This is a genomic window from Fervidicella metallireducens AeB (genome assembly GCF_000601455.1).
In the GTDB taxonomy this organism is placed as follows: Bacteria; Bacillota; Clostridia; order Clostridiales; family Caloramatoraceae; genus Fervidicella; species Fervidicella metallireducens.
On sequence record NZ_AZQP01000011.1, the window covers coordinates 1 to 57671 of the forward strand.

Sequence of the window (57671 nt, forward strand, 5' to 3'; positions counted from 1 at the left end):
TTTTTTATTTTTTGAACATTTAACCTGCATTCTGTATAATACTCAGAGTGCAGGTTTTTATTTTATTAAAAATATAATTTACAATAGTATATAATTGATATTAAAGGAATATATTGGTATAATTATTATGCACACATTGTGCACAATGAATTAAGGGGTGAGGGTTAGAATGAAGGTCAAGGAGAAATATGAGAAGTTTTTAACTGTTGAAGATGCATTGAATCTTAAGCGAAATGATGTTAGGGAAAACTATGGGGAATATATAAATTCTAGTATTGTTCAACTAATGGGAATATTAGATTTCGATAAGCATTTTGTAAGAGCAGAGGGTACTAAGGTTTATGATGAAGATGGTAGAGAATATATCGATTTTTTAGGTGGTTATGGAGCTTTAAATACCGGTCATAATAATAAAGAGATATGGGAAGAGATACAGAAAGTAATAGGATTACCAAACATACTTCAAGCGTCAATCTACAATATGGCTGGAGTTTTGGCTAGAGATTTAGCTCTGATAACACCAGGAGACTTAAAAAGAAGTTTCTTTGGTAACAGTGGGGCAGAGGCAGTTGAAGGAGCTTTAAAACTTGCCAAAATAGCAAGTGGTAAAACGAAAGTAATCTACTGTCAAAATTCCTTTCACGGCAAATCCATGGGAGCTTTATCTGTAACAGGTAGAGAAAAATATCAAAAACCATTTAAACCTCTTGTTCCAGATTGTTATGGAGTTCCTTATGGAGATACAGAGTTGTTAGAATCAATGCTTAAATCAAGGGACGCAGCGGCATTTATATTTGAGCCTGTTCAGGGTGAAGGTGGAATAAATGTGCCACCAAGGGGTTATCTGAAAAAAGTTAGAGAACTTTGTACAAAATACAATACATATATGATAGCTGATGAAATTCAAACAGGTTTTGGTAGAACAGGTTACATGTTTGCATGTGAAGCGGAGGATGTAACTCCAGATATAATGTGTTTTGCTAAATCCATTGGTGGAGGCTTTATGCCAATAAGTGGGTATATAACTACTGATGAAATATGGAAAAAAGCATATGGAACAGTAGACAAAGCCTTTTTGCATACATCAACCTTTGGTGGTAACACTATTGCCTGTGCAGCAGGTATAGCAACCTTAAAATATTTAATTGAAAATGATTTGGCAAATAAGGCTAAGGAAAAGGGAGAATATTTCATTGGCAAACTTAATGAACTAAAGGAAAAATACCCTGTAATAAAAGAAGTAAGGGGTATGGGGCTTATGATAGGAATTGAGTTTCAAGAACCAAAGGGTATATTAAATACTATAACAGCAGGAAAACTTGCAGAAGCATCAAAGGAATACTTTGCATCACTTGTTGCAGGGAAATTAATGAATGAACATGGAATAATTACATGTTATACACTTAATAATCCAAATGTAATCAGGCTAGAACCACCACTAACTGTAACCATAGAAGAAATAGATAAAGCTCTTGCTGCATTAGAGGATGTATTTGAAAAAAACAAAGGCTTCTTAGGTATGGGGCTACAAACAGGAAAAGATGTAATTAAGGGATTTTTTAAGAAATAAAAAGGTTATAGAAAGCTGTTGCAAATTCATAATAAATTGAGTAAGCAGCAGCTTATTTTTTTATAAAAAGAAATTTATGATACAATAAATAATATAAAATAATTTAAAAGGGAGAAGAAAACATGCAAATAATGAAAGCTAAAGTTACTAAGATAAGCTTTTATAAAAAACTATTAAACATTTTCATATTTCTTGGGGTTATTTTGTTATTTTGTTATTTTCAAAATAATAGTATTGTTATTAACAGAATAACACTGGAGTTTAAAAACCTACCTGATGAATTTAATGGATATAAAATTATTCATATCTCTGATTTACACAGTAAATACTTTGGAAAGAAACAAGAAAGGATATTGAAAAAAATTTACAAAGAAAACCCAGATATAGTGGTTGTCACTGGGGATCTGATTGATAGCAGGGTGAAAAAAGAGGAACCATGCATTATCCTTATGGAGGAACTTACAAAAAAGTTTCCAGTATATTTTGTTACAGGGAATCACGAAATAGGTTGCGGAAAGACATCTGAATTTATTGAAAAGTTGAAAAAAGCAGGGGTAAGGGTACTAAGAAACGAAGCAGAATATGTATATAAGGGCAAGAATAGTATAAGTATAATTGGTATAGATGATAGCTTAGTAAATTATTTATCATACTTCAGGGAATCAGAGAAAATAGATTACGAAATAAAAAAATCTTTAGATAAATTAGATAAAAACAGCTTTAAAATACTCTTGTCCCATAGACCAGAAAAAATAGGAGTATATGCAGATAATAATATGGATTTAATCTTTTCAGGGCATGCACATGGCGGACAGTTCAGACTTCCATTTATAGGGGGAATTTTTGCACCAGGACAGGGATTCTTTCCTAAATACACTTCTGGGGCAGTTAAAATTAGAAATTCTACAATGGTTATAAGTAGGGGGCTAGGGAATAGCTTAATGCCATTAAGGATATTTAATAGACCTGAAATTGTTACTGTTACTTTAATGAAATTAAATTAATTTTAATTAATTAAGACTAATATTTCCTGATACAAATGAATGCAAAACAGAATCTTATAATTAACAACTAAATAAACAGGCATGTGAGGTGGATGATGAAAAAGTATATTGCAAAAATTATTAAAATAAGTGCCTTCATATTGGTTTTAACCTTTTTTGAGTATTTATCACAAAGGATCACAGAAAATATTGTAGCTAGAATTTTATCTAATGACTATGTTATCTCCCTTTTTAAAATATTTCTAGATACAGCTGCAGCATATACTGCTGTCAGGATTTTTATAGGAGAATATCCTTTAAAGAAAGTAGGTATAAAAGGAAAATTAAATTTTAAAAGAGCTGGATTATTTGTTTTAAGCGTTTTTATTTTAAATTCTGTGATAACGTTAATAATTTATCTTTTAGGTGGCTATGTCTTTGAGGGATATATATGGAACAAGTTTTACCTTGAAGATATAATTCCAATTCTATTAGTTGGTATAGTTGAATCTATAGGTGTTGGAATAACCTCTGAAATTACAATAAGGGGATATGTTTTTAAGGCCTTTGATAATAAATATATAGGCTTGTTGATTTCAGCTATGATATATTTGTTTATAAACTTAATTGGTAGAGGAACCAATATAAATGTGTTTATAGGTCTAGGATTTTTTTCTATTCTCCTATCCCTTATTTACATTTATACAGATGACCTTGTATACAGCATAATCTTTCATTCTGTCTGGTATTTTGTAAGTCTATATATTTACTCAACGCCTGTTAATGGAGTGGCAAGTCCTGGTGTTATATTTTTAAACTATAACGATAAATTTTTATTTAATGGTGGGGACTACGGCATAACAGCAAGTATAATTTCGATAGTATTTTTTAGCATAATTAACATAATATTATTTTGGAAGACTAAAAGCAGAGAGAAATAGTAAAGGCTGATGAAAATTTATTTTTACTTTACCTCTGGAGAAATAAATTGAAAATCTTTCAGGGTAAAGTAAAAATAATCTTTCATTGGCAATCACAGAACTTTTTGCTTTTTTTATTTCTTTAATATAAAATAATAAATATTAATTAATAAAAATTATTATTAGACTTTACAAAAATTAATCAGGGGTGATACAATATATAGTGTTGAAATGAATATAATATACTAAATATAGAATAGGGGAGATGCAAATGGAGTTTTCAAAAAATGCTTTAACTGTTCTTGAAAGACGTTATTTATCAAAAGATGAAAAGGGAAATGTAATGGAAACACCTGGAGAAATGTTGGAAAGGGTAGCTAAGACAGTTGCTAAGGCTGATGCTATATATGATAAAAATGCAGATGTACATAAGACCGAGGAAAAATTTTTTAATTTGATGTCTTCACTAAGATTTCTGCCCAATTCTCCTACACTTATGAATGCAGGAAGACCGCTTGGGCAGCTTTCTGCTTGCTTTGTTCTTCCTATTGAGGATTCTATGGAAGGAATTTTTGATTCAATTAAGAACGCTGCTTTAATTCATAAGTCTGGTGGAGGAACGGGGTTTAGTTTTTCAAGACTTAGACCAAAGGGCTCAACTGTAAAAACAACAGGAGGAGTAGCTTCTGGTCCTGTAAGTTTTATGAAGGTATTTAACTCAGCAACAGAGGCGGTGAAACAAGGTGGAACCAGGCGTGGAGCAAATATGGCCATACTCAGAATAGACCATCCTGATATTATGGAGTTTATCAAGTGCAAGGAAAATAATAACGATATAACGAATTTTAACATAAGTGTTGCAATAACTGAGAAGTTTATGGAGTCAGTTGAAAAAAAGGAGGATTATGACCTCATTGACCTCACACAGGGGAGATTAAGGGGAAACTTAATGCCAAAGAGGTCTTTGACTTAATAGTCAAAATGGCATGGAATAACGGTGAACCTGGGATTGTATTTATAGATAGAATGAACAGGGATAATCCAACTCCTCACCTTGGGGATATTGAAAGTACAAATCCATGTTTTCATCCTGATACACTTATTTCATCAGAGTTTGGATTAATTAAAATAAAGGATTTATATGAGAAATATAGGGATAGAAACTTTGAAATAATAACAGACGATAGAGTACTTGGTGAAAAGAAAATAATCAATGGAAGAGAGTACTATGTAAATGGTACTACAAAGAGAAGTGCTAAGGTGTTTAAAACTGGAGTTAAACCAACCATAAAACTAACCTTAGGAAATGGTCAACAAATAAAGGTCACTAAAGATCATAGAATACTAACCATTGATGGATTTAAGGAAGCTAAGGACTTAACCATAGAAGATGAAGTTTTTATACAATCAGGAGAGGGGCTATTTTCAGCATCAGATGAAATTGGGTATGATTTAGGGTTATTCCTTGGATGGATGACAGGTGATGGCTGGCTAACATCAGATGGAGAAGTTGCAGGAATGGTATTCCCTGAGGAAGAAGATTATATATTAGATATAATGCAGAAGATATCAGACAAACTAGGCGGAGGTAATGGCGTAATAAATAAAAGAGAAAATAAAACTTGGCAAGCTTTATTTAAAAGAAAGGATTTTGTAAATAAAATAAAGGGTCTGGGATACCTTCCTAAAAGAGCCCATGAAAAAAGAGTACCAGAAACAATATTTACAGCATCTAAGGAAACAGTAGTTGGCTACTTAAATGGTCTGTTTAGCTCTGATGGAACAATAAACTTTGTAGATGAAAATAATAGAGATATAAGACTAACATCAGAGTCAGAGGGGCTTTTAAAGGATGTGCAGCTTCTTTTATTAAATCTTGGTATATATTCAAACATATATAATAGAACTAAAGAAAATCCATCATCATTTAAATATACAACAATGGATGGTGAGGAAAGGATATATGAAAGCAAGGATTACTTTGAACTCATTATAACCGGAAATAATATATGCGAATTTAGAAAGCATGTAGGTAATTTGATACACGAAAAGAAAAATAAAAAGCTAATAGAAATAGATAGACCATCAAGAAAGAATACCCACTATATAGTAAATGTAAAATCCATTGAACCAGCTGAAGAGGTTGAGGTTTATGATATTAATGAGCCAATAACTAATTCATTAATAGCAAACGGAATAGTTGTTCACAATTGTGGTGAGCAGCCTCTTCTTCCTTATGAAAGCTGTAACCTTGGTTCTATTAACCTTGTAAAGATGGTTAAACAGGAAAATGGTAAAAATGTTTTTGACTATAATCTCCTTGAGGAAACCGTCTATGATGCAGTACATTTCCTTGACAATGTAATTGATGTAAACTGTTATCCACTTCCTGAAATAGAGAAAAACACAAAACTAACCCGTAAAATAGGTCTTGGAATAATGGGTTTTGCTGACACTCTTGTAATGCTTGGAATACCTTATAATTCAGATGAAGGTGTTGCCTTGGCAGATAATATTATGAGCTTCATTAATAAAAAATCAAAGGAAGCTTCAAGGGAGCTTGCAAAGATCAGGGGGGCATTTCCAGAGTTTGAAAAAAGCATATATGGTAAGGAAGAACCTATTAGAAATGCAGCTACAACTACCATAGCTCCAACTGGAACAATAAGCATAATTGCAGGTGTTTCCTCAGGTATTGAACCCTTGTTTGCAGTTGCGTATATTAGAAATGTAATGGACAACGATAAGCTTGCTGAGGTTCATCCATACTTTGAAAAGGTACTGAAAGAAAGAGGACTGTATTCAAAAGAGCTTATGATGAAGGTTGCAAGATATGGTTCACCTTGCCATATAAAGGAATTGCCATACGATATTAAAAAAGTTTTTGTAACGGCACATGACGTTGACCCAATTTGGCACATAAAGATGCAGGCAGCCTTCCAAAGACATACAGATAACGCCGTTTCAAAGACAGTTAACTTTAGAAATGAAGCAACTGTTGACGAAGTAAGGGAGGTATACGAACTTGCATACAGATTAGGATGTAAGGGAGTTACAATATATAGAGATGGAAGTAGAGAAGGGCAGGTTTTCAATATTGGGGAAACAAAGGATAAGAAGGAAGAAAAAGAGATAAAAGAAGTATCAGTACCAAGACAGAGGCCACAGCTTACAAGAGGAATTACTGAAAAGGTAAGGGTAGGCTGTGGGAATTTGTATATAACTGTAAACTATGATGATGATGGCATTTGCGAGGTATTTACAAATGTAGGTAAAGCAGGAGGATGTCCTTCACAATCAGAGGCTACTGCAAGGCTTATTTCAATTGGTCTTAGAAGTGGCATGGATGTGAAATCAATTGTAGAGCAGCTAAGGGGGATAAGATGTCATTCAACTCTAAGGCAAAAATCTCATAATGGGGACATTAGAGTTTTATCCTGTCCGGACGCAATTGCACGAACAATAGAAAAGCTTATGAATTATCATGAAACAACAGAAGGGGAAATAACGAAAAACCTTGAAGAAGATATAGAAAACCTGATACCAGTTCAAATTGAAACAAAAAAATCAGCCAAATGTCCCGAGTGTGGCAATACTATAACCCATCAGGATGGTTGTGTGATATGTCCAAACTGCGGTTTTTCTAAATGTGGCTAAAAATTTAACAAATCAAAATATTCCAAAGGCAGCATAGAATGTTATTACTTTCTATGCTGCTTCTTCAATGGGGACATTTACTTTGTGTTGTGGTTAAGCATAGGTTATTTCATAATAGCAAATGTAAGAAAATAACATAATTTTATAATTTTTATAAATGCATTATATAAAAAGGAGAAATAAGTTTTATGTAGAAGTTATTGTTAGGGAATCATTTAATTTAGCTTCACAATATAGAGGTGGTGAGGGGATACAGCATAGTATATTATATTAAGTTTATTAGGGGGCAAAAGGAAATGCTAAAATATTTTTCACAAGGATTTTTGTTGGGACTTGCTTATGTAGCACCAATAGGTATGCAAAATCTCTATGTAATTAATACAGCTATAAGTAAGCCTAAAATAAGGGCATATCAGGTTGCATTAATAACTACTTTTTTTGATATTTCTCTTGCATTGGCATGCTTTTTTGGTATAGGAACCTTAATGGAAAAAACTAAAACTTTAAAATTAATTATATTATTTATGGGGTCTATTGCGGTTGTATATATAGGGATGCAGCTTATACGCAGTAAACCTGATACAAAAAAGGAAGTAGACTTAAATAAATCTATTTTGCAAATTATTATGACATGTTTCATGGTTACTTGGCTTAATCCCCAGGCTATTATCGATGGATCACTACTGCTTGGAAGTTTTAGAGTGTCCCTTCCTCATGAAGCCTCAACTTTATTCATAGTTGGTGTCTGCACAGCTTCGTTTTCATGGTTTACAGGAATAACAACAATTGTGTCAATATTTAAAAACAACTTTAACGATAAGATTATAAGAACAATTAACTTGGTATGTGGAACCATAATAGTTTATTATGGGTTAAAGTTGGCATACGGACTTTTACTGATACTTCTTCAAAGCTAACATCTATACATTAGTACTGTGATGATACTTAATGCAAAATATAGAATGGGTCATAACTATTAATTTTTTCTTTATAGGATAAACTGAATTTTAGAAGATCAACCTAAATTCAATCCTTTTCTTATAAAATATTCATGGTGTCATTTAAATAGTGAAGGGACTGTACAAAATTCATTTTGTACAGTCCCTTCACTATTATTAAATGATAAGATAGTATTTTTCTTATAGATTCAATTCTTTTGTCCAAATAGGAGTATCAATCTTTATTTCATTAGAAACGAATCTACCACCATTTGTTGAAAGATAATTGTTCCAAGCTTTAAAGATTATACCAGATCCTACAAGAAGTATAGGAACGTTAGCATAAACAACCATAATGTTTACAAAATCAGATATATACCATAAGTTACCTAATTCTAGGCCTGCTAATACCGTTAAAACTCCAAAAGGAACGAAGAATAAAGCTCCTGCTAAACGAATTCCCATTATGAATTTCTTGCCTCTTGATATAAAGTTTCCAGATATCTCTGCAAAAAGTACTAATCCAATAAGAGTTGTAAATGCAAATAATCCATAACATAATGATAAAATAGCTTTAATAATTGAATCTAGAGCAGTTCCAGGAACAAGATACTGTATTGAAGTTAAATATACTGTAAGTTTGGAGGCCTTTATTGAATCCCATGCAACACCAGAGTCGCCAGTCCAAACATGTGCCATTACTATTACAAAACCAGTCATTGAACAAATTATCATTGTATCTAGAAAAACTCCAAGAGCCTGCACAAATCCTTGTTCACACGGATGGTCGTTATCTGCAACTGCAGCAGCCATTGTAATTGTACCTTGACCAGCTTCATTAGACATCAAACCACGTTTTATTCCCTGAGCTAATGCAATTCCAAAAGCCCCACCAAACATTGCATCTGGTTTAAATGCACCAGCGAATACAGCCTTAAGGAAATATGGAATTAAATTTATGTTTAGTAATATTAGTATAAGGATGATTACAGTATATATAACAGCCATTATTGGAACCATAATATCCGTAACCTTTGTAACACGTTTAAGTCCACCAAGAACTGTTAGTGCAACTGAAACTATTAGGAAAATTCCAATACCGTAGTACACACTAGATTGACGATCAAAGGTAGTACCAGCTAAAGTATCAGCAACAGAACCTAAAGCTGTAAAGAGGTGGAATGTCTGACCAGGAATACTAAATAAAGCGTATATTATAAATATAACTGAAAGGATAACTCCAACCCAGCGTTTGTTACCAAGAACTTTCATACCATAAAAAGGAAGACCACCAACATATTCATTGCCTTCTTTTTCTTTAAATATTTGAGAAAGAACTGCTTCAGCAAAGGCTGTTGCCATACCAAAGAATGCTGATACCCACATCCAGAACATAGCACCAGGCCCTCCGATGGAGATGGCTCCTGTTACTCCCATTATATTGCCAGGCCCAACACGCATAGCAGAGCTAAGCAAAAAAGCAGTTAGTGGACTAGTTCCTGTACCAGATGATTTTTTCTTTATCAATATATTAAGTCCTTTTTTAAAGTGAGTAATTTGAACAAACCTAGTTTTAATGGTAAAGAAAATACCTGTACCAACAAGGAGAAGAATTGCAAATGTAAATTTACCCAAAATAGGTATTGACGCATACCAATGATAATTAGTGGGAAAGTCCCATAAAAAGTCAGCTATAGGGACGATAAATTCAAAAAACTTGTTAATCCCTTCAAAAAAAGCCTGCATACATATAACCTCCCAAATTATAATTTCCAATGTGACTATTTAATAGAGTCAACAGCTTTTTTAATTCGCTTTAGTCCATCTTCTAAGAGATATCTAGGACAAGCGATATTAATTCTTTCAAATCCACCTCCATTCTCACCAAACCAAAATCCATCATCTAAGGCTATTTTCCCTTCTTTCTGGAGAAGTATAGAAAGGTCAGCATTATTTAAACCAAGAGATCTAAAGTCAAGCCATACCAAATAAGTGCCCTCGGGCTTTATAACCTTTACTTTAGGTATATTTTTTTCAAAATACTCTATAAGGAAATCAAGGTTTGATTGCAGATAATCAAGTAGTTCATTAAGCCAAGGTTCACCTTTATTAAAGGCCGCTTCTATAGCTACTAGGCTAAAGGGATTGTTTCTTTTTATATCTAAAACTCCTAGTTCATTATCAAATTTTATTAACTCTTCTTGTCTTGGGAAGGAAACAAAGGAGGCTTGAAGGCCAGCTATGTTAAAGGTCTTTGTTGCGGCAAAACATGTAATTGTAATATCTTCAATTTCCTTTGATAAAGAGGCAAAAGGTATATATTTATAATCCTTATATACTAAATCTCTCCAAATTTCATCAGCGATTACCCTTACGTTATTTTTAAGACAAATCTCACCCATTCTCTCTAATTCCCTTCGTGTCCATACCCTACCTACGGGATTGTGAGGGTTACATAATATAAACCATTTCAAATCAGGGTCCTCACATTTCTTTTGAAAATCTTCAAAATCAATAAAATATTTTCCATTTTGCTCCTTTAGAAGATTCACAACTAATTTTCTGTTATTTTTTTCAATAATATTTGAAAAAGGATAATAGACTGGTGATTGAATTAAGATTTTATCGTTTTCATTGGAAAAAAGTCTTAGTATCAATGATATTGAAGGAACTACACCAGGCGCATGAATTAATGTTTTGGGATTTATATCATAACCATATCTTCTCTTTGTCCAGTTAGCAGCACTTTCATAATATGAATCTGGTCTAGATACATATCCGAATATTTTCTGATTCAGCTTCTTTTGCATTGCCTCAAGTATTTCAGGGGCTGTTTCAAAGTCCATATCAGCAACCCACATAGGGAGTAGGTCCTTTGAAATAAAGTTTTTTCCTATTTCATCCCATTTAGCAGAATCATTATGTTTTCTGTTAACCTCTTTATTAAAATCATACTTCATACAATCACCTTCCTTTTTATATGATTAATAATTAATTCTCTATATGATATAGGAACTCCTGCATTATATAACTATTATTCAAAGCCAAATATATTTTTACACTGACAATATGATTGAATAATTTTCAGAGGTTTAAATCTTACTCTTTTTTAAAAGTATATAGTTAAGATTAATATAATATGTTTTTTACATAAAGAATTTTAAGTACATGGAAATATTTATAAGTTTATGTGACTACATAATAACATAAACTATGATGTAGAAAGTGTATATAAAATATAACTAAATTAAGAAAGGTAGATTACAAGGTTATATAGTGTTATAATCATATAGCAAAAGGATGAGTGAATAATTAATTAAAACATAAAGCGATAATAAGTAGGTGGCAGTATGACAAGAAAGGATTTTTTACCAATAAGTAAACAGGATATGGAGGAAAGAGGCTGGGATAGACTTGATTTTATCATAGTTACAGGAGATGCCTATGTGGATCACCCAAGCTTTGGTACGGCAATAATATCAAGGGTTTTAGAGGATGCTGGATATAAGGTTGGAATTATTCCACAACCTGATTGGAAAAGTACAGCAGACTTTAAAAGGCTAGGCAGACCAAGGTTAGGTTTTTTAGTTAATGCAGGAAATATGGATTCCATGGTTAACCACTATACAGTTAATAAAAAATTAAGGGATAAAGATTATTACTCTCCAGGTGGGAAAATGGGGCTAAGGCCCGATAGAGCTACAATAGTTTACACCAATAGATTAAGGGAGGCGTATAAAAATATACCTATAATCATAGGTGGTGTTGAAGCTAGTTTAAGAAGGTTTGCCCACTATGATTATTGGAGTGATAAGGTGAGAAAGTCTATATTGATAGACAGTGGTGCGGATATGCTTATTTATGGAATGAGCGAAAGACAGGTAGTTAAGGTTGCAGAGGCTTTAAACGATGGATTCGATATAAAATATATAAGGCACATTCCCGGAACCTGTTATGTTGTTGAAGATGTTGAAGAAGTTTATGATGAATACATAACATTACCTTCATTTGAAGATGTAAGTACGGATAAATATAAATATGCAGAGGCTTTTAAAATACAGTATGAAGAACAGGACCCAATCAGGGGCAGGACTTTAATTCAAAAACATGGGGAGAAGTATCTGGTTCAAAACAGACCAGAAATGACATTATCAAGGGAGGAACTTGATAAAGTTTATTCTTTACCATATATGAAAACGTACCATCCCATTTATGAGGCATATGGCGGCATTCCAGCAATAGAGGAAGTGAAGTTTAGTATTGTAAGTTCAAGGGGTTGTTTTGGTGGATGCTCTTTCTGTGCCATAACCTTTCATCAGGGAAGGATGGTACAAAGCAGAAGTGAAGAATCTATAGTTGAAGAAGCTAAGGAGCTTACTGAGCATAAAGATTTTAAAGGCTATATTCATGATGTAGGGGGTCCAACGGCAAACTTCAGACACCCATCATGCGAGAAACAGCTTACAAAGGGGCTCTGTAAGGATAAGCAATGTCTTCACCCAGAGCCATGTAAAAATTTAAAGATAGATCACAGAGAATATCTAAAACTTTTAAGAAGACTCAGGGAGTTGCCTAAGGTTAAAAAGGTTTTTGTGCGTTCAGGACTAAGATATGATTATATTATGGCTGATAAGGATGAAACTTTCTTAAGGGAACTTATTCAGCATCATGTCAGCGGTCAGTTAAAAGTTGCTCCAGAACATATATCACCAAAGGTTTTAAAGTATATGGGAAAACCTGCAGGGAAGACATATGATAGATTTGTAGAAAAATATTATAGAATAAATAAAGAATTAGGAAAGGAGCAATATATTGTACCTTACCTTATGTCAAGCCATCCTGGAAGTACATTAGATACAGCAATAGAGCTTGCTGAGTATTTAAGGGATATACGTTATCAGCCTGAGCAGGTGCAGGATTTTTATCCAACACCAGGAACATTGTCAACTACAATGTTTTATACTGAGCTTGACCCTATGACAATGAAAAAGGTTTATGTTCCTAAGAGTAAAGAAGAAAAGGCTATGCAAAGGGCACTTCTGCAATATAGAAATCCAAACAATTACAACTTAGTTTATGACGCATTAGTCAGAGCTGGTAGAACCGATTTAATTGGATATGGACCAAAATGTTTGATTAAGCCTAAGGAAAACAGGAGAGAAGCAGGAACAAGGTTAAAGGATAAAGTTAATGCTAAAAAGGGTAAAACGGTAAATAAAATTGATAGAAAAGTAAATGAAAAATCAAAGAAAAAAACATCAACCAAAACAAACCAAAGGAAGGGTAAAAGGAAATAGGGGTTCATAATTTTGATTTCAGGGGCTGTTAATATGACAGCCTCTGTTTATGTTAATAATGATTTATTTGTGATAGGGAGAAGATTTTCTTTTTATAAAATAAAATCTTTGGTAAAATATAGATGTGTTTAAAAATTAGAACAAGGAGATTAGATATGGGAATAATGAGTTTTGCTGAAGTGATGGATGAATCAATAGAAATTTTAAAAAAACATTTTAAAACCATTGTTTTATTTAAACTTGCCTATGGAGTAGTATATATGATGGCTGCTGTTGTCTTAAGTATAGCAGGTGTCTTGATTATCAGTTTATTCTCAGGATTTTCATCAGGTAGTAACTTCCCTAATATAGTTGTAATGGTCATTTTAGGCGTGTTTTTCCTTTCTATAATCACCTCTTTAGCGTTAAGTTCAAATATTGGTGTTATAAAAATAGCAGGTCAGAGATACACAGATGAGGAGATTTATACAGCAGAGGCTTTAAAATACTCATTCAGATCTATTTTACGAGTATTTGGTATTGTCATTATAACCATAATATTGCTTATACCTGCTGCAATTGTTTTTGGAGGATTACTGTATTTTCTTTACAAGAATTATAAATACATCTTTTTTGTAAATATGTCATTTGATTTAAATGGGATATTTCCACTTATCCTTCTTGTAATATTATTTTTAGTTGGAACCATGGTTTTTACAGCATATACTACATGGCTTGGTTTTTCCCTTCATGCAGTTGCAATTGAGAACAAAGGTGTAATTGAATCAGTGGAAAGAAGTTTTTATTTAGTAAAAAATAATTTTTGGAGACTCTTTAAATATGGAATTATAATTTTTCTATCCATATCTGCAATTCAGTTTTCAATAAGCAGTTTGTTTGGAATTATATTAAGTTTATTTTATTTAGTTCTGAAATTACTAAATATGCAGCAGGATGTAATGGCATATGTTACTCTGGCTGCAACTTATATCAGATGGCCTTTAAACCTGATTTCGTGGCTTTTGACATCACCAATAGGAACAATAATGACAACACTTATATATTTCAACCAGAGGTTTATTAAAGAAGGTTTTGATGTTGAAATTATGATTAGTAAACTTGAAAGGGAAAGAGAAAATAATAAATCAAGGGAGGTAATCGTTTAAAATGCTCCCAACAAAAGGTGAATTTGACAATACCATAAAGGAAATTTTAAGTAGTCTTGAATATAAACACTTAAATAATGTATTCAGAGAATTTATTGATAATATAAAGGATTTTTTATTTCAATGGTTTATAAAATTACTGAATAAAATTGATATAAAGCTAGCCAACCCTATGGAGGTTTCTAAAAAACTTTCTATTTGGTTTATGATTATTGGTATACTCATAATAGCTGCCATAATAATTCTTATAGCTATAAAATTTAACAAAGTTTTAAATAGAAATCCAAAAATTAAAGAAATCTTAGGAGAAAGAATAACTAATGAAACTACACCTGAAAGTCTGAGAGATAAGGCGGTTTTCTTTAAAAATGAAGGAGACTTAAGAAAGTCGGTAAGATATGATTTTATTGCCCTTCTTTTATTAATGCATGAAAAAAATCTGGTATATCTAGAACTAAATAAAACCAACAGTGAGATATTTGAAAATATAAAGAAAAGTGGCTTTAGAAATCTCAATGTGCTTAAAAATCAGATAGAGATGTTTAATGCAGTCTGGTATGGAAATAAAAACTTAAGCTCAGAGGAATATGAAAAATGGACTTTAAGTTTAAACATCCTATGGAATGGAGTGAAGAAATATGAAGAAAAAAACAAATAAAGATATTATATTGTTCATCATCATTCTTCCTCTATTTCTTTATCTTGCATTTTATTTATTAAATTCTACAGAAAACAATCTCCCATATTATTCTGTTATTAATAAGGGAAGAATGGGTTGCAGCGTTTTTTATAAGGGATTAAAGAAATTAAATTACCCAGTAAAAAGGAGTATTGAGACTAATAAATATGATATTCAGGATGTTCAGCTTATAGCTGAAAATAGAGGTTTTGATGTTAATAACTCTGATATAAAGGAGTGGATATCTAAGGGAGGTATATTGGTTTATTTAGTTCCCAATAACTTAGCTTTTATTGAATATGGGGAAAAAATTGAAAATAAAGTGGATTTAACGATATATAAATATGGAAAAGGAAAAATCATTACATTTAATGTTTTAGAGATAACAAATATAAACCTTGGAAAAAGTACTGAAGGAGCATATGAACTGTTAAGGCAGATTGATAAAAACAAACAGAGAAACATAGTTTTCAATGAGTATTATATGTTCGCTAATTTAAATCCAAAGACATTATGGGATTTCATACCTTTAGGTGCTAAATTTATAATTTACCAGATTATCATAATTATAGCGGCGTTTTTTTATTACAAGGGGAAAAGGTTTGGAAAGGCAGTACCAATATATGAGGAGGTTGAGAGGGTTGAGAATGAATATTTATACGCCTCTGGAGCTCTTTTAAGGCAGGCTGAGTGCTGGGATGCAATGTTTGATATTTTTTATAAGGTTTTCATAAAAGAATTAAATCCACCAGATGAAAATTGGCTTGAGTACTGGAGAAAATTAAATCTTGCCGATATTGATAAAGCTGAGGAATTATACAGGTTTATCAGTAAAATTGATGTGAAAACAGCTCAAAAAGAATATAAGCATATAGTTTACATATTAGAACAATTAACTAATACTCTAAAGCAAAGGAGAGATGGAACTTGGAAAATCTACAAAGGGACAATATAAAAAATATAATGGAAAACTTAAAAAGAGAGTTAAAAAAAGTTATAGTTGAGCAGGATGAACTAATTGAATATTCATTAATAAGTCTTTTAAGCGGAGGGCATGTATTGATAGAGGGTGTACCAGGATTGGCAAAGACGCTTATGATTAAAACACTTTCAAAGGCACTTGACTTAGATTTTAAAAGAATTCAGTTTACACCAGACTTGATGCCAGCCGATGTTACAGGAATAAAAGTATTCAATATGCAAACAAGAGAATTTGAGTTAAAAAAAGGACCTGTATTTACAAATTTTCTTCTGGCAGATGAAATTAACCGTACACCCCCTAAAACACAGGCAGGACTTTTAGAAGCTATGGCAGAAAATACTGTATCAATTGATGGAGAATTGCTGGAACTGCCTTCTCCTTATATGGTTTTTGCAACTCAGAACCCTTTAGAATATGAAGGAACCTATCCTTTGCCAGAGGCACTGGTGGATAGATTTTTAATGAAGATATTAATAGACTATCCATCAAAGAATGCAGAAACTGAAATAATAAAAAGATACAACAGTGGATTTTCAAGCATTGATTTAGATAAATGTGATATAAAGGTAGTTTGTACTGCCAATGATATATTATCTTTAAGAGAATCAGTTCAAAATGTGAAGGTTGAAGAAGCCCTTATGGAATACATGGTAAGTATAGTTTCAGAAACCAGAAATAATCCCCTTATTGATATAGGAAGTTCTCCTAGGGGTACAATTGCTTTACTGCAATGTTCAAAGGCATGTGCAGCTTATGAAGGAAGAGATTTTGTAATACCTGAAGATATTAAAAAAATGGCAATACCTACTTTAAGACATAGAATTATATTAAAACCGGAACTTGAGCTTGAAGGGGTAAAGGCAGATGAAGTTCTAAAGGATATTCTATCTAAATTGAAAGTGCCAAGATAGAGGGCAGGTGATAGTTTGAACATAACAAAAGGTTTTATATATTTATTAGGTCTTGGGGTAGTTTTTTTAGGTTTTTCCCTTATTTTAAATAATTCATTTACAGTATTTTTAGTATACAATTTAGTCTGTGTCGTATTACTTATTATTGATTATTTTATCTCTGATATGGACAGTATGATAGAAATTAAAAGAACTGGTGATGAAAAGTTATCTATTTATACAGATGAAGAAATAGGTTTTGAGGTTTACAACAAAGGCAGCTACCTATTGAATATAGAGGTTCAGGATGAAGTACCTGATCTCCATTTTAAAGTTAAGGAGAAAAGTATTAGAGGGAAAATATCACCACATCAAAAAAACATTTTGAAATATAATGTAATTCCAATGAAAAGGGGAGCTTTCCTTTTTAAACACCTTCATGTCAGATATAAGGGACGATTAGGGCTTTGCTATAGGATTTTTAAAGTTAATCTGGAAAAGGAATATAAAGTATATCCTAACCTTGAAAACTTAATAAAATATAGGATGAGCATATGCAATAACCGCTCCTTTAAACAGGGACAGCGAAATTTGAGAATAATTGGTAGGGGGACTTCCTTTGAAAGTTTAAGGGAATATATGCCTGGGGATGAATTTAGAAAAATCAACTGGAAAGCAACAGCCAGGGAAAATAAACCTATAGTTAACCAATATGAACCTGAAAAAAATCAACATGTTTATATGTTAATTGATACAGGAAGGTCAATGAGTTATAGTATAAGGGGATATAGGAAATTAGATATGGTTGTTAATACTGCCTTAGTCCTTTCAGATATTGTAAATCAGAATGGAGATAAGTCTGGGCTTCTTTTATTTAATACAAAGGTTCAGAATATGGTGATGCCTGGTAAGGGAGCTGGGCACAGGAATAAGATTCTTGAATCACTTTATCATATTGAGCATACAAATGAAACCTCAAATTTTGAGGATACCTTTTATTATTTTAAAAAGAAAGAAAGGCACAGAAGCATAATTTTTTTATTTACTGATTTTGATAATATTGAAGAGGCAGAGGATATGCTAAGGGCTTTACCTATAATATCAAAAACAAATACAGTGGTTTTAGTTCTTATGAAGAATGAAAAGCTTGAAAAATTAAGTAATGAAAAAATCAATAATACACAAGAACTTTTTAATAAAGGAGTTGCCCTTGAGTTTTTAAAGGAAAGAAAAAAAATTATAAGGCTATTAAACACTAAAAACATATTGTGTATAGAGTGTCCGGCAGAAAAACTGGAATATACAGTGATAAATAAGTATATTGAAGTTAAAAACAGAAGATATTTATAAAAAGTAAATTCTCCACAATTGGAGAATTTACTGGTTTTGATTTTTGATAAAAAAAGGTATTGAAAAATAAATGGCAAGAGCAATTGCTGTTATTGCCGCAAAGATAAGCTTGGTGTAATCAGAAATATTTAAAGGTGTAAAAAAACCCTCAATTATTCCTGCAATAATTAACATGATTATTACTCCGCCTAGAAGAGATATGGCCTTTTTAGCACCATTTACAAGGGATTGGAGTCTAAAATGTTCTCCTGGCAAAAGCATATGTTTAGCTATTAAAAATCCTGAAGCACCTGATATAAATATGGCAGTAAGCTCAATTATTCCATGGGGAAGTATAAGTGACCAGAATCTAACAGGACTGCTGTACATATATATTAAGGCAGTAAGTGAGCCAAGGAGAGCACCATTGAAAAATAATACGTGAAAAGTTCCAATTCCTAATGTAATGCCTAAAACAAAGGCTTTTAAGGATACAGAAATATTGTTGACCATTATGTAACTGGACATCAGAGGATAGTTCCAGTTATTACTTCCGATTTTAGAGTTTTTGATATTATCAATAAAGGTTGAGGGAAGAAAAAAGCCTGCATTTTCAGGATTTATAAAAGTTAGAGCCATACTCACAAAGAATCCCAATAAAAATACTGAGAATGAAAATAAAAGGTACCATTTATATTTTTTTATAAGGCATGGAAAACCATATAAAACATATTCTAAAAGTTTTCTTGGTTCTACTTTTTTAACAGCGTATATGTGGTTATGGCACTTGCCAACAAGGGAATTTAAATATCCAACAACACTGCTTTTAGGGTAATGGGTTCTGGCATAGGCAAGATGATGGCTTGATTTACGGAAGTCACTTAGAAAATTTTTTATTTCCTTTGAAGATAAGGCTTTAACACCTTTTTTATTTATTTTTTCTGAGTATAATTCTAATTCTTTCCATACAGAAGAATTAGCAGCGATAAATTGTTCTTCTTTCATCTGTTTCACCTCATGTTTATTTTATCAAATATTGAAAAACTTTGTATACAAGCATTGGAGTGATGATATGAAAAAAATTAAAATTACTACACCTGAAAACATAGAAGTAGAATATAACCTTGCTGGATTAGGGTCAAGAACAGCAGCTGCAGTTATAGATGGACTTATTCAAGGCATAATTATGCTGATGGTTGTAATAGCAATAATCATTATTTCAGCTTACTCACCTGATTTTTGGAAAAAGTATTATGGCTGGATAATAGGTGTAACAATAATAATAAATTCATTAGTCAATTATTGCTACTTCATAGTCATGGAGCTTACTATGAATGGAATGACAATAGGCAAAAAGGCAATGAAATTAAGAACTATAAGAAACAATGGACAGCCAATAACTCTGAAACATTCAGCAATACGAAACCTTTTCAGGGTATTCATAGATGTCTTTGGAATAGGTACTATTTTGATTTTCTTTTCAAAGGAAAATAAGAGGCTGGGAGATTATGCTGCTTCTACAATAGTAATTGTAGAAGAGAATTTAACACAACCAATAGGGATTGAAGTTTTCAGCGACATAAACAAAAACATCAGATATTACTTAACTGATGAGGAGTATGAAACATTGAAGTATTATTATATGAGAAAGAATAAGATAGAGGACATTTCTAAAGTTCAGATGAAGTTAAAAGAATATTATACAAAGAAATTTAAAGATCTTGAGATTTATGATGAATACAGAAATTTTATTGATGCATTGTAAAAGGCGGTTGTTTTTCAACTATCTTTAAATTATAAATTATTTCCATATACAGTTTATATCTAATATTGAAGATTATCATATGATATAATTCATGATGTAGGTAAACAGGTAAGATAAGATTGTTTATGGAAGGATTTAAATATGAGTAAAAAGAGATTTAATGAAATTAACATTATGAGAATTATTGGTTTTTTACTAGTTGTAGATCAACATATTCTTGGTGGATATGCTCAAAGACCTGAAGCATCCTTTGGAGATTCTATGGTCCTTCACTTTTTATATTTAATTGGAAGACCTGCGGTGCCAATGTTTGTTGCCATTACTGGATTCACTCTGTTTAATTCAAATTATCAAGGGTTTAATTTAAAAAATTTCTATATAAAGAGAATATTAAACATAGTACTACCATACCTTTTCTGGTCCTTTGCTACTATAATTATATTTCACAAATACAATATGCTTAAAAATTTAATTGGGGTGATTTTTTCCGGTACAGCATCTTATCATTTATGGTACATGGGTATGATTATTCGTCTGTATATATGGTTTCCCATAATACTTAAAATATGGACCTTTATTATGAAAAAAGATATAAAAGTAAAGTATGTTTGTTATGCTGTGTTTTGCATTGTTTACTTGATAATACTTAAGAATAACCAATATTTAACTGAGGAAATATCAAAGCTGGTTTTTGGAGAGCCAACTTTTTATCAAAAAAGATTTATTCAGTATACTCCAATATATTGGTCAATTTATTTTGTATGTGGTGCTGCGGCGTGGTTTAACTATGAATTTTTAAAGTCTTTGGCTATAAAATATTGGACAAGAATTTTATTAATTCAGATACCACTTACAATTTATATGTATTATACTCAAATTTGCAGCAGACTGCCTTTTTATTTTCCACGTATTAATTATTTTTATTTATTCTACATTCTTTATATGTTAAACATGATAATCCTAATATATATTCTTTCATTAAAGCTCAATGAAAAACTGGAAAGTTTAAAAGCTTTTATTGAAGAGTTATCAGGATTATCTTATGGAGCTTATTTAATACATGTTATTGTACTGCAAAAGGCTGCAGCTATTATAAGGGATAATGTTCCACTTAAAAGTTATCTATTGTCGGGACTGTTAATTTTTATCATATCTTCAATTACATCGCTGGCTGCTTGTTGGGTAATTCAGTACATTCCCTTTGCTCAATATATAATTGGGGTTAAAAGAAAAACCCTGAAATTAACATATAATCTAAGTGAAAGTATTAATCAAAGCTGAAAAAGTGTATTTGATAAAAAAATGAGCTTAAGCATTTAAATGCCTAAGCTCATTATTTTTTATCCTAAATATTATCATCAGAAATTGTACTTATTTCCATAGGATTTATCTGATTATTAACCTTTGACTCTTTGAGGTTTTGATAAAAATTAGCTGTTGTAGCGTGAACATAAGGAGTTAGCCATAGGAATCCTATTCCAAGGGTAAGTATACAAAGTAGAGCCCAACCAATAAAGCTTAGGTGCAAACAGAATAACTTCCATTTATATCCTTTCATCATTTCTTTACTTGCTTTTATGGCTTCCATAGCACCTATTTCAGGGTTGTCATTTAAAATATAGAAAGCCATAGAATAACTATAACCGGCAATAATTCCAGGGATAAAGAGAAGTAATGACCATAAAATAACAAAAATTGAAATTAACAACTGAGTTAAAAAGGCACTTTTAAAATTTTTAAATCCATCAAATAGATTTTCAAATCTGAAGGGTTCCTCTCTAACTAATTTAACAAAGCATATTGTAAGACCTAAAGCTAGTGGACCAGCTATTATAATGTTTACAACTGGGCTACATACGGTATAAAACCAAAGATTCCTCCAATTATAGATGGAACAAGGCATAACAGCACAGCTATCAACCATTTACCCTTTAATTGGTTTCTTGCAGCAGCTCGTAATTCACTGTTGCTTTTAATAAAAATTTCAGACATCAATAATCCTCCTTTTTAAATATATTTATATTTGATTTTATGGATTGTAAGTGTTAATTATGAATAGAATTATAACATAAATAAAAGCAATGTCTTTTGTGTAATATTTAACATACCATACTAAATAGTACTATAACAGGGACAATTAATCAATAACATACTAACAAAAAATTGTAATATAATGGAATAAATAAGAATGTGTAATGTTAAAAAAAGAATTAATGATTGATGATGGTATTATTTACAAATTTTATATTATAATTTATAATTAGTTTAAAAGATTAAACTAATGAACTTATGGAGGGCATTATGTGTATCAAGGATAACAAGGAAGAAATCCTTACTATGTTTAAGGAATGTATTCCTCTTTTAAACGCACTGGCTGATGAAACACGACAAAGAATTATACTTATTCTTGCAGAGGAAGAGGGACTTAACGTAAATATGATAACTGAGAGATTGTCCCTATCGAGACCTGCAATTTCACATCATTTAAAATTGCTGAAGCAAGTTGGGATTATAGATATGGAAAGAAAGGGAACGGAGAATTATTATTATCTTACTTTAAAGGATTCTGTACAGATGATAAAAAGTTTTATTAATACCATGGAGAATAATTGTGATTTGAAATAAATGAAATTATCATGTATGGAATGATGGTTCTTTAGTTTAAACTAATAAACGAAAGGGAGGGAGTTAATTGAGTGAAATATTAGATGTTTCAAAGGTAATTTTAAAACATAAAGAATTTTTTGAAGCAGGGGTAACAAAGGATGTTAACTTTAGACTTGAACAGTTGAAAAAACTGAAAAAAGCCGTTGAAGATAGGGAAAAACAGATAATGGATGCACTCTGCAAAGATTTGCATAAATCAGAGTTTGAAAGTTACCTTACAGAAATAGGTGTAGTTTTAAGCAGTATTAATTACTTTTTAAAACATTTAAAAAAATGGGCAAAGGTTAAGAAAGTCAGAGTTCCCCTTAATCAGATAGGTTCAAAGGCTTATATATATCATGAGCCATATGGTACTGTTTTAATTATTGGACCTTCCAACTATCCATTTCAGTTGGTATTTGAACCTTTAATTGGTGCAATTGCTGCTGGGAATTGTGTAATTTTAAAACCTTCTGAGCTAACACCCAATACAGCAAAGGTAATAAAAGAAATAATTACAGAGACATTTGATGAAAATTATATTAGTATAGTTGAGGGCGGAAAGGAAATTACTAGAGACTTGATTAATGAAAGGGTTGATTATATTTTTTTTACTGGAAGTGTAGCTGTTGGTAAAATTATTGCAGAGGCGGCTGGTAAAAATTTAATTCCATGTACTTTAGAGTTAGGGGGAAAAAGTCCATGTATTGTTCATAATGATGGGGACTTAGAGGTTGCCGCAAGACGTATTGTATGGGGAAAATTTGTTAACAATGGCCAGACATGTGTTGCTCCTGATTATTTACTTGTTCATAAGGATGTAAAAAATGACCTTTTAGCAAAAATAAAAAAATACATCATAGAATTTTATGGGGAATCCCCAATAACGAATAATGATTATGGAAGAATAGTAAATCATAGACAATGGGAGAGATTAATTAATTTAATAGATAAAGATAAGGTTTTTTATGGAGGAGAATATATAGAGGAAGAACTGTATATTTCGCCTACGATTATAGATAATGTAAATTGGGAAGATAAAATAATGAAAGATGAAATCTTCGGTCCTATAATACCAGTTATTCAGTATGATTCTATTGAGAGTATAATAAAGAAAATAAAAGAAAGGGAGAAACCTTTGGCATTGTATATATTTACTAATTCAAAGGATATTGAAAGAAAAATTATAAATGAAATATCCTATGGTGGAGGATGTGTTAATGATACATTATTTCATTTAGTAAATCCAAACCTTCCATTTGGAGGAGTAGGGGCATCTGGAATTGGAGCTTATCATGGAAAAACTAGTTTTGAAACTTTTTCACATAAAAAAAGCATAATGAAAAAGACAACATTGTTTGATTTTAATATTATATTTCCGCCATACAGAAACAAACTGAAAATAGTGAAAAAATTATTTAAATAAATTAAAGTGTTGGGAGAAAGGAAGAATATTAGATAAGCATTTCCCCAACACCTATATTTTATAGATTAGAATATTAATTTTACCATTTTGCTGTATGTTCCTCAGATGTCCCAAAAATTCTTTGGATCTGTATTTTATTTCCTGATTCATCCCTTATATAACCTGAAAAAAATCCAAATAGCTGAATAAAATTAGATTTAATTAAAAGAAGATTAGTTGAAGATTTTTTAATTTATGTGGAGTGAATTTTAAATTTACATTATCGGAAAACTTTGTTTTAATAGACCATTGTTCCATAATGTTGGCAGAATCATATATAAATGAAACGTCTTCTTGTATCTTTATAAGTTTGTTTCCAATGAATAAGGCATTTTCATTTAAACCTGTGTTATCTGTCCAGCCAGCACCGAGATTAAATCCAACTTTTTCACCCTTTTCAAGTTTACCAGAGGCTGAACACCATGTCCAGAATGTGTTATAAGGCCAGATACCACGACCAAAGTCCATAGATGCAAATGAGTTATCTGGTTCAAAGATAATATTTTCTCCACCTAAATTAATCGTACCATTTGAAGATAAGCAGTTCTGTTTTGAGGTGAAATGAAAGCGCTTTTTATCCCATGGAATAACTATATTTAAGGTTTCCTGATTATTAGGACGTTGTACCATGATGTCTGTAGTCAATGGTGACTTTAGAAATTTATGAATATGGATATTAAATTTTATTAAATCACCACATGTTTCAATACGTATATTAGTATCATTATCTTTAAAAATAAGACTTCCATCAACGGAATCTGGTAATTTTACGCCGAAAGCAAAGGGGATTTTCTTGATTTTTTCAATATGAGTCCAGGTTTTTAAGTTTAATAGATAAAAGCTTATTATGCCTATGTAGTCAAAATCCATAATAGTCACGTTAAAAAGATAATCTTCGTTAAAAATGTTCCAATAAGTAAATTGTTTTTTTCTAAAGTATTTTCCCTTAAGATTACACCTATGCAGGGGACTACGTGACCATCCAACACTTTCGATTAATAGATCTCCCTTAGAATCACAAAGATTTGTAGGAGAGGTTAAAATATTTTCTGAAAAAAAGTCTCTAGGCAAGGTATCATTCATTAAGTTTTTTTTCATAATATCAACCTACCTGTAACATAATATTTATTATCCATATTTTAACATAAAAATATCTAATTATATATATTTGTTAAAATATAAACTATTCTTTTAAAATAGTCCTTTTGATTTTGGTCTTATATTGTGTTTAACGTATTTTATGTAATATTATTAACACAAAGCTAATCTTTATTTGGAGGTGGAATATGAAATTTACACATAGAGATATTCAGCTATTAGAATTAGATAGCAAAGAATTTTTAGTAATATCCTGTGATTCTTGTGGAGGTGTTGGACTAAAAGAAAATGATATTGTAAAGGCATCCCCTTATATTGTAGGAAAGTTCACAGCAAGAGTATGTTTGTCAGAGATATTATCATTAAAGGCTAAGCCTATGACCATGAGTATAAGTATATGCTCTGAGCCTGAACCGACAGGTGAAGAAATAATAAAGGGAATAAAGGATGAATTAAAGGAAATTGACCTTGATATACCCTTGATTATAAGTACAGAAAAAAACATAAAAACTTCAATGACTGCTTTAGGTATAAGTGTTTTTGGAAGAGTAAAGAAGGAGTCAATCCTTTTAGATAAAGTAAAAAAGGGTGATTTTGTCTATATACTAGGGGAGCCTTGTGTAGGAGATGAAGTGTTGAAAAATGTAAAAAAGATTTGTACAACAAAGGATATATTTAAGGTTGTTAATGATAAAAATGTTTGTGAAGTAATACCGGTAGGTTCTTCAGGAATTAAAGGTGAAATGAATAAGTTTATGGAGGAAACAGGCTTAGAATTTTATTATGAAGATGATATAAAAATAGATATTAATAAGTCAGCAGGGCCTTGTACAGCTGCAATTGTAATAGGGAAACTGGATTTCAGTGTATATGGGTATGATAAAATCCGTAAAATTGGATACATTAAATAAGGAATGATTAAGAAACACTTCAGGTTTCTATAGAAAACAAATAGAAACAAACAAAAGAAAAAATATGCAGGTGATTATCTTGAAGGCTAAGTTTGTTATAGCATTCAGCACAATGTTACTATTTTTTGCTTTAGTGAATTTATACATAGGATTTTGGAACATCAGATTTTTAAAAAGTCTTAATTTTAAACCTAATAACTTCATATATTGGACTATCTTTGGTTTAATATCCATGAGTTACATATTATCATGGATAACGGAATATGTTTTCCCTAGAAAGTTAAATACAGTAATAGCATATGTGGGATATTATTGGCTGGGTATTATGTTGTATTTCTGTTTGCTTTCAGTGGTTGTGGAGTTTTTAAGATTTGTAATAAAAAGATATGGATATATACCTCAAATGTCAAATTACAGTAAGATTATAAACCAATTGCAGGGTGCTTAATGTTATTAACTGTTGTTGTCATTCTCATATATGGCACATGGAATGCAGAGCACCCAATAGTTAAAACATACGATATAAATTTATCTAAAAAGGCAGGAAGGATAAAAAGTTTAAATATTGCCTTAGTAACGGATATTCACATAGGGAAAATAATAGGCAATGGCAGGGTATTAAACATGGTAAACCAGATAAACTCATTAAATCCAGATATTGTTATTATTGCAGGAGATATCGTAGATAACGGGGTAGAACCCTTTGTGGATGAAAAAATAGTTGAAACTTTACGAGGGATAAAAGCTCCTTTAGGTACATATGCAGTACCTGGCAACCATGATTTAATGAAGGGACAATTAGATAAATTAATTTTTTATCTTGAATCAGCAAACATAAAAATGCTTATTGATAACAGCATTAGAGTAAAAGATGGTTTTTATATTGTTGGAAGAATGGATGCATCCAGCCAGAGAGCTATTAATATCAAAAGAAAAGATTTAAAAGATTTAGTAATGGATTTAGATAAAACCTTACCCATTATTTTAGTTGATCACCAACCAGTAGATTTAGATATAGCAGAAAAAGAAGGGATAGATATTCAATTATCAGGTCATACACATAGGGGGCAACTCTTTCCAAATCAGATATTTACTAGAAGAATATATGAAATAGATTGGGGGCATTTGAAAAAAGGTAATTTTAATGTTGTCGTTTCTTCAGGATTTGGAACTTGGGGACCACGTTTAAGAATAGGAAACAAACCAGAAGTGGTAAACATAAAGGTTCATTTTGCAAAATAATTGGTACAGGATGACACATTAAGTGCCATCTTTTTTCTTTAATTTTATTTTATTATGTAATAAAAAAGATAAAATTTTTTAAAATAATTGAATATAATAAATAAATACAATATAATTTATATTACTATATTCTAAAAGGAGTAATGTTATGAAAATGAAGGTTGTTGCAGATAGCAGCTGCGATTTAAATGAAAGTCTTAAAAAAGAGCTAAACATTACAAGGGTTCCTTTAAGACTTTATGTTGACGATGAGGAATTTATTGACGATGATAATCTTGATGTTTCTGATCTTATGGCAAAGGTGAGAAAATCAAGTAAAGTGGCACGTTCAGCCTGCCCATCACCTAAGGATTTTATGAATGCCTATATGGGTGATGAAAGTGTTTTTGTAGTTACAATGACATCAAGACTAAGTGGGACATACAATAGTGCAGTGATGGCTAAGGAAATCTTTTGCGAAGAAGTTAAGAATAAATTTATTCACATTTTTGATACAAAGGGAGCATCTATAAAGGAGACCTTAGTAAGTATAAAAATTTCAGAGCTTATTAAGCAGAACTATGATGAGATGAAAATTGTAGAAAAAGTCAATGAATATATGAATGAAATGAAGTTCTATTTTAATTTAGGCTCAGTTGATACCTTGGTTAAAAACGGAAGAATAAGCAAGCTGAAAGGGATGATTGCATCTGTATTAAACATAAAGCCTATTCTTACAGGAGATGAAGAAGGGGAAATACAGCTAGTTGAGAATGTAAGAAGTGAAAAGAAGGCTTTCAGGAGAATGATTGAGCTTATAGGTGAAAGTGGAAGTAAATTTGAAGATAAGATACTTGGAATTGCCCATTGCAATGCTAAGGAATTGGCAGAAAAATTTAAAGATGAGGCTATGAAATTATATAACTTTAAGGATGTAATAATAGTACCAACTGGAGGGTTAAGTAGCATATATACCAATGAGGGTGGAATTCTAATAGCTTTTTAGAAGTTATAACTGTAACACTATCAAATAGAAAATTTTGATAGTGTTACTTTTTTGTAAACAACAATGACATTTGTTAAATGATAAAATACTTTAAGAGTTAATAAATAAGTGCTATATTAAAATAGTGAGAAGCAAAGGTTGTTTGCAACAAGTACAATGTACACGTATAATGTACATTGTATATTGTTAATATATATGTATAAAGCCATAAAGGGGGTAACATTATGAGCAATGTATTAAAGAATTTTGAACCAAATGACGTATTTAAGTATTTTGAAGAAATTTCACAAATCCCAAGAGGTTCAGGAAATGAAAAGGCTATAAGCGACTATATGGTTAGGTTTGCAAAGGAACATAACCTAGAGGTAATCCAGGATAAGGCATATAACATAATAATTAAAAAGCCTGGCACAAAGGGTTATGAAAATGCTCCAACTGTGATTATTCAAGGTCATATGGATATGGTCTGTGAAAAGAATAAAGGAACTGAGCATGATTTTGAAAAGGATCCAATTAAATTAAGAATTGTTGATGATATGATTTATGCTACTGGAACAACTCTTGGAGCAGATAATGGAATTGCAATGGCATATGCAATGGCTATACTTGCTTCAAAGGACATTCCACACCCACCAATTGAGGTTTTAATGACGACAGAAGAAGAAACAGGTATGGGCGGAGCTATGGCCCTTGATGCTTCACATATAAAAGGAAGAATGTTAATAAATATAGATTCTGAAGAAGAAGGAAAGCTTCTTGTTAGCTGTTCAGGTGGGGTAAGAACAACACAAAAACTACCAATTACATGGGAAGATGTTAATCCAAACAGAGTTGCATATACAATCAGTATAAGAGGCCTTAAGGGTGGACACTCTGGTATGGAGATAGACAAAGGTAGAGGAAACTCAAACAAGATAATGGGTAGAATACTTAATGATATAAGCAGTGAATTTGATTTTGACATAAAAGAGATAAACGGCGGCTCAAAAATGAATGCTATCCCAAGGGAAGCAGATGCTGTTATTCTTTTAAATCCAGAAGACCTTTCAAAACTTGAAGCTAGAATTGAAGAATGGAATGCAGCCCTTAAAAATGAATTAAGAACAGCTGACCCATCAGTTGCAGTACATATTACTAAATTTGATGGAGAAATTAAAAAGGTTTTCTCAAAGGAAACTAAAGAAAAGGCTATAGCTTCACTTGTGCTTATACCTAATGGAATACAAACAATGAGCATGGATATAGAAGGACTTGTTGAAAGTTCAACAAACCTTGGTGTTGTAGAAACTCAGGATAATATGATAATCTTCCAAAGTGCTGTAAGAAGTTCAGTTAAAACATTAAAGTATAACATCTTAAATCAGGCAAAGATGGTTGCAAAGGTTTTAGGAGCAGAGTTAGAGGCAGATTCAGATTATCCAGAATGGCAATATAATCCAGATTCAAAGTTAAGAACTATTTTTGAAAATGTATATAAAGAAAAGTATGGAAAAAATCCAGAAATAGTAGCTATACACGCTGGAGTAGAATGTGGATTATTCAGTGAAAAAATGGAAGGGTTAGATATGATATCATTTGGACCAGATATGGCAGATGTTCATACACCAGATGAACATATCAGCATTTCATCCATTAAGAGAACCTATGAATATCTTCTTGATGTATTAAAAGCTATAAAGTAAAACATATTTAAAAGGGGTGCTGCACTGACATTTTAATTGTTAGTGCGGCGGCCCTTATTTTTGCAGATTGTTGACTATGATATCAAATTCCTTTGTAACAATGTAAAATAAATTACATATGATATAGTAAAAAAATATATAAACAAACAAAATATACATATTTACAAACTTGGATTTAAGTGATAGAATAAAATTAATTCAGAGTAAAACGATATGAATTAAACACAATGAATAGGGAAAGTAAATTATATGGAGTATACAGAGAGGAATTCCAAGGCTGAGAGAATTCTATACAGAAATATAGTTGAAGTGCCCCTAGGAGTGTTAGGCCGAAATTCAGTAGGCTGTTACGGGTTCTCCCGTTATAGAGATAGGGCATGATAGTGCCTGAATATGAGATGAGCATTTTATGCTTAAACAGAGTGGAACCGCGGAAGTTAACCTTCTGCCTCTGAGAAATCAGGGGCAGAAGGTTTTTTTATTTAAAAATCTTAGTAACTTAAGGAGGAATTAATTATGATTTTTAATAACATCTATGAAACAATAGGAAATACACCACTTGTTAGACTTAACAGGCTGGTAGAAGAGGATATGGCAGAGGTTTATGTAAAATTAGAATATTTTAATCCTGGTGGCAGTGTAAAGGACAGAGCTGCACTTTCTATGATTGAAGAAGCAGAAAAACAAGGTTTATTAAAACCAGGACATACGATAATAGAGCCAACAAGCGGAAATACAGGAATTGGTCTAGCAATGGTTGGTGCAGCTAAAGGTTACAGGATAATATTCGTTATGCCTGAAACTATGAGTATCGAAAGAAGAAAGCTTATGAAAGCATATGGAGCAGAGATTGTTTTAACTGAAGGTGCAAAGGGCATGAGAGGTGCAATTGAAATGGCTGAAAAGCTTGCAAATGAAAATGGATATTTTATGCCTCAACAATTTAATAATCCTGCAAATCCAGCAGCACATGTAAAAACAACAGCAAGGGAAATCTTAAATCAGACTGGAGGAAATATAGACGCCTTTGTTGCAAGTGTTGGGACTGGGGGTACAATAACAGGTATAGGTCAGGTTCTTAAGTCAGAAATTCCAGGGATTAAAATAATAGCTGTTGAGCCAAAGGATTCTCCTGTACTTTCAGGTGGTGAACCAGGGCCACACAAGATTCAGGGTATAGGAGCAGGTTTCATACCTAAAATATTAGATACTACCATATATGATGAAATTGAAAAAATAACTACTGAAGAGGCATTTGAAACAGCCAGAAAGATGGGAAAGATGGAAGGAATACTTGTTGGAATATCATCAGGAGCTGCAATATTTGCTGCACTTAAAAAGGCAAAAAGTTTAGGCAAGGGAAAGAGAGTAGTAGTTATTGCTCCTGATACAGGTGAGAGATATTTATCAACAGAATTGTTTGATTTGGAGTGATTTTTATGTTTAAGATATTAAGGGAAGAGATAAAAAACGTTTTAGAAAAAGACCCAGCTGCAAAAAATGCTGTTGAAGTAGTTCTTTGTTATCCAGGACTTCATGCAGTTTTAATTTATAGATTGGCTCATAAATTTTATCAGTGGAAACACTTTGTTTTAGCAAGGTTTATATCACAAATAGGAAGATTTTTAACGGGAATTGAAATTCATCCAGGAGCAAAAATAGGGAGAGGGTTGTTTATAGATCATGGCATGGGAGTTGTTATAGGGGAAACAGCGGAGATTGGAGATAATGTAACAATATTTCATGGCGTAACTTTAGGTGGTACAGGAAAGGATAAAGGAAAAAGGCATCCTACTGTTGGAAATAATGTATTAATAGGTGCAGGGACTAAGGTTTTAGGGCCAATAACAATTGGTAATAATGTGAAAATAGGGGCTAATTCTGTTGTTCTAAAGGATGTACCATCAGATGTTACGGTAGTAGGTATACCGGGTAAAATAGTTGTACCTAAAAATAATAATATACTATACATTTATCCAGATATGGTAATCTAAAATATAAAATATAAAGGTTCACATTTAATTTAGTTTTAAATGTGAACTTTTTTCTTTGTTTATGAGTTAAAATAGAGATAGGAGTGATACGTATTGAATGAAATAGAACTTATAAATCTTGCAAAAAAGGGTAATAAAAGTGCAATGAATACTATATTAAATAACAATCTGGGAGTCATAAAAGGATATGTTATTAAGATGACAGGAGATCCACATTTATCTCAGGATATAATTCAAGAAACCATGTTAAAGGCAATATTGAATATTGACAAATTTGAGCCTAGGGCAAAATTTTCCACATGGATGATTCGTATTGCTACAAATATTTATAGAGATTATTTAAGAAAAAATAAAATTTATGAATTGACTGAAGTTGAAACGGCAGAAAAATATGTTGATACTGAAGATATGGTAATATCAAGATATGAATACAAAGAAATTATGAATATCGTTATGAAGCTTTCATCGGAAAAAAGAGCAGTATTTATATTAAAACATTACTATGGTTATAAATATGAGGAGATATCAGAAATTTTAAGCTGTCCTATAGGTACTGTTCGTTCAAGACTTCATAATGCCATAAAGTTTATAATAAAGGAACTTGAAAGAAAGGAAATGATATAACTATGAATTTAAAAGAAAAGGAAGAATATGTGATTGACGAATTTTATAATGAAAATGAGTATTCTTATAAAATTAAATCAAATGACGAAGAATGTGATGAAATTAGAAAAAAACTAGATTTGGTTCATAAGAAATTAAGTGTTTTAGATAAAGATTTTGACGATATTAACATTGATATTATGGCAGTTATAGAAAAAGCTGATGAGATAAAAGAAAGAAAAAGGCTGAAAAAGGATTTAGTCAAATTTGTTCTAACAGCTGTAATTATACTATCATTTTATACTTATGCCATAGTTTTAGCGGGTAGCAGGACTTTTATAATATTTCAGATTTTATGCACTAGTTTTATGCCATGGTTAATTATACCTATTACATTAAGGAGAAGGGGTGAAATATAATGCAGTTTTCACAAAGGGAATTGTTTATTTTGCTATTTATAGTAATTCCAATTTTATTGATACAGGGTTCATGGATTTTTTATGATGCAAGAAAAAGAGGGGAAAAATATTATTGGCTATGGGGCATTTTTGGACTTCTTAATACACCAGGAAATCTTATAATATATTTGATAGTTACAAGAATAATAAATAAGAATTTTAAAAAATAGATTATTTTTATGCAATAACCTTCAAAAGCCCGTAAATTTGTAGACAGCCTAAAACTGCGTTCTCGCAGTTTTTTTAATTTGATGAACCTTTTTTGTTTTAATTCGTTTAATCAGTGAGAATAAATAATTTATGATCAGGAGGAATTAAAATGTTAGAAGGAATGAGCAATATTGAAATTTTGAAGCTTTTTGCACCAGTAATCGGGATGCAAATCATACTTATGGTATTCTGTTTAATCAAACTAAGAAATGACAGGGTAAAGTGGTTTCCAAAGTGGCTATGGGCAGTATTAATAATTTCCACGGGGCTTCTAGGGCCAATTGTATACTTATTATTTGGAAGAGAGAGGGATTAACTTGATAAAGATAGATAACTTATATAAAAAATATGGAAATTTTGAAGCTTTAAAAGGTATATCCTTTGAAATAAAAAAGGGCAGTATTCATGGATTTCTGGGACCCAATGGAGCAGGAAAAACCACCACAATGAATATATTATCAGGACTTATCGATTATGATATGGGAAATATATTTTATTACGATTTAGAATTTAAAAAGAATAGAAAGGATTTATTAAAAAAAATAGGGTATCTTCCCCAAACACCGGTCTTTTACTCTTATATGAATGCAATTGAGTATTTGGGTTTCATTGGAGAAATAAATGGTTTATCTAAAAGGGAAGTGAAATCAAAGACAGAGGAATTATTGAATTTAGTTAAGTTAGACAGGGCAAAGAATAAAAAAATTGCAGCTTATTCAGGAGGAATGAAGCAAAGACTTGGCATAGCAGTTGCTTTATTTAATAATCCAGAGTTTTTAATTTTAGATGAACCGACATCTGCCTTAGATCCAGAGGGTAGAATGGAGGTGTTAGAGTTTGTAAAAAAACTAAAGGATACAGGAACTACCATCTTATTATCAACTCACATCTTAGGTGATGTTGAGAGGGTTTGTGACGATGTAAGCATAATAGACAGAGGTCAATTATTAGTTTGTAAGAATATAGAGAAATTAAAAAATGAGTATATTCAGCCTGTTATTGATATAGAGTTTGAGAAAAATTGTTCAAATATAGCTGAGGAATTAAAAAATATTGATTGGATTGAAAACGTAAAGGTAAACAATAAAAATGTTAGAATCTTTGTATCTGATTTGTGTGAGGCAAAAAGGGAGTTGATAAATTTAATAGTTAATAGAAATAATCCCATTGTTGCCTACAATATTCGAAAAAGCGATCTAGAGGATGTATTTATGAGGTTGGTGAATAAAAATGAAGACATTTAAAGCATATTTTAAGAAGGAAGTCATAGAATCAATCAGACACTATAGATATATTGTTTTAGGGGTAGGTATTATGGCATTTGCAATATTTGATCCATTTATGTTGAAATTACTACCAAAAATTTTAGAAAATCAAGTGCCAGGAAATATACTGGATTATTTTAAAATAACACCCAAATATGCGGTGAATAATTATATAAAGGATCTATCACAGATAGGTTTGCTTTTTGTAATTTTCTCAATTTCAGGTACTCTGAGTGAAGAAATCTATTCGCAAAAATTAATTTTTCCTTATACAAAGGGAAGTAGCCCCCAAGGAATAGTTTTGGCAAAAGCAATTCACTTTATTATTACAGAATTGATTTTTACATTTATAGGATTTTTAATTGCCTTTTATTATAGTGGAATTCTTTTTAAAGGGGAAAAAAATACCTTAAATGAGATTATGATAGCAGCTTTATTAATGGGTGTATATTATATTTTTAATATAGCATTGGTCACTTTTTTCAGCGGATTCTGTAAAAAAAATATTGTATCCGGGTTTATAGTGCTGACAATAAATTTTATATCAATACCTGTTTCAGGTGTGAAAACACTCGATAAATTTATTCCTTATAGTTTGGTTAAGGCTGCCTATTTATTTTCAATAGACAAGCATTTAACAACAATAATTATGGCTGTGAGTTACAGCATCGTACTGATTATACTAAGCATTTTACGCATGAAAAAAGTGGAAGTTATATAACGTTATAACAAAACTTGTATTTATTTAAATATAAAAATATGAATAAAGGATTTTAATGCACCTGTGAAGAATATATTACATTGTTGTTGATTTAACGGATACTAATTAAGGATAAAATTAAATTAATGGTATATTGGAGGGGTGCATATGAACAATTTTATAATGATGATAATAATGCAGTTAAGTAGTTTATCTATTCCCTTTGGAATTGGCACTATATTAATTGTTTTAAGTTCAATTATAAAGAGAAGAGATGAAAGATTAGCGAAGTATAGTAAAGTTGTAGGTATAATCATTTCTGCAATTCCTGTTGTAACATTAGCGTGCTATATAATCATCTACTTTATGAATAGTGGAGGTTTACAATAGAAAAGATAAATAAGTATTGCAAAATCAACAACTAAAATCAAGGGACATTTAACAACTGTTTCTAGCAAATGAGTAACATCTTCTTTCAAAGGGAATGCCTATTGGAAATAAACTTTGAAAGAAGATATTTTTTATCCTCATAATATGTAAAAAACAAGGAAGATGGTTAGACTTACTCATCTTCCTTGTTTTTAAGGATTTAGGGGATAGTAGGGCTCTTGAATTAACCATGGTATGAATAGATAAATTGTTAACTGTCCCTATATCTGAAATTTATTTATCATAGTGTTCAGGTTATCCGCTAGTTTATGTAACTCATCTGCATGGTTTGTAACCTTATTTATATCTGTCTGTTGTTCCTCCAGGTAAGTGTAAATCTCTTTTGATTTATAGGAGGACTCTTTGGAGAGGTTTAATATACTTTCAGCATTAGTACTAAGAGAATTAGATTTTAATATTAAATTTGCTATTTTATTATTCATATTCTCAAGGGTGGACGTCATTCTGGAAATTGATAAATTAAGCCGGTTAAAGGAGTTTTCTGTAATATCCAGGGCACAACTTTGACTGTCAACGTCTTCCTGTATTTTTTTTGCTTTATCAAGTGTGTTTTTTGTTGTATTTATTATATCTGATGTAATATTTTTTATAAATTCTACAGATTTTGATGTCTGCTCAGCCAGTTTTCTAACTTCATCTGCAACTACCGAGAAACCTCTGCCAGCTTCCCCTGCCCTGGCAGCTTCAATAGCTGCATTAAGAGCTAAAAGATTTGTTTGAGATGAGATAGACATAATATTATTTAAAATAGTACCTATATTATCAATTTTTATAGCTAAAGCCTCAACCATTTTTTCAATGTCATAGGCGGATTCTTTAGTAATTATGTTTTTATCCTTTAAAAGCATTAAGGATTCAACGGCTCTTAAATTATTTTCATTAATGTCTTTGCTTTCAAATGTAAGAGATTTATAAATATGTGAAAATTCATCCATACCCTCATTAAAATCATAAATAACTTTATTTATATAATCAACTTCCTCCTCTTGTTTTTCAGCACTTGATGATATAGTATCTATTGAAGATGCAACTTTATCTGTTGAAGAAGCTGTAAGGCTTGCTTGAAGATTCAGTTCTTCAGAGGATGACAGTAGAACAGAAGCTGCATCCTTTATAGATATAACAAGACTTTTCATGTTTGTTATCATACTGTTGAAATGCATACCCAATTCACCGATCTCATCTGTTGAAGTTACGGTTATTAGAGAGTCTAATATACCATCTTCTCCCCTTTTCATAGCATGTTTTAATTTATTGATTCCCTTTAGAATACTGTGTGAGAATGTAATTCCAATTAATATAGATATAACAACAAATACTACAAAAACCACTATTATGGTTATGTAGGAAGTTGTAAATTTGTCTTGGACCTCACTTTTTTTAACTTCTGCAATTATTCTCCAGCCAGATTTAAAGTTTGTACTATAATAAATATATCTTTTTTCACCTAAAAATTTAGTCTCAATAAAATCCTTTTTGCCTCCAATGACGTTCTTTATCCAATCTACGTCATTTGGTGAGATAAAAGCATTTACAATTCCAGACCCCTTATTTGAAGGATTAAGATTTTTACCAATAATATCAGAATAACGTGATGATAGAACAATCCCTTTGCTGTTAAGCATGAGAATTTGACCAGAGTCTCCTGTACCTATTGAGCTGAAAAGGTTTGTTATCTTGGAAATGTCTATCTCAATTCCTACAACACCAATTAAATTATTAGACTCGTCATAAACCGCTTTGGTTAAAGTGCCAAGGGTTTTCTTATTAGACATATCAATATTAAATTCGCCCCAATAAGGATTATTGTGGTTTAAAATCGTTTTTTTATAAAAATCTTCATTTCTATAATCCTTTTTTACATTTAAAATTTCAGGACAGGAATAATAAGAACCATCCTCTTTTATTAAAAATGATTTTTTAATATCAACATTGGATTTAAGCACCTTGGCTAGTTCATTTTTAATAGCGGTATTATCAACGTTTTTGCTTGAAATTATGGAATTCTGGCTTATTAAATTTATTATACTTTCATATGTACTGCACTTTTCATCGATTATACCGTTAACATCTACAACAGATTTTTTCAAGTTTTCTATATAACTTTTTTCAATAGTTTTACTTAAAAACAAAGTTGAAATTGTACTTGATATAAGCATCGGAAAAAAGATTACACATATTAAAATCAGAATAAGCTTAGTTTTTAAACTTTTAAAGCTGATTTTAAAACTTAACTTTGAAGAAAACATGGATAACTTATTTGAAGATATTCTTCTTATTACCTGAAAGGATTTTTGATAGAGATTCTTTACCTTTTCTTTAATCACTTGTTTATCAAGTTTCATGTTATTCCTCCTATTCTTATTTTTACACTTCTGATTATATATTCATATAAAAAAAGCAAGAAGAAAAAACAATGTATTTTAACTTAATTAACATCAACTTAACATTAATGATAAAAATATTGTGGAATCATAGATATATTGGCTTTGTGTAATTAAAAATTAAATTTTAAATGTATATCACAAAAAATTATTGTGTGTCCAGAAGGATTTAAAATTAGATTTAAGCAAAGAGCTTGCTTGCATAAAAACCCTGAAGAATTATTTTTGACTAATTACAAATACTAATATAAACCTTAGATTGAAATATAACCATTCAATGTTAAGTGAAACTTAACATTAGCTTAACCAAAACATGTAGGAACATAACATTCCTGTTACGTATAATTAGACATGTAGAATGAATTTCCGAGTGAAAGGGGAAAATAAAATGAGTAATTTGAAAAGATTATTTCTAATCTCATTAGTAGCAGTTTTTGCATTATCAATGGTTGCTTGTTCAGGTAAGAAAGCAAGCTTAACAGGAAACATTAAAGTTGACGGATCAAGTACAGTCTACCCAATAACACAGGCTATAGCTGAAGAGTTTAAGAAAGCAAATCCAGATTTAAATATAGCAGTAGGTACTTCAGGTACAGGCGGTGGATTTAAGAAATTTGTAGTTGGTGAAACAGATATCAACGATGCTTCAAGAAAGGTTAAGGATGAAGAAGCAGCAAAAGCTAAGGAAAACAATATTGAAATGTTAGAATTAGAAGTTGCATATGACGGAATTGCAGTTGTCGTTAATAAAGATAATACATGGGTTAGTGATATAACAGTAGAAGAATTAAAAAAGATATGGGAACCAAACTCAACTGTTAAACTTTGGAGCGATGTAAGACCTGAGTGGCCAAAGGAACCAATTAAGCTTTACGGACCAGGAACGGATTCAGGTACATTCGATTACTTTACTGAAAAAGTTAATGGTAAGGAAAAAGCTATAAGAACAGACTTCACAGCAAGTGAAGATGATAACGTTTTAGTTCAGGGTGTTGCTGGAGATAAATACGCTATGGGATATTTCGGCCTAGCATACTTTGAAGAAAATGCAGATAAAATAAAGGCTTTAAAAATAAATGGAGTAGAACCAACGGTTGATACAGTTAAGAACGGAACATATAAGCCATTATCAAGACCACTTTACATCTATGTTGCTAACAAGTCTTTAGAAAGACCAGAAGTTAAGGAATTTGTAAAATTCTATCTTGAAAAGGCAAAAGAACTTGTAACAGAAGTTGGTTATATCCCACTAGAGGATTCAAAATACCAAGATGGTTTAAACAAAATAAAATAGATTAAATTAGGCACCCCCCTTGGGTGCCTAAAGCCCTGTTTAAAAATATTTATCTGAGCCTTAAGGGAGGATTGTAATGAAAAAAATAGATTTTAAAAGTAAATCTGGTATGCAGAGAAATGAAAAAATTGTTTCATCAGTTCTTTTTCTTTTTGGAATAATATCTATTTTTACAACATTTGGGATAGTTTTTTCTCTTTTTGAAGAAACAGTATTATTCTTCAAAGAGGTTTCTATATTGGACTTTTTAACAGGAAAAGAATGGACGCCTTTGTTTGAACCTGCAAGATTTGGAGTTTTACCCTTGGTTTTTGGAACTTTCTTAATTGTAATCTTCTCCTCTATTATTTCTTTACCGATAGGACTAGGAAGTGCCATATATTTAAGTGAGTATGCTCCTAAAAAAGCAAGAAAAATACTAAAGCCAATTCTAGAAATCCTTGCTGGGGTACCCTCAATCGTTTATGGATACTTTGCATTAACAACTATAACACCTATAATTAAGTCTATATTTCCAGATGCCAGCGTTTATAATGCCCTAAGTGCTGGAATAGCAGTTGGTATAATGACGATACCAATGGTGTCATCATTAAGCGAGGATGCAATGATGGCAGTACCTAATTCTTTAAGACAGGGAGCATATGGTTTAGGTTCAACAAAATTTGAAGTAGCTACAAAGATAGTTATACCTGCAGCCTTTTCAAGTATCATGGCATCATTTATATTAGCTATATCAAGGGCTATTGGTGAAACGATGATAGTTGCTATGGCGGCGGGCTCCACACCTAAAATGACTCTGAATCCACTTGAAAGTATTCAAACAATGACAGGATATATAGTTCAAATCAGTTTGGGTGATGTGCCCTATGGTTCAATTGGATACAAAACAATATTTGCCGTAGGAACATTGCTATTTACCATAACATTTATATTAAATATAATTTCTAGAACAATAGTTAGAAAGTTTAGGAGGGTATATTAATGGATAATAAAGAATTACAACGAATAAAAAGCCGCAAATTGAAAAATTCAGTTTTTCATGGCTTAATATTTTTCTGTACCATTTTCGGAGTAATTGTTCTTGCCCTTCTTTTATATGATATATTAAAAAAGGGACTGCCATGGTTAACAATAGACTTTTTAACTAATTTCCCTTCTAGATTTCCTAAGAAGTCAGGTATTTTTCCTGGACTTTTAGGAAGTTTGTGGATAATACTCTTGACTGCAGCATTGGCATTTCCGGTTGGTGTAGGTACTGCAATATATTTAGAGGAGTATGCAAAGGAAAATAGATTTACTGAGTTTATAAAGCTTAATATTGCAAATCTTGCTGGAGTACCTTCAATTATATATGGAATGCTTGGTCTTGCAGTTTTTGTTAGGGCATTATCTATGGGGAGGAGTGTTTTAGCAGCATCATTTACAATGGCATTATTAATTCTGCCAATTATAATAATTTCATCTCAGGAGGCCATAAGAAGCGTTCCATCAGCTTTAAAACAGGCATCATTTGCCCTTGGAACAACAAAATGGCAGACAGTAACAGGAGTAATACTTCCATATGCTCTGCCGGGAATTTTAACGGGAACAATTTTAGCCATTTCCAGAGCACTTGGAGAGGCTGCACCCCTTATAGTTGTTGGGGCTTTAACCTATGTATCATTTATACCAAAAACGCCATTAGACCAGTTTACAACATTGCCAATTCAGATTTTTAACTGGTCAAGTATGCCAAAAAGGGAATTTCAAAACGTTGCAGCAGCAGGGATAATCATATTATTAGGCATACTGCTTTTGGCTAATTCCACAGCTATTATTCTTAGAGATAAGTATCAGATTAAAATAAAGGACTAATTGGGGGGAAAAGTGTGGAACCAAAAATTAAAATCAGAGATATGAATTTTTATTATGGCGATAATAAAGCATTAAAAGATATTAATATGAATATATATGAGAAAAAAATAACTGCCTTTATAGGTCCTTCAGGCTGCGGGAAATCAACTTTTTTAAGAACACTGAACAGGATGAATGATTTTATTGAAGACACTAGGGTTGAAGGAAAAATTACATTAGATGATATAGATATATATTCAAAGGATATAGATCCAGTTGAACTTAGAAGAAAAGTTGGGATGGTATTTCAAAGACCAAATCCCTTTCCAAAAACAATTTACGAGAATATAGTATATGGACTTAGAAAAAATGGTGTGAATGATAAGCAGATTTTAGACGAAGTGGTAGAAGATACACTAAAATCAGTTGCTTTATATGATGAGGTAAAAGATAAGATTCATAAATCTGCCTTGGAACTTTCAGGTGGCCAGCAGCAGAGACTTTGTATTGCCAGGGCTATTGCTATGCAGCCTGAAGTAATTTTAATGGATGAACCAACATCAGCTCTTGATCCTATTTCAACCATGAAAATTGAGGAGTTATTACTTGATTTAAAAGAAAATTATACTATAATTATAGTAACTCATTCTATGCAGCAAGCGGCTAGAATTTCAGATGAAACGGCTTTTTTCCTCAATGGTGAGGTTATTGAACACGGTGAGACAAAGGTTATATTCTCAAATCCTAGGGATAAAAGAACTGAGGATTATATAACAGGAAGATTTGGTTAAAAGGAGTTGTTATTAATGGTCAGAGAACATTATTCAAAAAAAATAGAAGATGTTAAGCATAAGGTATTGAGGATGGGTTCTTTAGTTGAAAATGTCATAGAAATGTCAGTTAAATCTTTAAAGGATCAGGACACTGAATTAGCTAAGAGGGTTTTTACTGAGGATGATAAGATAGACGACTTAGAACTTGAGATAGAGCAGGATTGCATGAATTTGCTGGCACTTCAGCAGCCGCTGGCAAAGGATTTAAGAACAATAGCAACTGCTTTAAAAATAATAACAGATCTTGAAAGAATGGGGGATCACGCAGTTAATATTGCAAAAATTACTTTGGATATAGGTAAAGAACCACTTATAAAGCCACTTGTTGATATACCAAAAATGGCTGACAGGGCACAAGAAATGGTGAAATTAAGTCTGGATGCCTTTGTCAATGAAAGTGTAGAAGAAGCTGAAAAGATAGCGAAAATGGATCAGGAAGTAGATGATCTATACGACATTGTAATAGAAGAAGTCTTTAAAATATTATCAGAAAGAAAAGAATTTATAAAACAGGGAACTAAGCTGCTATTTGTAGGCAGATATCTGGAAAGAATTGCAGACCATACTACAAATATCTGTGAAAGAATAATCTATATGGTAACAGGTGAATTAAGAGAAATAAATTAAGAGGCAGATTTCTGCCTCTTAAAATTTTCTTATCTGATTAAATGGAAAAACTCTTAATATCGCATGTCCTTTTATGTTTTTTATTGGTATTGGACCAATATATCTACTGTCTTCGCTAACCTCTCTATTATCACCTAAGACGAATATGCTGTCATTTGGTACCTTAAGTTTTTGATCGCCTTCTGTGAAAGTACCAGGTTTTAAGTAGTCCTCTACAAGCTTTTTACCATTAACATAAACACAGCCATCAGATATTTCAACCTCATCACCAGGAAGTCCTATAATTCTTTTAATATATATACCTCTTCCCTTAGAACCAGGATCGAAAATAATAATTTCACCATGTTTAAGATTATCATTATAAAGGCTTATTTTCTCTACTGCTACTCTATCGCTGTCATGTAATGTTGGCACCATTGATGTACCTGAAACTTGTATTATATCAAAAACATAACCTTTAATTAAAAATGCAATAGCTCCAGCCACTATTATACAGATAATCCATTCTTTAATTTCTTTAGCTAGTTGATTATTCATAATACATCCCTCCTAAAGCACATATTTATATTATATAACTCCAATTCAAAAAAATCATTGTTTATTAATAAATTTAAGTTCTTTTTCTACTGAATGAATAATATGGAAAAAATAGTATATAATATTAAATGTTAATTGTCAAAAAATTTTTAAAATTTAAAAAGGAAAATGGATATATGTATAGAATATCTAAAATAAGTAATAAAGTTCAAAGAGACAAGAGGGGGAATTTAATATGAAGGAGTATAAAGTTGAAAACGTCCGAAACATCGGGATTATAGGTCACGGTGGAACGGGCAAGACAAGTCTAGCTGAAGCCATACTTTACAACTGCAAAGAAACAGACAGAATCGGAAGAGTAGAGGATGGAACAACAATCTGTGATTATGATCCCGAGGAAAGAAAACGACAGATATCAATTTCAGCATCAGTTGCCCCTTGTGAATGGAACAGCCATAGAATTTATTTACTTGATACCCCAGGTTATTTTGACTTTATCGGAGAACTTATTCAAGGAATAAAAGCTGTTGATACAGCAATAATTAATGTATGTGGAGTTTCAGGAAATGAAGTTGGCACAGAGAAATCTTGGAATTATGTTAAAAAATATAAGGTTCCAAGGGCTTTCTTTATTAATAAATTAGATAGAGAAAATTCTAACTTCGAAAAAGCCTTTAATTCCTTAAGAGAAAGATATGGATTATCAGTTGTGCCTGTTCAAATTCCAATAGGAAGAGAATCAGGTTTTAGTGGAGTAATTGATATAGTAGAAAGAAAAGGGAAAAAATATGATCCAAAACTGAAAATTATGGTTGATACTGAAATCGCTTCAGAGTTAGTGCCACTTATAGATGAATATAGAAATATACTTATGGAATCAGTTGCTGAAACAGATGAAGAGCTATTAGATAAATTCCTTAGTGAAGGGGAATTAAATGCTGATGAAATAAGAAGAGGATTAAGAAATGGAATTAAATCCTGTGACATAGCACCTGTATTCTGTGGTTCAGCTACTGGAAATATTGGTATTCACACATTATTAGATGGAATAATATCATATTTGCCTTCACCAGCAGATATAGGAGTGTATACAGGAAGACATCCAAAGACAAATGAGGCGGTAGAAAGAAAGGCAAGTACAACAGAGCCTTTTGCTGCTTTTGTATTTAAGACTATTGCTGACCCATTTGTTGGACGACTATCTTTATTTAGAGTTTTATCTGGAAGTATATCATCAGATTCAGTAATTTATAACGTAACACAGGATAAATCAGAAAAGATTGGTACATTATATTTGTTAAAGGGTAAAAATCAAATACCTGTATCAAAGCTTCAGGCAGGAGATATAGGTGCTGTTGCTAAACTTCAGTTTACAATGACAGGAGATACAATAGCAGATGCATCAGCTCCAGTAATCTTTGAAGGATTTGAATTCCCAGAACCTTGTATGTCAATGACTGTAAAACCAAAGGCGAAGGGCGATGAAGAAAAAATTTCTTCAGGACTTCATAAGCTCCTTGAGGAAGATCCTACATTTAAGATACAGAGAGACGTTGAAAATGCCGAACTCATAGTTTCAGGTATTGGAGAATTACATCTTGAGATTATAGCAAATAAGCTGAAGAATAAATTTGGTGCAGATGTTATACTTGACACACCTAAAATTCCATATAGAGAAACTATAAAGAAGGCATCGGATGTCCAAGGTAAATATAAGAAGCAATCTGGTGGACATGGCCAATATGGAGATGTAAAAATTAAGTTTGAACCACAATATGAAACTGATGATTTAATATTTGTTGATCAGATTGTTGGTGGAGTAGTTCCAAGACAGTATATACCTGCTGTTGAAAAGGGACTTAGAGAGGCTATGAAAAAAGGTGTTCTTGCAGGATATCCTGTAATTGGCTTAAAGGCTACATTGCATGATGGTTCCTATCATCCAGTTGACTCCTCAGAAATGGCATTTAAGACAGCTGCATCATTGGCATACAAAAAGGGATTAAAAGAAGCAAATCCAGTGTTGTTAGAGCCAATTATGCATGTTGAAGTAACGATACCTGATGAATATTTAGGAGATATTATGGGGGATATAAACAGAAGAAGAGGAAGAGTTTTAGGAATGGAAGGAAATGAAGGACTTCAGATAGTTTCTGCTGAAATACCTATGGCGGAGATGTTTAAATATGCAACTGATCTTAGATCTATGACACAGGCAAGAGGTAGTTTTACAATGAAATTTGATAGATATGAAGAAGTTCCGCCAATGATAAGTCAAAAAATTATCGAAAACGCAAAAATTGAAGAAGATGAAGAATAGAGTTTTAAAAACCTCCCAAATGGGAGGTTTTTATCTTTATGGAGTATATTTACTCTAATAATAATCAGCTTTATGTAAAAAATAAATGGTAGAGGTAGAAGAATAAATTTCATCTTGTAAGTATGAGTTATTCTTTTATATCTAAAGAGCATAAAGGAGGGAGAAGCATGTCTGATTACAGAATTAATTTTGGTGATAAAATCGGACCTTCGGATACCAATAAACTCCTTGATTTGCTTAATGTAGTTGATAAAGATGATGAGATAATCATAACTGTTGAAGCTTCAGATGCACATCAAACAAACAATGTAATTAATTTACTGGAAAGAAATAAGTTCAATGTTCACACCAAGGGAACACATGATGGGAAAACTTACAATATTTCAGCAACGAAAAGAAGGTGATTTTATGAAGGCAAAAGAGATGCAAAATAAAATAGGAAAAGATGCTCTTAAAACAGAATCCTTTGAAGATGAATATAATTTACAGTTATATGGTGAAACCGTTCCAAGTGCCTTTAATTGGATGACGCCAGAGGAACAGAGAAGAAGAGTTGATGAAATAAATAATATGATTGAAGACAAAAATGATGGTAAAGCAAAGGACGTGGATTTCAATCTAAAGAATAATGGACTTCAATAGATTTAAAAGGCATGGGATATTTCCCATGCTTTTACTTATTATAAAAATATGTTTAACAATTTATAACAAACTAAAGATATTGATATGTGTTTTTGTAATATGGTATAATTAATAAGGATTAGTATCAGGTAATAATATCTGATTACATGGAGGTAAATTATGAATCTTAGAGAGATAAAAGAATTAATAAGAATTATAGACAACAGCAGTTTAACAGAATTTCAATACGAAAAGGATGATTATAAAATTTTTATTAAAAAAGAGGGAAAAGTTTTAAAGAATAAATATACTGAATCCGTAGAAAAGGAAGAAACATCAGGGGAAGCACTTTTTACTGAAGTTGAAGAACCTGCAAAGCAAATGGAAAAAGAAGATGAAAATTTATTTGTGGTTGTGTCACCAATAGTGGGTACTTTTTATTCAGCTCCAGGACCAGAGGCACCAGCATATGTTAAAATTGGCGATAGAGTTAAAAAGGGTGATGTTCTTTGTATAGTGGAAGCTATGAAATTGATGAACGAAATAAACTCAGATGTTGATGGTGAAATTGTTGAGATACTTGCTGAAAACCAGAGTATAGTTGAATATGGACAGCCCCTTTTCAAAATTAGGAAGGTGTGATTTTATGTTTAAAAGGATTTTAATTGCCAATAGAGGAGAAATTGCAGTTAGAATAATAAGGGCTTGCATAGAAATGGGAATTGAAACAGTAGCTGTTTATTCAGAGGCAGACAAGGATAGTATGCATGTTCTAATGGCAGATAAAGCGGTATGTATCGGTCCAGCGGAATCGAAGAAGAGTTACTTAAATATTCCTGCTATTTTAACAGCAGCTCAATTAACAGGAGCAGAAGCTATACATCCTGGCTTTGGGTTCCTTTCTGAGAATTCTAAGTTTGCATCTTTATGTTCATTGGCAGGAATAAAGTTCATAGGACCTTCACCAGAGGCAATAGACCTTATGGGTGATAAAGCAACAGCAAGGGAAACAATGAAGAAAGCAGGAGTTCCAATAGTTCCAGGCTCCGAGGGTAAAATTTACATAGCAGATGAAGGATTAAAAATAGCAAAAGAAATTGGATTTCCTGTTATGATAAAGGCATCCTCAGGTGGTGGAGGAAGGGGAATGAGAGTGGTTTTTTGCGAAGAAGAATTCATTTCTCTATTTAATATCTGTCAGAATGAGGCTAGGGTTGCCTTTAATGATGACGCTCTATATATTGAAAAGTTTATACAGAATCCCAGACATATAGAGTTTCAGATACTAGCTGACAGCAAAGGTAATATTATTCATTTAGGAGAAAGGGATTGCACCCTTCAAAGAAGGAACCAAAAGGTTGTTGAAGAAGCTCCATCATTAATTCTTGATGAAAATTTAAGAAAGACAATGGGGGAAGCTGCTATTAAGGCTGCTAAGGCTTGTAATTATGAAAATGCAGGTACTATAGAGTTTTTGCTGGATAAATATAAAAACTTTTATTTCATGGAAATGAATACAAGGGTACAGGTGGAGCATCCAGTTACCGAATTGATAACTGGAGTAGACATAATAAAAGAACAGATAAAAATAGCTTACGGTGAGAAATTGTCAATAGCTCAGGATGAAGTTAAAATCTCAGGACATGCAATTGAGTGCAGAATCAATGCAGAAAATCCAGATTTTAATTTCAGACCAAGTCCAGGAAAAGTTACAACATTCCATGCTCCTGGAGGCTTTGGTGTCAGGGTAGACAGTGCTATTTATCAGGATTATAGTATTCCACCTTTTTATGATTCTATGATTGGAAAGCTCATAGTTCATGGAAGAAATAGAGAGGAAGCAATATGTAAAATGAAAAGGGCACTATCAGAGTTTGTTATTGGTGGAGTAGATAATAACATAGATTTCTTGATAAATCTTCTTAATCAAGAGGATATCATAAATAACAACTATGATACATCCTATATAGAAAAGTGGCTTAGAAAGCAAGGTGAAAAATAGTGGCGTGGAAGGATATTTTTATTAAAAGAAAATATGCAACGGTTATTATCCCAAAAGAATCATCTGTAAAGGTAAAAGACAATTTAATTGAGATAGAAAATTTACCTGATATAAAGGATATATCTGAGGTTTTAGAAAAAGAGTATGATAAAGACATATTCAGCAAGTGTCCTTCCTGTGGAGAGATGTTGATAAATTTGGATTTATACGAGAATCTCAATGTTTGTACCAAATGTAATTATCATTTCAGGTTAGATAGCAAGCAGAGGATAGAGATTACCTTTGATGAAGGAAGTGCTGAATATTTCGATGAAAATATGAGAACTTTAAACCCATTAAATTATCCAAATTACAAGGAAAAAATAAGTAATCTTCAAAAGGAGCTGGAAATCAACGAAGGTGTAATAACTGGGAAAGCAAAGATTAATGATAAAGACATATGCTTTGGAGCTATGGATTGGAAATTTATAATGGGCTCAATGGGAAGTGTTGTAGGGGAAAAACTGGCGAGAATGTTTGAGAAGGCAATTGAATTAAAACTTCCTGTAGTTGTTTTCTCTGTATCTGGTGGGGCAAGAATGCAGGAGGGGATGTTATCTTTATCACAGATGGCCAAGGTTTCAGCGGCAGTAAAGAACCATAGCAATCATGGATTATTATATATAAGTGTTTTAACGGATCCTACAACTGGAGGAGTAACAGCTAGTTTTGCTTCCCTTGGAGATATAATAATAGCTGAACCTAAGGCTACAATAGGATTTGCAGGTAAGAGGGTTATAGAACAAACTATAAGACAAAAACTCCCTGAAGATTTTCAGAGTGCAGAGTTTTTACTAGAGCATGGATTTGTTGATATGATTGTAAATAGAAAGGAAATGAAGGATACACTGTACAAAATACTAACTCTTCATTCTGGAGGTGATTTCAATGGGGAGTCTTGATTTTGAATTAAAGGAAATAGAAAGAAAGATTGAAGAGATTAATAAGTTTATGAAGTCCACTGGTATAGATTTGTCTGGGGAAATTGATACACTTAAGAAAAGAAAAGATGCTATACAGGCAACAATACTGTCAGAGTCAGGACCATGGAACAGGGTTTTAATTGCCAGACATAAAAATAGACCCAATTATAAGGATTATGTTGAAGGTATGCTAGAGGATTTTATGGAGCTCCATGGAGATAGAAATTATAAGGATGATGGAGCAATAGTTGGAGGAATAGGATATTTTAATGGTATTCCAGTAACCTTCATAAGTCATGCAAAGGGTAAGGACACCCAGGAAAATATACTTAGAAATTTTGGTATGCCACATCCAGAAGGATATAGAAAAGCCCTGAGGCTGATGAAACAGGCTGAAAAATTCAAAAGACCTGTTATTTGTCTAATCGATACTCCAGGTGCATATTGTGGTATAGGAGCAGAAGAAAGAGGACAGGGTGAAGCAATAGCAAGAAATCTTTTGGAAATGTCAGACCTTAAAACTCCAATAATATCTGTAGTTATTGGAGAAGGTGGAAGTGGAGGAGCATTAGCTTTAGGTGTTGCAGACAGGGTTTTGATGTTGGAGAATTCAATTTACTCAGTTATTTCTCCTGAGGGATGTGCATCTATTCTATTAAAGGATTCATCAAGGGCAGATGAGGCTGCAAAATATCTTAAGTTAACTGCTAAGGATCTTTTAGAGCTTAAGGTCATAGATGATATAATCAATGAGCCTGCAGGTGGAGCGCACAACGATATAAAGATGACTGTGGATAATGTTAAAGAAATGATTTCTAAACACTTGAAGGAAATTATGGCTAAGGATATAAATGAATTGGTTAGAGATAGATATAATAAAATAAGATGTATTGGTGTATATTCTGAATAAAGGGTGGCTTAGTGTCATCCTTGTTATTTTCAATATTAAAACATATATAGAAAAATATAACTTTCATCCCTTTAAGTCACTATTTATATATTTATTACGTTTATGTTAAAATTATAACAACATTAATATACGTAATTTTAGAACTATAAAGGGGGGTAGTTCGGGATAATTTAAAGTATTTTGTTTTCTTTTTTAAAACAATATGGGAGGTATGTGAGATGGAAGAATTATTAAATGTAATGAAGTCAATAAAAAGTTTGTTATACGATTTAAATGCCAACGTTGAAGCAATTAAGGATGAAATATCAGAAATTAAAGGGATAGATTCAACAAAAACATTGTCAGATGTTTGTGATAAGCTTGATAAAATCCGCCTCACCTTGAATGTTCAGAATAATCAATAAAATCAAAAATACATAGAGATTTTGGGCTGGGTAGTTTTAAATGCTGCTCAGCTCTATACTTTTTGAAGAAAACAGAAAATATAAAAAGAGATTAATAGAGATATAATAATATTTAAGAAAAATCATTACTTATTAATCAAAATAAGGATAATTTATCTATTTTAAACATTGAAAATCCATATGCTGGTATTATAATAAAATTGTAAAGGTCAAAGAAAGTCAAAGTCAAAAGAGGTGATGAGATGGCGAGACTGTCAGATATAATTGAGAACTTTATAAAACAGTTAATTGAAGAAGCAGATAGAGATGTTTTAGAAATACAAAGAAATGAATTAGCAAATATGTTTAATTGTGCACCATCACAGATTAATTATGTATTGACAACAAGGTTTAACATTGACAAAGGGTACTATATCGAAAGTAAGCGTGGTGGTGGTGGCTGTATCAAAATAACTAAAATAAAGATGGATGAAAATGATTATTTTAAACAGGTTATTTGGAACAATATAGGTAATGAAATTACCCAGAGTGAGGCTGAGGGATATATTAAAATTTTTTATGAAAGAGGATTAATTAATGAGAGGGAAGCTAAGATGATGAAAGCTGCCCTAAATGACAAAACTTTAATGTTGCCTGGGAGTATGCGAGATGTTCTGCGGGCTCAGATTTTAAAGACTATGTTAATTAGTGTTTTGGATTAACGGGAGGTGTTAATATGTTATGTCAATCCTGCAATGAGAGGGAGGCAAATGTTCATATAACTAAAATTATAAATGGGGTTAAAACTGAAATGCATTTATGTGATGAATGTGCAAAGGCTATGCATGGGGAAAAGGTTGGACTTGGATATGAAATGGGGATGCCCTTATCCTTTCAGAATATTTTAGATGGCTTTGTTGAAATGATGGGTGGATTTCCACAGAGTATCATTGGTGAAAAAACCTGTCCTTTATGTAAGATGACATTTGAAGATTTCAGAAGAAATGGAAGGATAGGTTGCGATGAGTGTTATAAGACATTTAAGGATGAAATGATACCACTAATCAGGAGAATTCATGGAAATATTCAGCACAATGGAAAGCTTCCAAGGAGAACTGGTGGAATTTTAAAATATAAAAGGGATATTGACAGATTGAAGGATGAATTAAAGAATGCAGTTAGCAAAGAAGAATTTGAAAGGGCTGCAAAAATAAGGGATGAAATAAAGGAATTAGAAATGAAGTTAAAAGAAGAGGAAAACAGGGGGTGATAATATGGCTTGGTTTTTTTCAAACTCAAACAATCCAGATATTGTGTTAACAAGCAGAATAAGACTTGCAAGAAATATAAGCGGAATTCCCTTTGTTCAAAGGATGAATAAGGAAGAAAGCGAAAGGGTTATTAAGGAAGTTTCATCTGCAATAATTGAAAGCAATTCAGCATATCCCATGAATATAAGTTATTAAGGCTTAGGGATATGGATAGTTTAAACAGGGTTTCCATGGTTGAGAAACATTTAATAAGTATGAATCTGTTAAAGAATTATGATAACGCAGCAGTTATTTTAAATAAAGAGGAAAATGTTTCTATAATGATAAATGAAGAGGACCATATAAGGCTGCAAGTTATATATCCTGGTTTAAAATTGAAGGAAGCATATGAATATGCAAGCAGGTTAGATGATTTAATTGAAGAAAGGGTTAATTTTGCATTTGATAGTAAATTAGGTTATTTAACTAGCTGTCCAACAAATCTTGGGACTGGAATAAGAGCATCTGTAATGATGCACCTGCCTGGGCTAACCCTTACCAAAAGCATTAATGACTTAATTTCAACTGTAAATCAGGTTGGCATGACGATAAGGGGAATATACGGAGAAGGAAGCAATATAATGGGGAACATCTATCAGATTTCAAATCAGGTTTCCCTTGGACTTTCAGAGGAAGAAATTATCAATAACCTCGTTGCAGTGATAAAAAAGATAATAGATCAGGAAAAAAGAGCAAGGGAGGTTATTTTACAGACACAGCCAAAGGAACTTGAAGATGATATGTATAGATCCCTTGGAATCTTGAAATACGCCAGATTAATTTCAGCATCAGAATGTTTAAATTTATTATCAAGGGTTAGAATGGGAGTAGAAATGGGAATAATTAAGGATGTGGATATTAAAAAATTAAATGAGCTTCTTGTAAATGTTCAACCTGCCAGTCTTCAGTTGATTGAAGGAAGGGAGATTGAGGCAAGGGAAAGAGATTTTATAAGGGCTAAAATTCTAAGAGAAAGTTTGAAATAGGAGGTGTTAGCTATGTTTTCAGGATTTACTGAAAGGAGCCAGAAAGTTCTTTATGCTGCTGCAGAGGAAGCACAAAAACTAGGGCATAATTATTTAGGAACTGAACATGTGTTACTTGGAATTGCAATTGAGGGTGGTCAGGCATCAAAAATTTTAAGCGATACGGGAGTAACAGCTGATAAAATAAGACAGGAAATAATTGATATAGAGGGAAAGGGGGAAACTGGTATTCATATTAAAGAAATACCTTTAACCCCAAGGACAAAAAGATTAATGGAAGTTGCAAGGAATGAAGCAAGGAATTTAAACCATAGCTTTGTTGCGCCTGAACATTTGCTTCTGGCTATTATAAGGGAGGCAGAAGGTGTTGCAATAGCAATACTTCAAAGGCTAGGAGCTGATTTCAATAAGCTTGTTGGAGATATATTTAGTAATATGAGTACCAATACATCTGGAGAAATGGCGAGTGGAAACGTAAGAAAGGATAAGTCTGGGAACACTAAAACAGCTACCCTTGACCAATTTGGCAGGGATTTAACTGAATATGCAAGGGAAGGGAAGTTAGATCCAGTAATTGGTAGAGATAAGGAAACTGAAAGGGTAATTGAAATACTATGCAGAAGGACAAAAAACAATCCATGTTTAATTGGTGAACCTGGAGTTGGTAAGACTGCAATAGCAGAGGGACTTGCACAACAGATAGTTTCAGGAAACGTACCAGAAATTTTAAAGGATAAAAGGGTTGTAACACTAGACTTATCGGGAATGGTTGCAGGCTCAAAATATAGAGGCGAGTTTGAAGAAAGACTTAAAAAGGTTATGGAGGATATAAGACAGGCTGGTAACATATTGCTGTTTGTTGATGAGGTGCACACAATAATTGGAGCTGGTGGAGCAGAGGGAGCAATTGATGCGTCAAATATATTAAAGCCTGCCCTTGCAAGGGGAGAGATTCAGGTTATAGGAGCTACTACAATAGAAGAATACAGAAAATATATTGAAAAGGATCCTGCCCTTGAGAGAAGATTTCAACCTGTTATGGTTGGTGAACCTACAAAGGAAGAGTCATTGCTTATTTTAAGAGGACTCAGGGATAAATATGAGGCACACCATAAAGTTAAAATAACAGATGAGGCTATTGAATCAGCTGTGAATTTATCTGATAGATATATAACTGACAGATATCTTCCAGATAAGGCAATAGACCTTATGGATGAGGCAGCTTCAAAGGTAAGACTTAAGAATTTAACTGCTCCTCCAAATGTAAAAAACCTTGAGGATGAACTTGAAAATATAAAAAAGGAAAAAGAAGAAGCTATAAATATGCAGGAATTTGAAAAGGCTGCTCAGTTAAGGGATAGAGAGAATGAGATACAAAACCAGTTAAATAAAATTAAAAATGACTGGAAAAACCATAAAGAAAGTGAAACACCAATAGTTGAAGCAGAAGATATAGCAAGTGTTGTTTCAAGATGGACCAACATACCTGTCAACAAACTAACAGAAACAGAATCTGAAAGGCTTCTAAAGCTTGAAGAGATCCTTCATAAAAGGGTAATTGGTCAGGAGGAAGCTGTTTCATCTGTTGCTAAGGCTGTTAGAAGAGCAAGGGTAGGTTTGAAGGATCCAAAAAGGCCTATTGGTTCATTTATATTCCTAGGCCCTACTGGGGTAGGAAAAACCGAACTTACAAAGGCTCTTGCAGAGGCTATGTTTGGTGATGAAAATGCCATGATAAGAATAGATATGTCTGAATATATGGAAAAACATACGGTTTCAAGGCTTATTGGTTCACCTCCAGGATATGTTGGATTTGAAGAGGGAGGTCAGTTAACTGAAAAGGTTAGAAGGCAGCCATATTCAGTTGTGTTATTTGATGAGATAGAAAAGGCTCATCCAGATGTGTTTAATGTACTTTTACAGATACTTGAAGATGGAAGATTGACAGATGGAAAGGGTAAAACAGTAAACTTCAGAAATACCATTGTTATTATGACTTCAAACGCAGGAGCACATACAATTAAAAAACAGCAAACTCTAGGCTTTGCTCAAACAAGTAAGGAAAGAGAAGATTCCTATGAGAAAATGAAAGATAATATAATGGAAGAACTTAAGAGAACCTTCAGACCAGAATTTTTAAACAGAATTGATGATATTATTGTATTCCATCAGTTAGATGAAAAGCATATAGAGGAAATAGTTGATTTAATGCTGAAAAACGTAATAGAAAGACTTCACAATCTTGATATTCATGTTGAATATACTGAGGCTGCTAAAAAGCACTTATCGAAGGCTGGCTTTGATCAAACTTACGGAGCAAGACCACTAAGACGTGCAATAACAAAGGCAGTTGAGGATAAAATTTCAGAAGAAATGTTAAAGGGTGTAATTAAAAAAGGTGATAATGTCATAATGGATGTTGAGAATGAAGAAATAGTGATTAAAAAGAAATAATGAAACTGCTGCATCGCTTATGCAGCAGTCTTACTTATGGGACATATACTTACTGTTAGAGTATAGTCAGACAAGTATTTCCACGTTTCACTTCAGATAAGATTTATAATTTTATAGTTTAATATAATCTTCTTTTCTGTTTTTCTTGAATTTCTACTATGCTTGTCCAATTTCTATGCTTCAGAAGTATATTTAGCTTATTAACTCTTTTGAAATATGATTATTAAATTTACTTTTTAAAAAATTACGCAAATTGTTTCATAAACTCATATGTAATTTTTTATATTTCTCCTCTTCTAAAAGCTTAACCCCAAGGCTGCTAAGCTTTGAAACTCTGCTTTGAGTTATGTTTCCAAGGACGCGGCAAATTTCACTGCATTTTAAGTTGCAAAGGCTTCTCATTAAAAGTACAGTCAGTGCCTTTGCTTCAACTATTTCTCTGCAGTGTTTTGTATGTAGCTTTATTTTTTCAATTCCAAGTTTTGATGCGATAAATTCTAAAATCTCTTTGGTTTTAATGTTTCTCACTAAAATCTTTCTTTCACTTCTGTATTCTGTTCCTTCATTTAAAAATTCTACTTCTTCTTTAAAAACCTTATCAGAGGATTTATATACTAATTTCATATAGCTTTCTCTGGCTTTTTTAGAATTTTTGCTGAACATACCCATAATAAAGCCGTCATCAACTAGTTCATAGGGGTCATGTCTTAAGCCTAGATATATTGAAAGACTTGAAAACTCATATTTCTCTGGGCAGTTTTCATATCCCTTTATATCACATGGGTTGTTGTGAACATATGCTGATAAGGCATAGAGGTATATTTCACTCTTAACCATTTTACTTTTAAATCTGTCTTGGAATAGATGCCCATGTCTTTTATGCCTGTGGTTAAAATATTGTGCATAGGAGAAATTTATGCTGTGCATAATTCTTGAAATGTCTGCTCCGTTGGCATCTATTATCAAATGTAAATGGTTATCCATAAGACAGTAGCCATATACTCTGAATTCATATGTCTTTTGATATTTTTTAACTAAAGATAAATAGTTAAGCTTATCCTCATTATCTTTAAATAAATCAACTTCACTAATGCTTCTAGCCATTACATGAAAAATGGCATCTTCCTTTTTCTGCCTTGCTAGCCTTGGCATAAAAAAACATCTCCCTTCAAAGTTTATTTTGGAATTAGTATTTCCTTTGAAGTGAGATGTTATTCGTTGGTTTGTAACACCACTTATATGTCCCAATTGTTGTCTATAATTATACTAAAAAATTCCAGTAAGTTAACAAGTGACAAACTGCCAGCTGGGTGTTTTGTTTGCTTTAGCATAATCACATAAATTTATGACAGATATCAGGGTGGTATTGAATTTAGAAATAATTTCTTTGTCCATAGAAATATATGGTAAAATATTATTGGAAGCTAAAGATATTTTATTAAATTTAAATGATTAGGGGATGGTGTTATGAGGATATTGTTTTGCAGAATAACGTGGATGGAAAAATATATAGGAAGAGAGAATGAAGAAATCAAAATGCCTTATACGGGGGGAAAATATGTTGATGAATATAAAGAGGGAGGGGAAGAAAAAAACTTTTTAGATATAGATGGATATTGCTATGGATTTGTTGAAACCAAAAGAAACAAAAACGGCAGAAATACAATAAGGATTGAAAGAATAGATGAGAGTTATAAAAACTGTGAAAGCATAGATAATGTGCTTGTTGTATGGGTAGCGGCAAATAGACATGGGAAACAAAAGATAGTAGGATGGTATAAAAATGCTACTGTTTACAGACAGTTTCAGTATAAACTTATAAGCGACAATGATTATAATATTACTTGCAGAGCAAATGACTGCTTTTTACTTCCCTTAAATGAGAGAACTTTTGAAGTTCCTGTGGCTACTGTAAAGGATTCTTTTAACAGATTTGGATTCGGACAATCCAACATTTGGTATGCACAGGAAGAAAGTGCAGAAAATTATGTTAAAGAAGTTATTAAATATATTGACAATTATAATGGAGAGAGAATTAATGTAGTTATAAACGATGAAGATTTGGATGCAACAATAGATATAAAAAACAAAGCTGTTGATGAAGTTCTTAATGAAGCTCTTGGTATTTTTCAAAATACAGATAGCATTAAATATGAAAATATAATGTATTCTTTGAAGTTATGCAATTTTATACTAAAGACAGATCCAAGTAATAAAGATGCAATTAAGCTTAGATGCTTTATTGTTTCAAATTTACTGAGAATTAAAAAATCAATTGATTTATTTGAAGAATATAATAGAAAATATAATGATAATGATTATTTAATATATTTTCAATTGGGAATTTTATA

Annotated in this window: 55 protein-coding genes, 2 pseudogenes and 1 other annotated feature (1 of these 58 running past the window's edge); of the genes and pseudogenes, 48 read left to right on the forward strand and 9 right to left on the reverse strand. The window is 31.9% G+C overall.

The window, feature by feature from the left end:
• The first annotated feature begins 169 nt into the window (after window positions 1-169).
• The 6 genes from Q428_RS04900 to Q428_RS04920 all read left to right on the forward strand — a co-directional run bounded on the left by Q428_RS04900 (window position 170) and on the right by Q428_RS04920 (window position 8047).
• Entirely contained in the window at window positions 170-1570 is a 1401-nt protein-coding gene (locus Q428_RS04900) for an aspartate aminotransferase family protein (RefSeq protein ID WP_035378757.1), read from the forward strand.
• A gap of 131 nt (window positions 1571-1701) precedes the next feature.
• Window positions 1702-2574: a metallophosphoesterase gene (locus Q428_RS04905; RefSeq protein ID WP_035378845.1), complete on the forward strand. Its 873-nt coding sequence runs from the start codon at window positions 1702-1704 to the stop codon at window positions 2572-2574.
• Window positions 2575-2669: 95 nt separating this feature from the next.
• Complete coding sequence (locus Q428_RS04910) at window positions 2670-3494, forward strand: CPBP family glutamic-type intramembrane protease (RefSeq protein WP_035378758.1); 825 nt, start codon at window positions 2670-2672, stop codon at window positions 3492-3494.
• 250 nt (window positions 3495-3744) lie between these two features.
• Window positions 3745-4446, forward strand: a complete 702-nt coding sequence (locus Q428_RS16300) for a ribonucleotide reductase N-terminal alpha domain-containing protein (RefSeq protein ID WP_084478128.1) — start codon at window positions 3745-3747, stop codon at window positions 4444-4446.
• 8 nt (window positions 4447-4454) lie between these two features.
• Window positions 4455-7130 (forward strand): TSCPD domain-containing protein, encoded by a 2676-nt coding sequence (locus Q428_RS16305; RefSeq protein ID WP_278244869.1) that lies wholly within the window; start codon window positions 4455-4457, stop codon window positions 7128-7130.
• 296 nt (window positions 7131-7426) lie between these two features.
• The gene (locus tag Q428_RS04920) at window positions 7427-8047 is read left to right on the forward strand and encodes a LysE/ArgO family amino acid transporter (protein WP_035378759.1); all 621 of its coding nucleotides are present in this window, start codon (window positions 7427-7429) and stop codon (window positions 8045-8047) included.
• Window positions 8048-8269: 222 nt separating this feature from the next.
• On the opposite strand, the gene Q428_RS04925 is transcribed toward Q428_RS04920, so the two are convergent.
• Together Q428_RS04925 and Q428_RS04930 are read right to left on the reverse strand one after the other, a co-directional pair.
• Window positions 8270-9814 carry an alanine/glycine:cation symporter family protein gene (locus tag Q428_RS04925; protein ID WP_035378761.1) on the reverse strand — a complete coding sequence of 515 codons (1545 nt, stop codon included), beginning with the start codon at window positions 9812-9814 and terminating at the stop codon, window positions 8270-8272.
• A gap of 35 nt (window positions 9815-9849) precedes the next feature.
• Entirely contained in the window at window positions 9850-11028 is a 1179-nt protein-coding gene (locus Q428_RS04930; protein ID WP_035378763.1) for a MalY/PatB family protein, read from the reverse strand.
• A 390-nt stretch (window positions 11029-11418) separates the two neighbouring features.
• Between Q428_RS04930 and Q428_RS04935 the strand changes: the two genes are divergently transcribed.
• From Q428_RS04935 to Q428_RS04960, 6 genes are all read left to right on the forward strand, one after another.
• Complete coding sequence (locus Q428_RS04935) at window positions 11419-13365, forward strand: YgiQ family radical SAM protein (protein ID WP_035378765.1); 1947 nt, start codon at window positions 11419-11421, stop codon at window positions 13363-13365.
• A gap of 155 nt (window positions 13366-13520) precedes the next feature.
• The gene (locus Q428_RS04940; protein ID WP_035378767.1) at window positions 13521-14510 is read left to right on the forward strand and encodes a DUF7847 domain-containing protein; all 990 of its coding nucleotides are present in this window, start codon (window positions 13521-13523) and stop codon (window positions 14508-14510) included.
• Window position 14511: 1 nt separating this feature from the next.
• A complete protein-coding gene (locus tag Q428_RS04945; RefSeq protein WP_035378769.1) occupies window positions 14512-15168 on the forward strand; it encodes a hypothetical protein in 657 nt (218 codons plus the stop codon).
• Window positions 15149-16144, forward strand: coding sequence for a hypothetical protein (locus Q428_RS04950; RefSeq protein WP_035378771.1), 996 nt, complete (start codon window positions 15149-15151; stop codon window positions 16142-16144). The genes Q428_RS04945 and Q428_RS04950 overlap by 20 nt, the downstream gene beginning before the upstream one ends.
• Window positions 16117-17082 carry an AAA family ATPase gene (locus Q428_RS04955; protein WP_035378773.1) on the forward strand — a complete coding sequence of 322 codons (966 nt, stop codon included), beginning with the start codon at window positions 16117-16119 and terminating at the stop codon, window positions 17080-17082. The genes Q428_RS04950 and Q428_RS04955 overlap by 28 nt, the downstream gene beginning before the upstream one ends.
• A 15-nt stretch (window positions 17083-17097) precedes the next feature.
• Window positions 17098-18411, forward strand: a complete 1314-nt coding sequence (locus tag Q428_RS04960) for a DUF58 domain-containing protein (RefSeq protein WP_035378775.1) — start codon at window positions 17098-17100, stop codon at window positions 18409-18411.
• A gap of 27 nt (window positions 18412-18438) precedes the next feature.
• Here the strand turns inward: Q428_RS04960 and Q428_RS04965 are convergent, their stop codons facing one another.
• The gene (locus Q428_RS04965; protein ID WP_035378777.1) at window positions 18439-19395 is read right to left on the reverse strand and encodes a stage II sporulation protein M; all 957 of its coding nucleotides are present in this window, start codon (window positions 19393-19395) and stop codon (window positions 18439-18441) included.
• A gap of 67 nt (window positions 19396-19462) precedes the next feature.
• Here Q428_RS04965 and Q428_RS04970 point away from each other — a divergent pair, with 67 nt between their 5' ends.
• Window positions 19463-20155 (forward strand): RDD family protein, encoded by a 693-nt coding sequence (locus tag Q428_RS04970; RefSeq protein WP_051514939.1) that lies wholly within the window; start codon window positions 19463-19465, stop codon window positions 20153-20155.
• Window positions 20156-20296: 141 nt separating this feature from the next.
• Window positions 20297-21436, forward strand: coding sequence for an acyltransferase (locus Q428_RS04975; protein WP_035378779.1), 1140 nt, complete (start codon window positions 20297-20299; stop codon window positions 21434-21436).
• Between the two features lie 64 nt (window positions 21437-21500).
• On the opposite strand, the gene Q428_RS04980 is transcribed toward Q428_RS04975, so the two are convergent.
• Window positions 21501-22058 carry a DUF975 family protein gene (locus Q428_RS04980; protein ID WP_242847770.1) on the reverse strand — a complete coding sequence of 186 codons (558 nt, stop codon included), beginning with the start codon at window positions 22056-22058 and terminating at the stop codon, window positions 21501-21503.
• On the reverse strand, window positions 21995-22147 hold the full coding sequence (locus Q428_RS15915; protein WP_242847771.1) for a hypothetical protein: 153 nt from the start codon (window positions 22145-22147) through the stop codon (window positions 21995-21997). The genes Q428_RS04980 and Q428_RS15915 overlap by 64 nt, the downstream gene beginning before the upstream one ends.
• Window positions 22148-22456: 309 nt before the next feature.
• On the opposite strand from Q428_RS15915, the gene Q428_RS04985 reads away from it, so the two are divergent.
• A complete protein-coding gene (locus Q428_RS04985; protein ID WP_035378781.1) occupies window positions 22457-22780 on the forward strand; it encodes an ArsR/SmtB family transcription factor in 324 nt (107 codons plus the stop codon).
• A gap of 76 nt (window positions 22781-22856) precedes the next feature.
• Entirely contained in the window at window positions 22857-24227 is a 1371-nt protein-coding gene (locus Q428_RS04990; RefSeq protein ID WP_035378849.1) for an aldehyde dehydrogenase, read from the forward strand.
• Between the two features lie 79 nt (window positions 24228-24306).
• Here the strand turns inward: Q428_RS04990 and Q428_RS04995 are convergent.
• Window positions 24307-25364, reverse strand: a pseudogene (locus tag Q428_RS04995) (DUF2804 domain-containing protein).
• 188 nt (window positions 25365-25552) lie between these two features.
• Here Q428_RS04995 and Q428_RS05000 point away from each other — a divergent pair.
• The 14 genes from Q428_RS05000 to Q428_RS05060 all read left to right on the forward strand — a co-directional run bounded on the left by Q428_RS05000 (window position 25553) and on the right by Q428_RS05060 (window position 35804).
• Complete coding sequence (locus Q428_RS05000) at window positions 25553-26275, forward strand: AIR synthase related protein (RefSeq protein WP_051514942.1); 723 nt, start codon at window positions 25553-25555, stop codon at window positions 26273-26275.
• A 79-nt stretch (window positions 26276-26354) separates the two neighbouring features.
• Window positions 26355-26723, forward strand: coding sequence for a hypothetical protein (locus Q428_RS14385; protein ID WP_051514944.1), 369 nt, complete (start codon window positions 26355-26357; stop codon window positions 26721-26723).
• Window positions 26723-27517, forward strand: a complete 795-nt coding sequence (locus Q428_RS05005) for a metallophosphoesterase (protein ID WP_051514945.1) — start codon at window positions 26723-26725, stop codon at window positions 27515-27517. The genes Q428_RS14385 and Q428_RS05005 overlap by 1 nt, the downstream gene beginning before the upstream one ends.
• 148 nt (window positions 27518-27665) lie before the next feature.
• Window positions 27666-28502: a DegV family protein gene (locus Q428_RS05010; RefSeq protein ID WP_035378783.1), complete on the forward strand. Its 837-nt coding sequence runs from the start codon at window positions 27666-27668 to the stop codon at window positions 28500-28502.
• A 224-nt stretch (window positions 28503-28726) separates the two neighbouring features.
• Entirely contained in the window at window positions 28727-30184 is a 1458-nt protein-coding gene (locus tag Q428_RS05015; RefSeq protein WP_035378784.1) for an aminoacyl-histidine dipeptidase, read from the forward strand.
• 218 nt (window positions 30185-30402) lie between these two features.
• Window positions 30403-30640: a binding site (T-box leader), on the forward strand.
• A gap of 60 nt (window positions 30641-30700) precedes the next feature.
• Window positions 30701-31618 carry a cysteine synthase A gene (cysK, locus tag Q428_RS05020; protein WP_035378785.1) on the forward strand — a complete coding sequence of 306 codons (918 nt, stop codon included), beginning with the start codon at window positions 30701-30703 and terminating at the stop codon, window positions 31616-31618.
• The gene (gene epsC / locus Q428_RS05025) at window positions 31615-32178 is read left to right on the forward strand and encodes a serine O-acetyltransferase EpsC (protein WP_341349007.1); all 564 of its coding nucleotides are present in this window, start codon (window positions 31615-31617) and stop codon (window positions 32176-32178) included. The genes cysK and epsC overlap by 4 nt, the downstream gene beginning before the upstream one ends.
• A gap of 93 nt (window positions 32179-32271) precedes the next feature.
• Window positions 32272-32802: an RNA polymerase sigma factor SigY gene (gene sigY / locus Q428_RS05030; protein ID WP_035378788.1), complete on the forward strand. Its 531-nt coding sequence runs from the start codon at window positions 32272-32274 to the stop codon at window positions 32800-32802.
• Window positions 32803-32804: 2 nt separating this feature from the next.
• Window positions 32805-33200, forward strand: a complete 396-nt coding sequence (locus Q428_RS15110; protein WP_035378789.1) for a DUF5345 family protein — start codon at window positions 32805-32807, stop codon at window positions 33198-33200.
• Window positions 33200-33409, forward strand: coding sequence for a hypothetical protein (locus Q428_RS15710; protein WP_035378790.1), 210 nt, complete (start codon window positions 33200-33202; stop codon window positions 33407-33409). The genes Q428_RS15110 and Q428_RS15710 overlap by 1 nt, the downstream gene beginning before the upstream one ends.
• 149 nt (window positions 33410-33558) lie before the next feature.
• Window positions 33559-33765, forward strand: a complete 207-nt coding sequence (locus Q428_RS05045; protein WP_035378792.1) for a PLD nuclease N-terminal domain-containing protein — start codon at window positions 33559-33561, stop codon at window positions 33763-33765.
• A 1-nt stretch (window position 33766) separates the two neighbouring features.
• Entirely contained in the window at window positions 33767-34693 is a 927-nt protein-coding gene (locus Q428_RS05050) for an ABC transporter ATP-binding protein (protein WP_035378794.1), read from the forward strand.
• Window positions 34680-35435, forward strand: coding sequence for a hypothetical protein (locus Q428_RS05055; RefSeq protein WP_035378796.1), 756 nt, complete (start codon window positions 34680-34682; stop codon window positions 35433-35435). The genes Q428_RS05050 and Q428_RS05055 overlap by 14 nt, the downstream gene beginning before the upstream one ends.
• 147 nt (window positions 35436-35582) lie before the next feature.
• On the forward strand, window positions 35583-35804 hold the full coding sequence (locus Q428_RS05060) for a hypothetical protein (RefSeq protein ID WP_035378797.1): 222 nt from the start codon (window positions 35583-35585) through the stop codon (window positions 35802-35804).
• 260 nt (window positions 35805-36064) lie between these two features.
• Here the strand turns inward: Q428_RS05060 and Q428_RS05065 are convergent, their stop codons facing one another.
• Window positions 36065-38209, reverse strand: a complete 2145-nt coding sequence (locus Q428_RS05065) for a methyl-accepting chemotaxis protein (RefSeq protein ID WP_035378798.1) — start codon at window positions 38207-38209, stop codon at window positions 36065-36067.
• Between the two features lie 427 nt (window positions 38210-38636).
• Here Q428_RS05065 and Q428_RS05070 point away from each other — a divergent pair, with 427 nt between their 5' ends.
• From Q428_RS05070 to phoU, 5 genes are all read left to right on the forward strand, one after another.
• A complete protein-coding gene (locus Q428_RS05070; protein ID WP_035378800.1) occupies window positions 38637-39542 on the forward strand; it encodes a PstS family phosphate ABC transporter substrate-binding protein in 906 nt (301 codons plus the stop codon).
• A 76-nt stretch (window positions 39543-39618) separates the two neighbouring features.
• A complete protein-coding gene (gene pstC, locus Q428_RS05075; RefSeq protein ID WP_035378801.1) occupies window positions 39619-40524 on the forward strand; it encodes a phosphate ABC transporter permease subunit PstC in 906 nt (301 codons plus the stop codon).
• Entirely contained in the window at window positions 40524-41396 is an 873-nt protein-coding gene (pstA, locus tag Q428_RS05080; protein WP_035378802.1) for a phosphate ABC transporter permease PstA, read from the forward strand. Before pstC ends, pstA begins: the two co-directional genes overlap by 1 nt.
• Before the next feature lie 14 nt (window positions 41397-41410).
• Window positions 41411-42166 (forward strand): phosphate ABC transporter ATP-binding protein PstB, encoded by a 756-nt coding sequence (pstB, locus tag Q428_RS05085; protein ID WP_035378804.1) that lies wholly within the window; start codon window positions 41411-41413, stop codon window positions 42164-42166.
• Window positions 42167-42181: 15 nt separating this feature from the next.
• Entirely contained in the window at window positions 42182-42835 is a 654-nt protein-coding gene (gene phoU / locus Q428_RS05090; protein ID WP_035378805.1) for a phosphate signaling complex protein PhoU, read from the forward strand.
• An 18-nt stretch (window positions 42836-42853) separates the two neighbouring features.
• Here phoU and lepB read toward each other — a convergent pair whose 3' ends face one another.
• The gene (gene lepB, locus Q428_RS05095; protein WP_035378806.1) at window positions 42854-43372 is read right to left on the reverse strand and encodes a signal peptidase I; all 519 of its coding nucleotides are present in this window, start codon (window positions 43370-43372) and stop codon (window positions 42854-42856) included.
• A gap of 235 nt (window positions 43373-43607) precedes the next feature.
• On the opposite strand from lepB, the gene fusA reads away from it, so the two are divergent.
• The 12 genes and pseudogenes from fusA (at window position 43608) to Q428_RS05155 (ending at window position 55320) form a co-directional block, all read left to right on the forward strand.
• Window positions 43608-45692, forward strand: a complete 2085-nt coding sequence (fusA, locus tag Q428_RS05100) for an elongation factor G (RefSeq protein ID WP_035378808.1) — start codon at window positions 43608-43610, stop codon at window positions 45690-45692.
• Between the two features lie 167 nt (window positions 45693-45859).
• Window positions 45860-46096, forward strand: coding sequence for a hypothetical protein (locus Q428_RS05105; RefSeq protein WP_051514947.1), 237 nt, complete (start codon window positions 45860-45862; stop codon window positions 46094-46096).
• A 4-nt stretch (window positions 46097-46100) separates the two neighbouring features.
• Complete coding sequence (locus Q428_RS05110) at window positions 46101-46334, forward strand: hypothetical protein (protein WP_035378810.1); 234 nt, start codon at window positions 46101-46103, stop codon at window positions 46332-46334.
• A gap of 159 nt (window positions 46335-46493) precedes the next feature.
• The gene (accB, locus tag Q428_RS05115) at window positions 46494-46955 is read left to right on the forward strand and encodes an acetyl-CoA carboxylase biotin carboxyl carrier protein (RefSeq protein WP_035378812.1); all 462 of its coding nucleotides are present in this window, start codon (window positions 46494-46496) and stop codon (window positions 46953-46955) included.
• Window positions 46956-46959: 4 nt separating this feature from the next.
• The gene (locus Q428_RS05120) at window positions 46960-48315 is read left to right on the forward strand and encodes an acetyl-CoA carboxylase biotin carboxylase subunit (RefSeq protein ID WP_035378814.1); all 1356 of its coding nucleotides are present in this window, start codon (window positions 46960-46962) and stop codon (window positions 48313-48315) included.
• Window positions 48315-49256 carry an acetyl-CoA carboxylase, carboxyltransferase subunit beta gene (accD, locus tag Q428_RS05125; RefSeq protein WP_423219576.1) on the forward strand — a complete coding sequence of 314 codons (942 nt, stop codon included), beginning with the start codon at window positions 48315-48317 and terminating at the stop codon, window positions 49254-49256. Before Q428_RS05120 ends, accD begins: the two co-directional genes overlap by 1 nt.
• Window positions 49243-50187, forward strand: a complete 945-nt coding sequence (locus Q428_RS05130) for an acetyl-CoA carboxylase carboxyltransferase subunit alpha (RefSeq protein WP_035378817.1) — start codon at window positions 49243-49245, stop codon at window positions 50185-50187. Before accD ends, Q428_RS05130 begins: the two co-directional genes overlap by 14 nt.
• Before the next feature lie 218 nt (window positions 50188-50405).
• Entirely contained in the window at window positions 50406-50591 is a 186-nt protein-coding gene (locus tag Q428_RS05135) for a hypothetical protein (RefSeq protein WP_035378819.1), read from the forward strand.
• Between the two features lie 242 nt (window positions 50592-50833).
• Entirely contained in the window at window positions 50834-51292 is a 459-nt protein-coding gene (locus Q428_RS05140) for a CtsR family transcriptional regulator (RefSeq protein WP_035378820.1), read from the forward strand.
• Between the two features lie 14 nt (window positions 51293-51306).
• Window positions 51307-51840: a UvrB/UvrC motif-containing protein gene (locus Q428_RS05145; RefSeq protein WP_035378822.1), complete on the forward strand. Its 534-nt coding sequence runs from the start codon at window positions 51307-51309 to the stop codon at window positions 51838-51840.
• 4 nt (window positions 51841-51844) lie between these two features.
• Window positions 51845-52866, forward strand: a pseudogene (locus Q428_RS05150) (protein arginine kinase).
• 12 nt (window positions 52867-52878) lie between these two features.
• Complete coding sequence (locus tag Q428_RS05155) at window positions 52879-55320, forward strand: ATP-dependent Clp protease ATP-binding subunit (RefSeq protein ID WP_035378824.1); 2442 nt, start codon at window positions 52879-52881, stop codon at window positions 55318-55320.
• Between the two features lie 258 nt (window positions 55321-55578).
• On the opposite strand, the gene Q428_RS05160 is transcribed toward Q428_RS05155, so the two are convergent.
• Window positions 55579-56472, reverse strand: a complete 894-nt coding sequence (locus Q428_RS05160; protein WP_035378826.1) for a transposase — start codon at window positions 56470-56472, stop codon at window positions 55579-55581.
• A gap of 345 nt (window positions 56473-56817) precedes the next feature.
• Between Q428_RS05160 and Q428_RS14390 the strand changes: the two genes are divergently transcribed.
• Window positions 56818-57671: the 5' portion of a tetratricopeptide repeat protein gene (locus tag Q428_RS14390; RefSeq protein WP_161633593.1), read on the forward strand. 493 nt of this gene lie beyond the right edge of the window; only the first 854 of its 1347 coding nucleotides appear in the window; its start codon is at window positions 56818-56820; its stop codon lies beyond the right edge, outside the window.

What these genes read in the sequence shown, in the direction of transcription:
- phoU (WP_035378805.1), top strand. Translation starts at nt 42,182, where the DNA reads ATGGTCAGAGAACATTATTCAAAAAAAATAGAAGATGTTAAGCATAAG.
- Q428_RS05120 (WP_035378814.1), top strand. Translation starts at nt 46,960, where the DNA reads ATGTTTAAAAGGATTTTAATTGCCAATAGAGGAGAAATTGCAGTTAGA.
- Q428_RS04965 (WP_035378777.1), bottom strand. Translation starts at nt 19,395, where the DNA reads ATGAAAGAAGAACAATTTATCGCTGCTAATTCTTCTGTATGGAAAGAA.
- accB (WP_035378812.1), top strand. Translation starts at nt 46,494, where the DNA reads ATGAATCTTAGAGAGATAAAAGAATTAATAAGAATTATAGACAACAGC.
- Q428_RS04980 (WP_242847770.1), bottom strand. Translation starts at nt 22,058, where the DNA reads ATGCCTTGTTCCATCTATAATTGGAGGAATCTTTGGTTTTATACCGTA.
- Q428_RS05110 (WP_035378810.1), top strand. Translation starts at nt 46,101, where the DNA reads ATGAAGGCAAAAGAGATGCAAAATAAAATAGGAAAAGATGCTCTTAAA.
- Q428_RS05105 (WP_051514947.1), top strand. Translation starts at nt 45,860, where the DNA reads ATGTCTGATTACAGAATTAATTTTGGTGATAAAATCGGACCTTCGGAT.
- Q428_RS04925 (WP_035378761.1), bottom strand. Translation starts at nt 9,814, where the DNA reads ATGCAGGCTTTTTTTGAAGGGATTAACAAGTTTTTTGAATTTATCGTC.
- Q428_RS15110 (WP_035378789.1), top strand. Translation starts at nt 32,805, where the DNA reads ATGAATTTAAAAGAAAAGGAAGAATATGTGATTGACGAATTTTATAAT.
- Q428_RS04940 (WP_035378767.1), top strand. Translation starts at nt 13,521, where the DNA reads ATGGGAATAATGAGTTTTGCTGAAGTGATGGATGAATCAATAGAAATT.
- Q428_RS16305 (WP_278244869.1), top strand. Translation starts at nt 4,455, where the DNA reads ATGGCATGGAATAACGGTGAACCTGGGATTGTATTTATAGATAGAATG.
- Q428_RS05155 (WP_035378824.1), top strand. Translation starts at nt 52,879, where the DNA reads ATGTTTTCAGGATTTACTGAAAGGAGCCAGAAAGTTCTTTATGCTGCT.
- Q428_RS04945 (WP_035378769.1), top strand. Translation starts at nt 14,512, where the DNA reads ATGCTCCCAACAAAAGGTGAATTTGACAATACCATAAAGGAAATTTTA.
- Q428_RS05130 (WP_035378817.1), top strand. Translation starts at nt 49,243, where the DNA reads ATGGGGAGTCTTGATTTTGAATTAAAGGAAATAGAAAGAAAGATTGAA.
- Q428_RS05045 (WP_035378792.1), top strand. Translation starts at nt 33,559, where the DNA reads ATGTTAGAAGGAATGAGCAATATTGAAATTTTGAAGCTTTTTGCACCA.
- Q428_RS04920 (WP_035378759.1), top strand. Translation starts at nt 7,427, where the DNA reads ATGCTAAAATATTTTTCACAAGGATTTTTGTTGGGACTTGCTTATGTA.
- Q428_RS04930 (WP_035378763.1), bottom strand. Translation starts at nt 11,028, where the DNA reads ATGAAGTATGATTTTAATAAAGAGGTTAACAGAAAACATAATGATTCT.
- Q428_RS04905 (WP_035378845.1), top strand. Translation starts at nt 1,702, where the DNA reads ATGAAAGCTAAAGTTACTAAGATAAGCTTTTATAAAAAACTATTAAAC.
- Q428_RS05145 (WP_035378822.1), top strand. Translation starts at nt 51,307, where the DNA reads ATGTTATGTCAATCCTGCAATGAGAGGGAGGCAAATGTTCATATAACT.
- fusA (WP_035378808.1), top strand. Translation starts at nt 43,608, where the DNA reads ATGAAGGAGTATAAAGTTGAAAACGTCCGAAACATCGGGATTATAGGT.
- Q428_RS15710 (WP_035378790.1), top strand. Translation starts at nt 33,200, where the DNA reads ATGCAGTTTTCACAAAGGGAATTGTTTATTTTGCTATTTATAGTAATT.
- Q428_RS04950 (WP_035378771.1), top strand. Translation starts at nt 15,149, where the DNA reads ATGAAGAAAAAAACAAATAAAGATATTATATTGTTCATCATCATTCTT.
- pstA (WP_035378802.1), top strand. Translation starts at nt 40,524, where the DNA reads ATGGATAATAAAGAATTACAACGAATAAAAAGCCGCAAATTGAAAAAT.
- Q428_RS05010 (WP_035378783.1), top strand. Translation starts at nt 27,666, where the DNA reads ATGAAAATGAAGGTTGTTGCAGATAGCAGCTGCGATTTAAATGAAAGT.
- Q428_RS05135 (WP_035378819.1), top strand. Translation starts at nt 50,406, where the DNA reads ATGGAAGAATTATTAAATGTAATGAAGTCAATAAAAAGTTTGTTATAC.
- Q428_RS04935 (WP_035378765.1), top strand. Translation starts at nt 11,419, where the DNA reads ATGACAAGAAAGGATTTTTTACCAATAAGTAAACAGGATATGGAGGAA.
- Q428_RS05140 (WP_035378820.1), top strand. Translation starts at nt 50,834, where the DNA reads ATGGCGAGACTGTCAGATATAATTGAGAACTTTATAAAACAGTTAATT.
- Q428_RS05065 (WP_035378798.1), bottom strand. Translation starts at nt 38,209, where the DNA reads ATGAAACTTGATAAACAAGTGATTAAAGAAAAGGTAAAGAATCTCTAT.
- Q428_RS15915 (WP_242847771.1), bottom strand. Translation starts at nt 22,147, where the DNA reads ATGTCTGAAATTTTTATTAAAAGCAACAGTGAATTACGAGCTGCTGCA.
- Q428_RS04970 (WP_051514939.1), top strand. Translation starts at nt 19,463, where the DNA reads ATGAAAAAAATTAAAATTACTACACCTGAAAACATAGAAGTAGAATAT.
- lepB (WP_035378806.1), bottom strand. Translation starts at nt 43,372, where the DNA reads ATGAATAATCAACTAGCTAAAGAAATTAAAGAATGGATTATCTGTATA.
- Q428_RS05070 (WP_035378800.1), top strand. Translation starts at nt 38,637, where the DNA reads ATGAGTAATTTGAAAAGATTATTTCTAATCTCATTAGTAGCAGTTTTT.
- pstC (WP_035378801.1), top strand. Translation starts at nt 39,619, where the DNA reads ATGAAAAAAATAGATTTTAAAAGTAAATCTGGTATGCAGAGAAATGAA.
- cysK (WP_035378785.1), top strand. Translation starts at nt 30,701, where the DNA reads ATGATTTTTAATAACATCTATGAAACAATAGGAAATACACCACTTGTT.
- Q428_RS05060 (WP_035378797.1), top strand. Translation starts at nt 35,583, where the DNA reads ATGAACAATTTTATAATGATGATAATAATGCAGTTAAGTAGTTTATCT.
- Q428_RS05015 (WP_035378784.1), top strand. Translation starts at nt 28,727, where the DNA reads ATGAGCAATGTATTAAAGAATTTTGAACCAAATGACGTATTTAAGTAT.
- Q428_RS04910 (WP_035378758.1), top strand. Translation starts at nt 2,670, where the DNA reads ATGAAAAAGTATATTGCAAAAATTATTAAAATAAGTGCCTTCATATTG.
- Q428_RS16300 (WP_084478128.1), top strand. Translation starts at nt 3,745, where the DNA reads ATGGAGTTTTCAAAAAATGCTTTAACTGTTCTTGAAAGACGTTATTTA.
- Q428_RS05000 (WP_051514942.1), top strand. Translation starts at nt 25,553, where the DNA reads ATGAAATTTACACATAGAGATATTCAGCTATTAGAATTAGATAGCAAA.
- Q428_RS05005 (WP_051514945.1), top strand. Translation starts at nt 26,723, where the DNA reads ATGTTATTAACTGTTGTTGTCATTCTCATATATGGCACATGGAATGCA.
- Q428_RS05160 (WP_035378826.1), bottom strand. Translation starts at nt 56,472, where the DNA reads ATGCCAAGGCTAGCAAGGCAGAAAAAGGAAGATGCCATTTTTCATGTA.
- Q428_RS05055 (WP_035378796.1), top strand. Translation starts at nt 34,680, where the DNA reads ATGAAGACATTTAAAGCATATTTTAAGAAGGAAGTCATAGAATCAATC.
- Q428_RS04975 (WP_035378779.1), top strand. Translation starts at nt 20,297, where the DNA reads ATGAGTAAAAAGAGATTTAATGAAATTAACATTATGAGAATTATTGGT.
- Q428_RS04900 (WP_035378757.1), top strand. Translation starts at nt 170, where the DNA reads ATGAAGGTCAAGGAGAAATATGAGAAGTTTTTAACTGTTGAAGATGCA.
- Q428_RS04985 (WP_035378781.1), top strand. Translation starts at nt 22,457, where the DNA reads ATGTGTATCAAGGATAACAAGGAAGAAATCCTTACTATGTTTAAGGAA.